The following is a 55236-nucleotide window of genomic DNA, read 5'->3' as shown; positions in this document are numbered from 1 at the left end:
TCGGATCCGTCCGCCCAGGGAGCCCCGTTGAGCGTCAGCTACCGCCAGCCCGGCGTCGTCCTCACCGACCGCCGTTTCACCGTGCCCCTCGACCACGCCGACCCCGCCGGCGAGACGATCGAGCTGTACGCCCGCGAGGCCGTCGCGAGCGACAAGGCGCACCAGGACCTGCCGTGGCTCGTCTATCTCCAGGGCGGCCCCGGCTTCGGGGCGAACCGTTTCGTCGGCCGGCCGTCCTGGCTCGGCCGCGCCCTGAAGGAGTACCGCGTCCTGCTCCTGGACCAGCGCGGCACCGGCGCCTCCACGCCCGCCAACCGGCAGACGCTCCCGCTGCGCGGCGGTCCGGCCGAGCAGGCCGAGTACCTCACCCACTTCCGCGCCGACGCCATCGTCCGGGACTGCGAGGCCATCCGCCCCGGGGTCACCGGCGGCGCCCCGTGGGCCGTCCTCGGCCAGAGCTTCGGCGGCTTCTGCACCGTGGCGTACCTGTCGCTGGCCCCCGAGGGTCTGAGCACCGCCCTGATCACCGGCGGCCTGCCCTCCCTGGACGCCCACGCCGACGACATCTACCGGGCCGCCTACCCCCGCATCGAACGCAAGGTCCTCGCGCACTACGACCGCTACCCGCAGGACGTCGAACGCGCCCGCCGCATCGCCGACCACCTGCTCTCCAGCGACGTCGTCCTGCCGAACGGCTACCGGTTCACCGTCGAGGCCTTCCAGTCCCTCGGCGCCATGCTCGGCGCCGGCGACGGAAGCCACCGCCTGCACTTCCTCCTGGAGGACGCCTTCGTCCGCACCCCGCACGGACCCGAGCTGTCCGACGCCTTCCAGGAGCAGGCGCAGAACCTGCTCTCGTACGCGGGCCACCCGCTCTACGCCCTCGTCCACGAGGCCATCTACGGCCTGGACACGCGCCCCACGGACTGGTCGGCCGAGCGGGTCCGCGCCGAGTTCCCGCGCTTCGACGCCGCCAAGGCCCTGGCCGGCGACGAGCCGCTCCTGTTCACCGGTGAGTCCGTCCACCCCTGGATGTTCGAGTGCGACCCGGCGCTGCGCCCGCTGCGCGAGACCGCCGAGCACCTCGCCGCCCGCACCGACTGGACCCCGCTGTACGACCCCGCCCGCCTCGCCGTCAACGAGGTACCGGCCGCGGCGGCCGTCTACCACGACGACATGTACGTCGACACCGCCCACGCGCTGACCACCGCCCGTACCGTCCGCTCCCTGCGCACCTGGGTTACCGACGAGTTCGAGCACGACGGCGTGCGGGCCGGCGGACCCCGGGTCCTGGACCGGCTGCTCGCCCTCGCCCGCGACGAGGACTGACCGGCGCCGCGGTCGCCCGCCCGAATGCCGGGTGGGCGCGGGGGACCCGGGTTACTGTGCGGGCATGACGGAGCCGACGACCACGCAACTGGAGCCCATGCCCGGCGACTGGCGGCGCGCCCTCGCCGTCGTCGCCCACCCCGACGACCTGGAGTACGGCTGCTCGGCGGCGATCGCCTCCTGGACCGACGAGGGCCGCGAGGTCGCCTACGTCCTCGCGACCCGCGGCGAGGCGGGCATCGACACCCTGGAGCCCGGTGCGTGCGCGGCCGTGCGGGAGCGGGAGCAGCGGGCGAGCGCGGCCGTGGTCGGGGTGGGCGAGGTGGAGTTCCTCGACCACCGGGACGGTGTCGTCGAGTACGGCACCGCCCTGCGCCGCGACATCGCCGCCGCGATCCGCCGGCACCGCCCCGAGCTGGTCATCACCCTCAACCACCGCGACACCTGGGGCGGCGTCGCCTGGAACACCCCGGACCACGTCGCCGTCGGCCGCGCCACGCTGGACGCGGCGGGCGACGCCGGCAACCGCTGGATCTTCCCGGAGCTGACCGAGCAGGGCCTCGCACCCTGGGACGGCGTGCGCTGGGTCGCGGTCGCCGGTTCCTCCTCGCCCACGCACGCGGTGGACGCCGGGCCCGGACTGGAGCGCGCGGTCCGCTCCCTGCTCGAACACCGCACGTACATCGAGGTGCTCACCGACGAGGACCCGGAGACGTACGTGCGCGGATTCCTCACCGGTTACGCCGAGGCCGCCGGCGAGCGGTTCGGCGGGAGACCGGCGGTGACCTTCGAGGTCTTCGCGCGCTAGCGCAGCCGCAACCCACCGCGGCCCGGGGCGGTGCCGGCACCGTACTGCCGGGGTCAGTCGCCCACCCGGTGCACTGGACAACGGGGCGCTGAGGCGGCCTCTTCGGTGACGGCCGCGCGGGCCGGGTCCGGGCAGGCCCGGCCGTTCCCTGCCCGGTGCTCCAGGCGCAGGCGCAGTCCCTCCGGCATCAGGGTCAGCCGCTCGGTGACCCGCAGCCGGTAGTCCGGCTCGGGCCGGAGTTCGTAGCGGCGCAGCAGCAGCCCGAGCACCAGCGTCGCCTCGTGCAGCGCGAACTGCCGTCCGATGCACGCCCGCGCCCCCGTCCCGAACGGCTTGAAGGTGTGCGGGGCCCGCGCGCGCACCGCCTTGGCGTCGAAGCGGTCCGGGTCGAACTCCTCGACGTCCGGCCCCCACACGTGCGGATCGCGGTGCAGCATCCCCGCCAGCACCAGCGCCCAGGCACCGCGCCGCATCGGATGCGTACCGCCCAGGACCGTGTCCGCGCGGGCCTCCCGCGCGAAGGCGGGCGCGGTGGGCCACAGCCGCAGCGACTCGTCCAGCACCCGGCGCACGTACCGCAGTTTCGCCACCTGCTCGTAACCGGGCGCCTCGGTGTCGCCCCACACGCGGTCCACCTCCGCCCGGGCCCGGGCCGCGACCTCGGGGTGCTGGGCGAGGTAGTGCAGGGCGAAGGAGAGCGCCCCGGAGGTGGTCTCGTGGCCGGCCACCAGGAAGGTGATGACCTGCCGGCGGACGTTCTCCGGCGACAGCCGCTCGCCCGTCCCGGGGTGGGCCGTCTCCAGCATCCGGTCGAGCAGGTCGCCCGCCCCGCCCGTGCCGCCCGCCGCGCGACGGGCGCGGACCAGGTCGTCGACCGTGCGGTTGAGGTACGCGATGTCGGCGGTGTTGCGGCGGCTCGCGCCGCGCAGCAGCCACGGGGCCAGCGGGCCGGGCACGGTGTTCAGGCGCTGCGCGTAGCTGAGGGTGCCCACCATCGCGGTGACGAAGAAATGGGGGCGGGACCGCTCGAAGGACCCGAAGTCGTGCCCGAACCCGGTCCGCGCGATCGTCTCCAGCGTCAGCTTGGTCATGTCCCCGGGCACGTCCACCGTCCGGCCCGCCGTCCGCGCCCGGTCCCAGTGGTCCGTGAGCCGTGCGGCCACGTCCAGCATCATCACGTGGTAGCCCGCCATGGCCTCCCGGCTGAAACCGGGCGCCAGCACGTCGTGCGCGAGCTGCCAGTTGGACTCGTGGTTGTACGCCGTGAACAGCCCGTCCCCGGCGACCGGCCGCAGGTTGGCCACACCGAGACCCACGTGCTTGGCGAACCGCTCCTCGTCCGCGAGGTCGGCGGCGAGTTCCGCGCCCCAGACGAAGACGAACTCGTTGCCGAAGGCCCGGCGCCGGAATATGGGACCCAGCCGCCGTGCGTAGCGCAGCGAGTCCTGCATCGGGGTGTGCCTGCTCGCCCCGACCACGTCCCCGAGCAGGGGGAGCCGGTACGGCGGGCGCGGAATGCGGTGCAGCTCGGGCCAGCCCAGCTCGGCGCTGCGGAACCCCTTCGGCAGCCCGTCCGCGGCCAGTCCGTTCGTCGTGCTCGCCATGACGCGATCTCCCTTGACCAAGCGGCGTGTTGCACGTGCAGAGGCAAGCGTGTTGTACATGGATTCAATAACGCGCCCCAGTCTCGTCCCGTTGTTGAACCGGCGTCAAGTAAGGTGCGGGCATGGCCGCGAACCAGGGCGAGCGCACCCGCCGCAGGCTCAGCACGGGGGAGCGCCGGGAGCAGCTGCTGTCGGTGGGCGCGCGGTTGTTCTCGGAGAGCCGCTACGACGAGGTGTGGATCGAGCAGGTCGCCGAGATCGCCGGCGTCTCCCGCGGGCTGCTGTACCACTACTTCCCGAACAAGCGGGACTTCTTCGCGGCGATCGTCGAGCGCGAGAGCGAGCGCATGCTGCGGATGACCGCGGCCGTGCCCGGCATGCCCGTCCGGGAGCAGCTCACCGCCGGCCTGGACGCGTACCTGAAGTACGTCCGGGCCCACGCCCACGGGTACCGGGCCTTCCACCGGGCCGACGCGGCCGGGGACCAGGCGGTGCGCCGGGTCTACCGCCGGGCGCTGGCCGCGCAGGAGCGGCAGATCCTCGCGGCGCTCGCCGCCGATCCGGAGTTCGGCCCGGTCCTCGGGGAACGGGCCGACGTGCGGCTCGCGGTGCGCGGCTGGCTGGCGTTCACCACCGCGGTCTGCCTGGAGTGGCTGCGGGAGTCGGAGCCGACCCGGGAGCAGGTGCGCGACCTGTGCGCCCGGGCCCTGCTGGGCGCCATCGCGCCCTGAGCGCTCCCGTCGCACCGCCGAACGCGTCCGCACGACGCCGACGTGTGCCGTCCGGCGCGGTGGAAAGGTCTCGCAAAGATCACGCGTCCTGGTTGGCCCACGGCTCGATCTCCGATAGGTTAGGTGAGCCTTACCTAATGAGCTAAGGCTTGATGATCTGATGACGGAGGTTGGGGATGGGCGACCACCACACCACCTGGACGGCCGCGCCCGCCGCGGCGGAGCAGGCCCGCTCCGTGCTCGCCGCCGCCTGGTCCTGCGCGGTGACCGCGGAGGGCGGCCGCGAGGAGTTCGTCGGCGCGCACACCGTGTCCGACGACGGCCGGGTGCTGCTGCACGTGCCCGAGGACAGCGCGCTGCTCGCCGCGGCGATCTGCGCGCCCCGTGGAGAGCCGTCCGCCGTGCTGGAGTTCGCCGACGTGGCGCCCGTCCCGGTACGCGGGCGGATCAGGGCCCGGCTCTGGCTGGCGGGCTGGTTCGCCCCGGACGACGGTCACCTGGCCTTCCGGCCCACGCGCGTGGTGCTGCGCCGTCCGTCCGGTGCGGTGGTGGTCGGCCTCGACGAGTTCACCGCCGCCCGGCCCGACCCGCTGGCCCTGGCGGAGGCGCGACTGCTGACCCACCTCGCGGACTGTCACGGGGACGCGGTGGAGCGGCTGACCCGGCTCGTCGACGCCGACAGCCTGCACGGGGCGGTCCGGGTGCGGCCCCTCGCCGTCGACCGGCACGGACTGACGCTGCGCGTCGAGCGCGCCCGTGCCCACGGTGACGTACGACTGCCCTTCCACGCCCCCGCCGACGACGTCGCGCAGCTCACGGAGCGGGTGCATGTCCTGCTGGCGCAGGCGAGCGCCGCCTCCTGCCCGCGGGCCCTGCAACGGCAGCGCACGGACGGCGACGGCTGAGGAGGACGGCTCGCCCACCGGCCGCGGCGCCCACCGGCCCCCGCGCCCGTCCTCGCCCGCGCCTACCAGTCGCCGTCCTCCACCGGCGCGCCCGGCGCGTCCTTGAGCGGCCGCACCTGCTGCGCCGCGGGCGCCTGCCACGGTTCGTGGTCGTCCCCGATCCAGTCACCGACCGGCTTGACGTCCTGGAGCGGGCCGGTGGGCGCGAGGTCGTCGGCGCCCTGGTCGTAGTAGTCGTACCAGGGCAGACCGGCCTGCGTGTACGCCGCCCGGTCCACGGGCGAGGGCGGCGGGGCCTCACCGGTGATCCGCCGCCACTCGGGCGGCGTCACCAGGTGCACGAAGACCCGTCCCGCGGGCCGCTCGGCCCAGTCCGCCAGGGGCCGTTCGTCGCGGTAGACCTCCTGCCGCATGGAGCCTCCGACGCCCAGCCCCATGGCCGGCGCCGACCGGGGCCGTGCCGCGCCGGCCGCCGCGCCCGGGGCCGGCGGAGCGGCCATCGGCATCGCCGCCCCGTACGCCCCGCCGGAACGGGCCGCCCTGCGCGCGGTCTCGGCCCGGCGCCGCTCCTCCTCCCGCCAGCGGGCCAGCGCAGCCCCGCCCAGCGGGAAGGCCTGCAACTGGACGCCGCCCCACACCTCCTCGCCGGTGACCTGGCCCTCGACGGACGCGCCCATGCCGAGCGGCACCGCCACGAACTGGCGGACCGTGCCCGTGCCGGAGTTGATGCCGTCCAGCCAGGGCTGGCGGGGGAGGACCACGTAGTTCTGCGGGTCACGGGCCAGCCGGTCGCTCCACGGCCTGCCCGAGACCGCGCACACCTTGCCCACCCCGACCTGGAGAGCGGCGGGCTCCGTCGTACCGGCGAAGCTCAGCCACATGGCCTCCCGCAGGTACACCGGTAGCATCACACCGCCGCGCGCCCGCCACGCCTCCGGCACGGTGTCGGCGTAGTCGGCGACCCGGCGGACCGGGAACTCGCCGAGTCCGGGCGGCAGCGGGTGGGTGCCCGTCTCGGGCAGTCGCAGGGTGCGGATGAAACGCACCGCGGCACCGCCCGGCAGCAACAGCCTGTTCCCGTCGATCCGCACGCTGGTGTCGGTCATCCCGTCCGCCCCCTCGTCCCGTGGCGGGCCCTCGGCGTCTCCACCGTCTCCCGCCGTCCTTCTCCGCCGTCACCCAAGCACGAGCACGGTCCCTCGTCCAAGCCCGGTTCCGCGCCCAGGCACGAGCACGGTCCCTCACTCAAGAACGACGCCCGGCGGCCTTCCGGTTCCGCTTCCGGAGCCGGGAGCGTGCCCGGTCCCGCAACCGGGTCAGCCGCGGCATGCGTTCGCGCTGCTCGCGGGTGTGGCGGTCCAGCTCCTCCAGGAGCCGGCGGGAGCGGTGCTCGGTGTCCATCTCGTCGATGATGCGGTCGACCTCGGTCAGCACCGCACCCTGCAACTGCCACTGCCGGGCGTCGCGCCGCACGTCCTCCAGGAGCAGCCGGGCCAGCTTGTCCCGCGTGACCGCGGCCTGCCTGAGCTCGGCGGAGAGGCGCTCCTCCGCGGACTCCGCGTCGTCGCTGGCGCTGGTGGTGACCAGGACCGCGAAGCTGACCACGGCGTCGGCGATCTCGGACAGGAGCTGCTGGATGGTGGCACCGGTCTCGGGCGGGAACAACGGCTCCGGCTCGCGCACCTTCGCCAGGTCGGTGAAGGTGCGCGCGAGGACCCGCATGACCACGGTGCAGATCTCCAGGGTGTCCAGCCCCGTCCGCAGCACCACCCGGTGCAGCAGCCCCTCCCGGACGCGGGGATTGAACCGCAGGCTGTCCTCGGCCTGTCGCAGGTCCTCGTCCACCTCGCCGATGTCGTGGTCGAGGCGGCGGGCCTCGTGCAGCCGGGCCGCCGCCTCGTGCCAGGGCGTGCTGTCGGCCGCCTCCTCGCCCATGCGCAGCATCAGCTGGCGCACCCGCCGGGCCAGGCCCTCGATCGACTCGCCGGCCTGCTCCACCCAGACCGGAGGGGCCAGGACCAGGTTGAAGGCCAGCCCGACGATCGCCCCGATCAGCGTTTCCACCACCCGCGCCCACGCCAGGCTCCCGTGCGAGGTCACCCCGAGCACGAGCATCGCGCTGATGGCCACCTCCGCCACGAACTCGTGCGCCCGCACCAGGTGCCCCACGCCCAGCGCCGCCACGATCAGCAGGGCCAGACTCCACCAGCTCAGCCCCACCAACTGGCTGAAGGCGATGGCGACCAGGACACCGGCCACCACGGCGTTCACCCGGCGGAAGCTCATCTTGAGCGTGGCGTACAGGGTCACCTGCACGACCAGCAGCGCGGTCAGGGGTGCCGTCAGCGGCGCGGCCGACTTGTCCGGTGTCAGCCGCACCGCGATCACGTAGGCGATCGACGCCGCGGCGGCCGACCGCAGCGCCTGCACGACCAAGGGGTCCCTGAGCCACTTCACCGGCTGCACAGCCGACGCGGCCCTCTCACGTACATCCCGCATCCTCGGGCTGTTCCCTTCCCCGGGCGCATCGAACGTATCCGGACAGGACGGTAACCGGACATAGGCGGTCGGGAGGGTTCTCACGCGCCGCGCGCCGCCGGGCGTCCGAGAACTTCAGGCGGCCACCTTGCCGAGGAACGCGGACAGGTTGCCGAGGGTGCGGGCGACCTGTTCCTCCAGGGTGAGGCTCTCCTCGAAGCGGGCGCCGCCCTGGGGGGCTTTCCGGCCGCGCAGGTACAGGGAACAGGCGAGGTCGGTGCACATGTACAGGCCCACCGAGTCGCCCTCCCGGCCGGCCGGGCCCGCCTTGCGTGCCGTCATCAGCGACACGCCGCCGCGGGGATGGGTGGTCAGGCACAGGGCGCACATGCTGCGTTGGAGGAAGCCCGGCCGGGCCTGCTGGAAGCGCAGGGCCACACCGGTGAGCCGGCCGTCGTCCTCGGTGACCAGATAACTGCGGTCGGGGGCGCCGGGATCGCGCCAGCCCAGGAAGTCGAGATCGTCCCAGGGCCGCTGGTCGAGATCGCGGGGGACGGACAGGCGCTTGGCCTCGCCCTTGGTGCAGTTGATGAACGAGCCGCGGATGTCCTGCTCGGTCAGTGCTTTCACGGGAGTCCCTCCGGAGGGCGACGACGTGTACGGCAACCTAGGGCCCCTAGGTTCTTGCCTAGCGTACGTAGGGAGGGTGGCGCGGAGCCACCCCATTTCCGGGGGCGCGAGTTCATAACATGAATTAAGTAAGGAGGGAAGTCGCGTGCCGCAGCCGCTCAGAGGTATGTTGCAGACCGGGCACATCAGGGGAGGCGCCACATGGCGGGGCGGAACGGGCGCACGGTGCGCGACCTCAGGAGGGCCAACCGCACGGCCGTACTGCAACGGCTCTACTTCGAGGGACCGCTCAGCCGCTTCGAGCTGGGCCCGGCGACGGGACTGAGTTCCGGCTCCGTCAGCAATGTCGTCGCCGACCTCGTCGCGGACGGCCTGGTGGAGGAGGCCGGCAGCGTCGACTCCGACGGCGGAAGGCCCCGCACCCTGCTGCGGGTGGCCCCCGGCAGCGGCCACATGATCGGCGTGGACGTCGGGGAGACCCGGGTGCGCGTCGAGCTGTTCGACCTGACCCTCACCGAACTGGCCCGCGCCGAGCGCCCGCTGACCCAGCAGGGCTACGACGTCGAGGTGATCGTCGGCCACATCCGCGACGGCATCGCCGAGGTGCTGGCGACGGCCGGGCTCGCGCCCGAGCGGCTGCTCGGCGCCGGCATCGGCGTCCCGGGCATCGTCGAGCACACGCCCGACCGGGGTGCCGTCGTGCACGGCCAGACCATCGGCTGGGACGCGGTCCCGCTGGAGGCGCTGCTCCGCGCCGGCTCCCCGCTGCCCGACACCGTCCCCTACTTCATCGACAACGGCGCCAAGACCCTCGGCCAGGCCGAGATGTGGTTCGGCGCGGGACGCGGCGCCCGCAACGCGGTCGTGGTCCTCTTCGGCTCCGGCGTCGGCGCCAGCCTGGTCACCCCCGAGGCCGAGCACGGCCGGGCGGTCGAGTGGGGCCACCTGACGGTGCGGGTCAGGGGGCGCCGCTGCCGCTGCGGTGCGCTCGGCTGCCTGGAGGCGTACGCCGGTGCCGAGTCGCTGCTGGCCCGCTGGCGGGAGGAGGGCGGCCGGGTACCCGAGGGCACCGACGAGGAGACCGCCCTGACGGCGCTGCTCGCCGCCGCCCACCCGGCCGCCGGCGAGGAGCCCGACCCGGTCGCGCTCGCCGTCCTGGAGGAGACCGCCGAGTACCTGGGCGCCGGCCTGTCCGACCTGATCAACCTCTTCCAGCCCGAGCGCATCCTCATCGGCGGCTGGGCCGGACTCCAGCTCGGCACCCGCTTCCTGCCCGCGGTGCGCCGGCACGCGGTGTCCTACGCGCTGCGCCACCCCGCCGAGAAGGTGACGATCGACCTCGGGCGGCTCGGCCCGGACGCGGTGACCGTCGGCGCCGCGATCCTGCCGCTGGCCGACTTCTTCGCGCGCGGCGGCCGACGCCCCGAACCGGCGCCCGACTACCCGGTCCCCGCCTGGCGCACCGCACTCGAGGAGCGGGCGCCGCACTGATGTTTCGCCGGTCGGCGCGGAGGTACCCGATGCGGCTCGGACCCCCCGGAGGACCGCGGAAAGGAAGTGCGCCGTGACCGACCACCGCCTCGAAGGACCGGGCGAGACCGGTGAGCCCGTCCCGAGGGACATGCCGGACCAGCAGGCCGGCCCCGGGGACGACCCGTGGGAGGCCGCCGCCCCCACCCGCGAGCAACTCGAGCAGGGCCAGCGCCCCGAGGGCGCCGACGAGGACACCGACGACGGGGCGACGGACGCCGACGACGCCGACGTCCCGGACACGGACGAGGCGGGGACCGGCCGTCGGGGCGCCCCGCGGGCGGGCACCGTGCATCCCGAGCATCCGGTGCCCGACGAGTCCTCCGGCTGACGCCCGCCCGCCCCGGCGGCACGGGGCCGGTGTCCGCGGCGGTGCGGACACCGGCCCCTTCCGTGTGCGCGGGGTCAGCCGACCTTGCGCCCCCGCAGGGGCTCGGTGGCGGCTCCCGCGCCCTGCTGGAAGCCCTCCAGGAACTCCTCCAGCACCTCGGTGGCCGTACGCACCGGTCGCCAGCCCAGCTCGGCGCGCGCCCGGGTGCAGTCCATGAGCGGCAGCCGCAGCACCGCGTCGAACAGGTGCGGGGAGGCGGGCAGCAGCCGCAGCCCCCATGCGGCGGCGACTGCCGAGCGCGCCGCGGTGCGGGGAAGCCGGACCGGGCGCTTGCCGACCATCCCGCCGAGCAGCTCCGCGTCGACCGGAGGCTCGGCCGCCAGGTTGAACGGGCCCCGGGCGTCCTCGGACCGGACCGCCAGCCGGTACGCGTTCGCCGCGTCGTCGGTGTGCAGGGCCTGCACCCGCAGGCCGGGGACGTCCGGCAGGAAGGGGAGCAGGTCCGGACGCGCCAGCGGCCCCGGAAGGTACTTGCCGCCGAAGATGCGGCGCTGCTCGCTGGCCGACTCCCGCTTGAAGAGGAAGGCCGGACGCATCCGCACCACCCGCACACCGGGGTGGTCGCGCTCGAAGGTGTCCAGCACCCGCTCCAGATAGGCCTTCTCCCGGCAGTACGCGGCGTCCGGCCAGCCGTGCGTCGGCCATGACTCGTCCACGGCGCGCTCCTTGGGACCCGGTGAGTACGCGCCGACCGACGAGGCGTGCACCAGCGCCGGCACCCCGGCCGCGGCCACCGCCTCGAAGACCCGGAGGGAGCCGAGGACGTTCGTGCGCCAGGTCGTCGCCGGGTCGTGCGTCGGCTGGAACGCCCAGGCCAGATGCACCACGGCGTCGGCACCGGCGAAGTGGGCGCCCAGGTCGGCACGCTCCGAGGCCAGGTCGACGGCGGCCCACTCCGTCTTCGGCGGCGACCACCCGGGAACGCGCCGGGCCAGGCCCAGCACGGACCCGACCTCCGGATCCTCCGCCAGAAGCCGGACCACGCTGGTGCCCACGTTGCCGGTGGCACCCGTGACCACGATCCTGCTGCCCGCTGTGCTGCTCACCTTGCGCTCCTCTCTGCCGCGTACCCGCGCGAAGGGGCACCGCGTACCCGCGCGAAGGGCACCGGGTACCCGTCCCGCCGGAGGGGCACGCAGGGCACGCAAGGAGAAGCCCCGATCGCGACGGGGGAATCACGATCGGGGCGGTCGACGGCGGGTACGGATGGCGGTCGCCTCTCGGCGAGACGCTCCACAGGGCTTCAGCCGAACGATCGTCCCTGTGGGCAGAAGGTGAGGCCCGGGGACACTGTCCCATCCGTACCCACGCCTTCTTCAACGGCGAAGGACCCGCCGGTGTTCCACCGTCTGTCGCGATATGCGGTGATGTGGGTCACTGTGCCTGGGGCTCGGGGACGATCTCGGCCCACAGGTTCTCGGACTGGAGCAGCAGCGTGCCGAGCACCGCGGCGTGAGCGGCGCCCTGCCCGGCCTGCTCCCGCAGCCCCTCCTGCAACCGGTGGTGCAGTTCCCGCATGGTCGCCTCCGTCGCCTCCTCCGGACGGGCCCGGTCGGCCTCGCCCTGCAGCCGGTCGGCCTCCGTCCGGCAGGCGTCGCCGATCAGGCACAGCAGCCGCGCGCACAGGTCCAGCACCGGTCCCTCGGGGGGAGCGGGGGTGCGGTGCTCGTCCGCCGCGACCGACAGGGTCCGGATCAGGGCCGTGATGTGTCCGGTGACGCGGCTCCACCGCTGGTCCTCCTCCTCGGGCGGGACGGTGCCGGGCACCCGGTTCAGCACCCGCAGCGGGCCCGAGGTCAGGCGCAGGCTCTCCTGGCTCCAGGACCGTGCCGACCTCAGCGCCTCCACACGCCGCTGCAGCCGCGCGGAGTCGCTCGACCAGCCGGTCGCCGTCTGCGCGTCCCATTCGCTCTTGCGCATGTCGTCCGCCACGGAGTGCAGCACGTCACCCGCCTCCCGCGCCAGCGCCGACAGGTTCTCCCGCACGTCCCGCAGATGGATCGGCGGCAGCACGAGGGCATTGACCGCCACGCCGATGAAGGCCCCGAGCGCCGCCTGCCCCAGCCGGTGCCCGACCGCCGAGGCCGACACGGCCGTGCCGGAGAGGAGGACGAACACGGCGGTGGTGGCCGCGTAGATGCCCTGCTGCCCGAAGCGCGGCCAGTTCGCGACCAGCATGAGCACCGGCAGGGACAGCGCCAGCGCCCCCGTGTTGTCGTCGGTCAGCACCTGCGCCCCCGACGCCACCAGCGCCCCGGCGCAGATCGCCGCGAACTGCTGGGTGGCCAGCCGGACCGAACTGTAGACGGTGGCCTGCACGAGGACGAGCGCCACCCAGGGCGCCATCAGCGCCATCGGATCGTCCATCCAGACACCCGCCACGAGCCAGGCGAGCAGCGCCGCGCCGGCCGCCTTCAGCGACTGGACGACCAGGTCCCGCTCACGGCCCGGCCCCCGGCAGGCGGCCAGGGCGGCCCGTCCGACGGCCGATGCCTCCCGCCCCACCGCGTCCCATGGCCGCCATCCCCTCAGTTTCTGCCTGCCCGTCTCCGTCACAGCGGTCATGCGGTACCGGGTATCCGCGTCACCGGCCGGCACGTCCGTACGTGACGTACACCTCGGCGGCTCATCCGAAGGGGCTCCGCTCCAGGGAGGCGAGCAGGGCCGCCGGGTCGGCGTACACCGCGTCCGCGCCCGCCTCCTCCAGGTCGGCGCGGGGCAGGCCGCCGCACAGCACGGCCACGCAGCGCACCCCGGCCCGGCTGCCCGCCCGCATGTCCCAGACGGTGTCGCCGACGAACACCGCCCGCTCGGCGCGGACCCCGACCAGGTCCAGGGCGTGCTGGACCGGCTCGGGGGCCGGCTTGCCCGCGTCGACGTCGTCGGCGCTCGAGGTGGCGGCGATCGCGTCGTCCGCGTCGATCGCCCGCCGCAGCGCGTCCAGCTCCGGCCCGCCCGCCGAGGTGGCGAGGACCACCTTCCAGCCCTCGCCGGCCAGGCGGCGCAGCAGCGCGCCGGCGTCGGGCAGGGCCGGCAGGCGGTCGAAGTACTGCCCGTACAGCGCCTTGTGGGCGGCGCTCAGCTCCGCGTCCTGGTCCGTGTCCCGGTCCTCGCCCAGCAGATGCGCGACGAGGTCGGTGGAGGGAAGGCCCACGGCCCGGTGGATGGCGTGCATCGGCACCCGGTGCCCCGCCTGCCGGAACGCCTCCCACCAGGTCGTCACATGCAGGTGATTGGTGTCGACGAGGGTCCCGTCGACGTCGAACACGGCCGCCCGTTCCATGCACTATTCCTCTCGTGGTCCGTGGATCGTCCGGCGGGTACCACGTCAGTGGCCCGCCACTCCGGACGGTGTGCGCCCCTCACGGGTCCAGGCCAGGAGCTCTTCCCGCGACCACGTGGTGACCACGCGCTCCGCGGGCACCCCGCACTCCTCGGCCCGCGCGCACCCGTGGATCTGCCAGTCCAGCTGACCGGGCGCGTGCGCGTCGGTGTCCACGGAGAACAGCACGCCCGCCGCCACCGCCCGGCGCAGCAGGCGGCGCGGCGGGTCGAGCCGCTCCGGCCGGCTGTTGATCTCCACGGCCGTCCCGGACTCCGCGCAGGCGGCGAACACCTCGTCCGCGTCGAACTCCGACTCCGGCCGCCCTCGCCCGGTCAGCAGCCGCCCGGTGCAGTGCCCGAGGACGTCCGCGTGCGGATCGCGTACGGCGGCCACCATGCGGCGGGTCATCGCGCGGGCGTCCATCCGCAGCTTGGAGTGCACGGAGACCACGACCACGTCGAGCCGCTCCAGCAGTTCCGGTTCCTGGTCGAGCGAGCCGTCGTCGAGGATGTCGCACTCGATCCCGGTCAGCAGGCGGAACGGAGCCCAGGTCTCGTTGAGCGCGGCCACCACGTCGAGCTGCTCGCGCAGCCGCTCGGGGGAGAGGCCGCGCGCCACCGTGAGCCGCGGCGAGTGGTCGGTCAGCACCGCCCACTCGTGCCCGAGCGCCGCCGCGGCCCGGCCCATCTCCTCGATCGGGCTGCCGCCGTCCGACCAGTCGGAGTGCAGGTGGCAGTCCCCGCGCAGCCGTTCCCGCAGGCGCTCACCGCCCTCGGCCAGCGGGGTGTCGGCCCCGCCCTCCAGCTTCTCCAGGTAGCCCGGCACCTTCCCGGCCAGGGCCTCCCGCGCCACCTGCGCCGTCTTGGGTCCGACCCCCTTCAGCGACTCCAGGGAGCCCGCCCGTTCGCGCAGCTCGGCGGCCGACAGCTCGCCCAGCACCCGGGCCGCGGTGCGAAAGGCGCGGACCCGGTACGTCGGCTCCTGGGACCGCTCCAGCAGGAACGCGATCCGCTCCAGCGCCTCGACGGGTTCCATCGGCGCCTCCTCCCGCTCCGGTGCCACCGACTGCCACCGGGGCAGCGGAGCCCTTCGCGCTCCCTCACACTCCTCCGGCACGTCCAGGGTTCCCCAGCCGCCGCGGCCCCGCACCACGGACGGGCGGTTTGTCCGCACCGCACCCGGGTACTGCGACGCCCCGCGCACCGCTCCGAGCGCGGGGCAGAGGAACCGAGGAGCGCCGAGGAGGAGGTCCGCCATGCCCAGCCCCAGCCCGTCCGACGCCAGGGTGGCCGTCGTCACCGGCTCCGACTCCGGTATCGGCCGCGCCACCGCCGTACGCCTGGCCGAGGCGGGGATGGACGTCGGCGTCACCTGGCACACCGACCGGGAGGGCGCGGAGCGGACCGCGCGGGAGGTGCGGGCCCTGGGCCGCCGGGCGGAGACCGCCCAGGTCGACCTGGCCCGGCTCCCCGAGGCCGCGGACACGGTCGACGAGCTGTGCGAGCGGCTCGGCCGGATCGACGTCCTCGTCAACAACGCCGGTACGGGCACCGCCACGCCCTTCCTCGACCTGGGCCTGGACGACCTGCGGCACGTTCTCGACGTCGACCTGGCCGGTCCCTTCCTGTGCGGGCAGAAGGCGGCCCGGCGCATGATCCGGCAGGGGGAGGGCGGCCGGATCGTCAACGTGACCTCGGTCCACGAGCACCAGCCGCGGGTGGGCGCCGCCCCGTACTGCGCGGCCAAGGGCGGGCTCGGCCTGCTCACCCAGGTGATGGCGATCGAGCTGGCCGAGCACGGCATCACGGTCAACGCGGTGGCGCCCGGCGAGATCGCCACGCCCATGACCGGCCAGGAGGACACCGACCCGCACACCGAGCGCCGTCCGGGCGTGCCCCTCGGGCGGCCCGGTGACGCGCGCGAGGTCGCCGCGGTGATCGCCTTCCTCGCCGGGCCCGACGCCGGCTACGTCACGGGGGCCTCGTGGAGCGTGGACGGCGGCATGCTCCGGATGGGCCCGATGGCCGGATCCCATCTGACGAGCGACGCCTGGCGGCGGCCCTGAGCGGGAGCGGAGGGCCCGGCCTACCCTCGATGCATGACCGAAATCGACACCCCGCACATCGGCAGACCGCGGATCGTCGTGCTCCGGGTGCAGCCGGGTACGCCGCCGTTCCGGATCGTCGAGATCGACGGGCAGGTGGTCGGTGAGGCCAGGGCCGTCACCGACGTCCTGGAGGCCGCCGCGGCCTTCGGCATCACGGTCCACGACCTCGACGACCCGGACGTGGTCCGCTGGGTGGGCGGCGACAAGTTCACCTGGACGCCGCACTGAGGCCCGCCCGACGGTGCCCTGCCGCCCGGCGGGCGGACACGGCAGGCGTCGGACGGGCCCTCGCCGCACCCGGGTGCCTCAGCCGACCGTCCACTTCTGGTTGGCGCCGCCCGTGCAGGTCCAGATCTGCAACCGGGTGCCGTTGGCCGAGTTGTTGCCCGCCACGTCGAGGCACTTGTCGGCCTGGGGGTTGACGATGTCGCGGGCCCCGGTGACGACCCAGCGCTGGGCCGCGCTGCCGTTGCAGTCCCACAGCTGGACCACCGTGCCGTCCGCCGTTCCGCCGCCGTTGACGTCCAGGCACTTGCCGAGCGCCCGGACCGTGCCGTCGGCGCCCACCGTCCACCGCTGGGCCGCCGTGCCGTTGCAGTCGTAGAGCTGCACGGGGGTGCCGTTGGCGGAGTTCGCCGCGGCGACGTCCACACACTTGCCGGCCAGGCCGCGGATCGCGCCGCCCGTCCCCGAGTCGCTCGTCGTCACCGACACGTGGTCCACCACCAGCGACTGCGGGAAGACCGTCGAGGCGTCCGGGTCACCGGGCCAGTAGCCGCCGACCGCCAGGTTCAGGATCAGGAAGTACGGCCTGTTGAACACCCACTGCTTCCCGCCCAGGTCGGCCGGGGTGCGCCGCTGGTAGACGTTGCCGTCGACCGACCAGGTGATGGAGTCGGGCGCCCAGTCGACGGCGAAGGTGTGGAAGCCGTCGGCGAAGGCCTGGCCGCCCGGCAGGGTGTAGCCGGCGCCGATACCGCCGGCGCCGGAGTAGCCGGGGCCGTGCAGCGTGCCGTGCACGGTGGAGGGCTCGAAACCGACGTTCTCCATGATGTCGATCTCGCCGGAGTCCGGCCAGTTGACCGGGGTGCCGAGCATCCAGAACGCGGGCCACATGCCCTGTCCGCGCGGCACCTTCATCCGGGCCTCGACGTGTCCGTACTGCGCCGTGAACTTGCCGGAGGTGTTGAGCCGGGCGGAGGTGTACTGGCAGGTGCCGTACCAGCACTGGTAGTTGGCCGGGTTCTCCTTGCGGGCCGTGATGACCAGCTGGCCCTGGCCGTTGAGCGCCGCGTTCCGGTTGCCCGCGGTGTAGTACTGCCGTTCGTGGTTGTTGACGTTGTCGCCGGTCTCGATCTGCCACTTCGAGGAGTCGACGGCCGCGCCGGCGGGTCCGTCGAAGGTGTCGGAGAACGTCACGGCCGCGGGCGCGGCGGCGGATCCGGCGACTTCGGGACCGGCCTGCGCCGGGCCGGACACCAGGGAGGCGGCCAGCCCGGCGGACAGGGCGGCGGCGAGGAGACATCTGCGGAGCAGGCGTGGACGTGCCACGGCTCTCCCTTCCGTACGGCGTCCCGGGAGGGGAGCGCCGACCGAGGTGGGGGGTAAGGGGGTCTCCTCTTGATTTAAGTAGTGAGCTAAGGGGTGGTCAATACCTTGGTACGGACCAGTTGACCTTCCCTCAGTCGCGGGGCTTGCGCGCGTGCACCGCGCGGCTCATCCGTCGGCCCAGGAGCAGGTAACCGATCAGCGCACCCGTGCTGTTGAGGATCACGTCGTCGATGTCGAAGGCCCGACCGGTCACGAGGGCGCCCTGCGCGAACTCGACCAGCAGCATCACGATCGCCGTCAGCAGCAGCACCCGCAGCAGCCCGCGGGTACGCGGGGCGACGACCGGGACCAGCACGCCGAAGGGGACCCCCAGCAGGATGTTGCCGCCGATCTGCTTGACGGCGTCGCGCAGCGCGGGCTGGTCCAGATAGGCCCTCAGCGACCTGCCGGGGTGCATGTTGGTGTGCGTCAGCGCCTCCGACGCGGGGGAGGGGTTCAGCGTCAGTCGCGCCAGCACCACCGCGAACGCCACCATGAAGACGAAGGCGCACGCCGTCGCCAGCAGGCGCAACGGGAGGGGGAGCGGGCGCCGTTCGCGACGGTCGGGCGCCTCCGCCTTGGTGGGGCGGGGGCGCGGGGTCTTGGCGGCGCGGGGGCGCAGCAGGGAACGCGGCCCCGAGGCGGCACGAGCCATTCGGTCCTCCAGTCGTCACAGTCTTCGCGTGGTGGGCCGGTTGCCCGCCGATTCGCCGAGGATGCCGGTCGGGCCGTGGGGTCCGGTCCAGGGACCCGGCCGCGTCCGCCTCCTCCGTTTTCCCCCGCCCGGCCGGGACACTCCGGTCACCGCCGGGCCCTCGCCGCCGTGGCCGGACGGGTGCTCAGGACCCGTAGGTCACCTGTACCTTCTCGAAGCCGAGGGAGCGCAGCAGGCCCCGGAGCATCGCCGTGGTGTTGGTCTCGGCGCGGGCCCTGAGTTCGCTGTCCTTCGCCGCCTCGCCGATGTGCCGGGCCGCGAGCTTCTGCACGGCCTGTTCACCGTTGGGGTTGTCCGAGAACAGATCACCGAGGCGGTCGAGGAGCCCGCGCTGCTTGGACACGGCGTAGGAGCGGTCGGGGTCGAGGGCCGGCTCACCGAGCGCGGCGTGCGGCAGCCGCAGCGTGGCCGAGGTGCGGTCGTCGTCGACCGTCACGTCGTCCTCGCCGACCTTCCCGAGATCGACGTAGGCGCCGACGGTGCCCGCCCCGACGTACAGGGTGCGGCTGCCGCGGACCGCGTCGGGCAGGAACTTGGTGTCCTTCTCCAGGTCCACGACGACCTGGAAGTTGCCGGACGCGGCCTCGTAGCGGCTCATGTCCTGGATGGACTCCAGCAGCGCCGGACCCGAGCGGTCCTGGGTCTCGGTGCCGAACAGGTCTTTGAGTCCCGGTACGACACTCAGCCGCAGTCCCGCGAACAGCACGACGAGCACCAGCACGAGCGCGCCCAGCACCTTCGCCCAGCCGGGCACCCGCCCGGGGAGCTTCCTGATGGGAGTCGTCATGGCGACGGCCCTCCTTCCTACTGACCTGATGCCCTCCATCTCCCCGGGCAGACCGGGGAGTTGGCGGAGGCCGGAGCGGCGGCGGGGGAGCGGGGGAGCGCGCGACCGCCCACGTCAGTGCGGCGGCTTCAGCGGACGGTCCCCGGACGGCCGGGAGGACCACACCGCCTCTCCGCGCGTGAGGCCCGGCAGCGCCAGCTCCGCCTCCCGCACCCGCCGGGCCGGCAGCTCACCGGTGATCAGCCAGCCGTCGGCGCCGCCGGTCGTGCCGGTGAACTCCGCGCCCAGCGAGGCGAGCCGGGCCGTCACGGGCGCCAGCGCATCGGGGGGCACCTCCGCCTCGAACGCGTGGAGCGGCTCGTGCAGCCGGGTCCCGGCCCGCTCCAGGGCCCGCCGCAGCACGATCCGGGTCAGCCCGCGGAAGTCGGCGGCGGTGCTGACCGGCGAACTGAACCCGGAGCGGGTCAGCGTGACCCGGTAGTCCGTGACCGGCGCCCCGGTCAGACCGGTCAGCAGGGTGGCGTGGACCGTCTCCTCGACGGCCTGGTGGAAGGCGCGGGGGAGGGCGCCGAGTTCCGTCTCGTGGGCGAACACCCCGCCCGAGCCGCGCGCGCCCGGCTCCACGCGCAGTCCCACGGTCGCCCAGTACCGGGTGCGGTCCAGCCACGGCATCTCCTCCGCGGCCTCCCCGGTGCCGGCCGGACGCTCCAGGAACCGGGCGCGGCCCGGTGCGAAGTCCGCCTCGATGCCGAAGTCCTCCGCCAGCGTCGCCGCCAGCACCTCCATCTGGACCTCCCCGTACAGGAGCAGCGCCGTGGCGCCCGACGCCGTCGGCCGGACGTGCAGCAGCGGGTCCTGGTCGGAGAGGGCCAGCAGGGCGGCGCGCAGCGGCGCGGCCTGCTCCGGGTGCCGGGCCCGGACCAGGGTCTGGAGCGTCGGCGGCGCGAACTGCGGGGCCCGGTCGCTCCGGGCGCCGAGCCGGTCGCCGACGCGCAGGCCGCCGGGCACGGTGAGGGCCGCGATGTTGCCGGCGGTGAGCGTCCCGGGCCGGCCGATCACGTCGAGGCGGGTCACCCGGCCGGAGACCTCGGTGGTCCGGCCGTCGGCCTCGCGCCGCAGGAAGGTGAGCCGTTGGCGCGGGCGCACCTCACCGTCGTGGAGCCGCAGGTACGCCGTCCGCTCGCCGTCGGGCGCGGGGCGCACGGCGAAGACCGTGCCGCGCGGGCCCGCGGCGCCGGCCGCCGGGCGACAGGCGGGCGGGACCAGCCGGACCAGGCTCCCGACCAGCTCCGCGACGCCCTGCCCGCCGAGGGCGGAGCCGTGGTGCAGCGGGTGGAAGGAGCCGTCGGCGGTGCGGGCCGCGAGCGCGGCGGCCAGCTCCCCGGCGGTCGGTGCGGGGCCGTCCACCAGCGCGGCCAGGATCTCCGGGTCGACCTCGGCCAGCGCCTCGGCGGTCCGCCCGTCCGGCGGGCGGAGCGTGACGCGGGCGTGTCCGGTGCCGGCGTCCGTGACCTCGGTCAACGGCGCGACGTGCGGCGTCAGCAGGCGCCGGACGTCGGCGAGCAGCTCCTCGGTGCGCGCCCCGGTCCGGTCGATCTTGTTGACGAAGACGAGGGTGGGCAGCCGCAGCCGCCGCAGCGTGCGCATCAGCACCCGGGTGCGCGCCTGCACGCCCTCGACCGCGGACAGCACCAGTACCGCCCCGTCGAGGACCTCCAGGGCGCGCTCCACCTCGGCCACGAAGTCGGAGTGCCCCGGCGTGTCGATCAGGTTGACCTGGGTGTCGCCGACGGTGAAGGCGGCGACGGCGGAACGGATGGTGATGCCGCGGCGGCGCTCGATCCCGCCGTCGTCCGTGCGGGTGTCGCCCGCGTCGACGCTGCCGAGCCGGTCGATGGCGCCGTGATCGAAGAGGAGCCGCTCGGTGAGACTGGTCTTACCGGCGTCGACGTGGGCCAGGATGCCGATGTTCAGGGTGTTCAGGGTGTTCGGGACGTGCATGCGGTGTCGAGTCCTCGGGAACCGTGGGCCGGAAGGGGCACTGGGTGATTCCGAGGGGTCGGCGCATGCGGGGGTTCCTGACCTGAGGGGACACGGCGGCCTCCATCATGGCCCCGGCCCCCGGGGCCGCGGCAACCGAATATCCGTAAGCTGAGGCTCCCGGCCGGACAGCATCCGGACAGGATCACGCGAGGAGCGTCCGTGCGAGACATCGCCGTGTTCAGCGGTAGCGCCCACCCCGAGCTGGCCGAGGAGGTCTGCGCGCACCTGGGCGTACCCCTCAGCCCCACCCGGGTGAGCCGGTTCGCCAACGACTGCCTGGAGGTGCAGCTGCGGGCCAACTGCCGGGAGCGGGACGTCTTCCTGGTGCAGCCGCTGGTCAAGCCGGTCCAGGAGCACCTCGTCGAGCTGCTGCTGATGTGCGACGCGGCCCGCGGGGCGTCGGCCGGACGCATCACCGTCGTCATGCCGCACTACTCCTACGCCCGCTCCGACAAGAAGGACGCGCCGCGCATCTCGCTCGGCGGACGCCTCGTGGCGGACCTGCTGGTGGCGGCGGGCGCGGGCCGGGTGCTGGCCATGACCCTGCACTCGCCCCAGGTGCACGGCTTCTTCTCGGTCCCGGTCGACCACCTGCACGCGCTGCGTGAACTGGCCGCGCACTTCCGGCGGTACGACCTGTCCCGCACCACGGTCGTCTCGCCGGACCTGGGCAACGCCAAGGAGGCCGCCGCGTTCGCCCGGATGCTGGGCGCCCAGGTCGCGGCCGGCGCCAAGCAGCGCTACGCCGACGACCGGGTCAGTATCAACGCCGTGATCGGGGACGTCGCCGGGCGCGACGTCATCGTCCTCGACGACGAGATCGCCAAGGGCAGTACGGTTCTCGAACTCCTCGACCGGCTGCGGGAGGCGGGACCGCGCACCATCCGCCTCGCCTGCACGCACGGGCTGTTCGCGTCCGGCGCCCTCAAGCGGCTCAGTGACCAGCCGGACGTGCTGGAGATCGTGTGCACCAACACCGTGCCGGTGCCGACCGACGACCACACGGAGAAGCTGCGCGTCCTGTCGATCGCCCCCGCGCTGGCCGAGGCCGTGCGCCGCATCCACAACGGCGAGTCGGTCAGTGCCCTGTTCGACCCTCCGCCGGGCGGGTGACGCCGAGCACCTCCTCCAGGGTGGCCCGCGGGGGCAGCAGCCGCGCGAGGCCGGTGATCCGCAGCATGCGCAGGGTCAGCGGGTGGGTGCACACGAGGTGCACCTGCCCGCCGTGGTCCAGCGCCTGGCGACGGGCCCGGTACAGCAGGCGCAGGCCGGAGCAGTCGAAGAAGTCGACCCCGCCGAGGTCGAGCACGACCCGGGCGCCGGGGCGCCCCGCCTCCCGGTCCAGGTGCGGGGCGACCTCCGCGGCCGACGCGATGTCGATCTCACCCCGGAGCTCCAGCACCGTGTGCCCGCGTTCGTGGCGCACGTGCAGATGCCGGGTGGACGACGCGGGTTCCTGCCGCACGGCGACCTTGCCTCCAGCCTGGTCCGGTGGCGCAACTGATGACTCCGCCCCGGAAGTTACCCCGATCGAGCGAGTTTGAGCATGTTCGATTGACATATGTCATTGAAATTTGCTGGGCAGGCCGATCAGTCGACCACGAGGACGATCTTGCCCGTGGTGCGGCCGGTCTCGCCCAGCGCGTGCGCCTCCGCCGCGGCGGCCAGCGGGAACGTCTTCGCGATGGTGGCCCGCAGCTTCCCGGACTCGACCAGGTGGGCGATCTCCCGCAGGTCGGCCCGGTCGGCGTCCACGAGCATCCGGGCCGCCCGCACGCCGAGCCGCTCGGCCTCCTCGAAGAACTCCTCCGAGCCGACCGGCAGGATCGACACCACGATCCCGCCCGGACGCAGCACGCGCAGCGAACGCAGGGACGTGTCACCGCCGATCGTGTCCAGGACGACGTCCACGTCCTTCACGGCCTCGGCGAAGTCCGTCTCCCGGTAGTCCACCGTCTCGTCCGCCCCGAGGGAGCGCAGGAACTCGTGCTTGGCCGCGCTGGCGGTACCGATCACATGGGCACCCCGCGCCTTGGCGATCTGCACCGCCACGTGCCCCACCCCGCCGGCCGCCGCGTGGACCAGCACCCGCTGCCCCGGCCGCACGTCCGCCCGCTCCACCAGGGCCTGCCACGCCGTCAGCGAGACCAGCGGGAGCGCCCCGGCCCGGACGTGGTCGACCCCGGCCGGCAGGTGCACGAAGGTGCGCGCGGGGGCGGTGACGTACTCCGCGTGGGAGCCGTGGCCGAACGGGTAGGAGAGCATGCCGAAGACCTCGTCGCCGGGCCGGAACGCCGCGACGCCGATCCCCACCGCCTCCACCACCCCCGAGACGTCCCAGCCCAGCACGAAGGGCGGCTCACCGAGGAAGCCGCCGTTCGCCCGGTGCTTCCAGTCGGTCGGGTTCACCCCGGCGGCACGCACCCGGACCAGCACCTCGTTCGGACGGGGCTCGGGGCGGTCGACCCGTACTTCCTTCAGGACCTCGGGACCGCCGAGGACGTCCTGGCTGATGGCTCGCATGGTGTTCACGTCGCTCATGGTCACCCAGCTTGCCTCGCCGCGCCACGTCGGGGAAACGGTGCGTTCGCCCGCTGCCCGAGCGTGACGGAATCCTCACTTCCGCAGCACCCCGGAATTGATCTTTTAGGGTTCCCAACCGATAAGCTCCCTGGCGGCGCTGCGAGTTGACACGGCCGCGACGGGTCGGCTCGCGATGCGCGCTCATGAGTGCGGTCCCCCTTGCACACCCCCCATGTTCGATCGTTCTGGTTCGAAGGATGCAGATGGAACTCGCCACTCCGCCACCGGCGGCGCGGGCCCCTGTCGCCTGGTACAGCTGGTGGCTGATGCCGCTGGGTCTGGGAGGCGGGACGGTGGCCGCCACGTTCATGAGCCCGGAGCGAATAACCGCGGCCGTCGCCGGTGTGGTGGCGACGGCCGCGGGCACCGTGTGCGTTCGCCTCCTGCTGCGTACCCGCGCCCAGCTGCGCCGGGCCGAGCACACCCACCGCGCCGCGCAGACCGAGCACGCGCAGCAGTGGCAGCGGCACGTGGCCGGCCTGGAACGCACCTTCGCCGCCGAACGTGCCGCCCTGGACGCGCAGCTCACCGAACAGGCACAGAGCCACGAGGCGCGGCTGACGGAACACGCCCGGGCCTGCGAGGACCGGCTGGCCGAGCAGGCCGCGACGTACGAGACCCGCCTCGCCGAGCAGGCCGAGGCCTGGCAGGAGCAGCTCGGTCACCAGCTGGCCGCGGTGTCCAGGCTCGCCGACGAGCAGCTGCCCGAGTCGATGCGCAGACTGCGCGCCGGCGACGCGATCGACGACATCCTGCCCACCGTCGAGCAGTGCGCCAAGGTCGGCGCCGAGTTGCAGGCCGGACTGCGCAAGGTCCTCAGGACCGCGCTGATCGGCGTGGAGGCGGAGTTCGACCGCTCGACCTCCGCCGAACAGGCCGTCATCGGCGTGGGCAACCGCATCCACGTGCTGACCAGCAAACTCCGCGGCCGTCTGCACGAACTGCAGGGCGAGCACGGACGGCTGCCGGCCGTCGCCCGGGGACTGATGGAACTCGACCAGGCCATCGGCCCCGCCGACTGTCTCGCCGCCAGCATCGGTGTGCTCGGCGGCTCCGACCGCCCCGGCCGGCAGTGGCAGGAGCCGCAGCGCCTGTTGAGCGTGGCGCGCGGCGGCATCGGCCGGATCAAGGACTTCCACCGCGTCGAGCTGCGCCACCTGCCCGAGCTGGGGGTGGACGGCGGCCTGGTGGACCACCTCACGCTGGTCTTCGCCCACCTGCTGGACAACGCCGCGCGCTACTCGCCGCCCACCGAGCCGGTCGTCGTCTCCGGCAAGGAGGTCCCCAACGGCGTCGGCATCGAGATCCAGGATTCCGGCAAGGGTCTCAGCGAGGAGAAGAAGCGCGAGGCCGAGCAGGCCCTGGCGGGTACCGCACCCGGCCCGGGGCTCGGCGGCATCTCGGAGGACGCCAACATCGGCCTCCGCGTCGTCGGAGCCCTCGCCCGTCGCTACGGCATTCGCGTGACCTTCGCGGATTCGCCGTGGCTGGGGACGTCTGTCGTAGTCGTTGTACCGCACAAGTACTTCAGCCCGCTGCCGGCCGCCGCCACGGCGGGTGCCGCCGCGCCGGAGACCCGGCCGGCCCTCATCGCACCGCACGCCGGCGGGGCGCCGGCCCTCGCCGCGTCCCCCGCCGTCACGGCACCGGCGCCCGCCCCGGCCGGCGGTGACCCCGCCGGGACGACCCCCGGCGGCCTGCCCAGGCGCCGGAGCAGGCGTGCGGAGCCGGCCGCCGGTGCGGCCCCGGCCCCCGAGCCGGCCGCGCACGCCGTGCGCCCGGACCCGGCCGCCTGGGCCGCCGTTCCGCCGGACGCCTCCTTCGCGGGTCTCGCCGCCTTCGCCACCGCCGGACGCGATCCCGGCACGGCGACCGGCGCCGCCCCGCCCGCCGAAGTCGCCGACGTCCCCGATCCGATCACCGGTGGCGCGTCCACCGGGCACCGCACCGAAGAGAGCGACTAGTCCCCATGACGCACCAGGGAACCGACGTGAGCTGGGCGCTCCGCGACCTTGTGGAGTCCATCCAGGAGATCCGCTTCGCCCTCGTGGCCTCCAGCGACGGCAAGGCCATCACCTCCTACGGCGCCGAAGACCCCGACGACGTGGACCGCTTCGCCGCCGTGGTGGCCGGACTGCAGGCGCTGGCCCAGCCGGTCGCCGAGCAGTTCCCCCAGCACGCCGGGCAGTTGCGGCTGGCGATGATCGAAGTGGACGGCGGACACCTCTTCGTCGTCCGCGCGGGCCTGGAGACGTATCTGGGCGTGCTCGCCCGCGAGGGCCTCGACCAGGGCCTGTTGGGTCATCAGATGCGCGACATGGCCCGCAGGATGGGTGAACTCCTCGGCACCACTCCGCGCCAGGAGGAGCACTCTGGATGAGTGCTCCCCGCCGACCGACCGATCCGTCCGGTCTGGAGCGCTACTACGTCCTCACCGGAGGGCGCAGCGGGCCGGGCGGTTCGGCCTCGACCCTCGACGTGGCGACCCTCGTCGTCTCCCGGGCCGTCCCCTTACCGGGCATGCAGCACGAGCACGAGGAGATCCTCCGGCGCTGCCGCGAACCGCTGTCGGTGGCCGAGCTCGGCGCCCACCTCCACCTGCCGTTCAACATTCTCGCGGTGCTGCTGTCCGACCTGCTCCAGGCGGGCCGCGTCGAAGCCCGTGATCCCATCCCGGCGCACGGCGCCGGCCGCGGGCCCGACCTGGCGCTCCTCGAGGAGGTACTCAGTGGACTTGAAAGGCTTTGACCGACCGGGGTCGCCGACGGCCGGGGAGACCCGTTCGGTGAAGGTGATGATCGCCGGCGGCTTCGGCACGGGCAAGACCACCATGGTCCGCTCCGTCAGCGACATCAAACCGCTGACCACCGAGGAGACCCTCACCCAGGCCAGCGCCGACGTGGACCACCTCATCGGGGTCGCGGACAAGACGCAGACCACCGTCAGCCTGGACTTCGGCAAGATCAGCCTGAACGACACGCTCATGCTCTACCTGTTCGGCACCCCGGGGCAGGAGCGGTTCTGGTTCCTGTGGAACGGGCTCTTCAAGGGGGCGCTCGGCGCGGTCGTCCTGGTGGACACCCGGCGGCTCGCCTCCAGCTTCCGGGCGATCGAGGAGATGGAGCGGCAGCGGGTGCCCTTCGTCATCGCGCTCAACGTCTTCCCCGACTCCCGTCCCTACCCGGTCGAGGAGATCCGCGACGCCCTGGACATCGGGCCGCACACCCCGGTCGTCTCCTTCGACGCCCGGGACCGCACCGCCAGCCGCGACGTCCTGGTCACGCTGATACGGCATCTGCAGGACCGCTCGGCAGCCGCCCTGGAGCCCCGATGAACGACGCCCGGACCCCCGACGGCCGCACCGGCGGCGGCTGCCCCGTCGTCCACGGAGAGGGCGCCACCCGGCTCTACGGCCCCGAGGCGGCGACCGACCCGCACGACATCTACGCCCGCCTGCGCAAGGAGCACGGACCTCTCGCCCCGGTGCTCCTGGAGGGCGACGTGCCCGCCTGGCTGGTACTCGGGTACCGGGAGAACCGGCGGGTGCTGGACAACCCCCTCCAGTTCAGCCGCGACTCGCGGATCTGGCGGGACTTCCGCGACGGCCGGGTCGATGCGACGTCCCCGCTGATGCAGATGGTGGGCTGGCGCCCCGACTGCGTCTCCCAGGACGGCGAACCCCACCGCCGGCTGCGCGGGGCGGTCACCGACAACCTGTACGCCGTGGCCGGCCGGGGCATCCGCCGGCACGTCACGCACTTCGCGCACAAGCAGATCGACGCGTTCGCCGGCGCCGGCCGCGCGGACCTGGTGGCCGACTTCGCCGAGTACCTGCCCATGCTCGTGCTCACCCGGGTCTTCGGACTCGCCGAGCGGGAGGGACGGAACCTCGCCGAGTCCAGCAAGCAGGTGATCAAGGGCGGAGCGGACGCCCTCACGCACAACGAGCGCATCATGGGCATCCTCGGCGAACTCGCCGCGCGCAAGCGGCAGGAGCCCGGATCCGACTTCACCTCCGGTCTCATCGAGCACCACTCCGGGCTCGACGAGGACGAGATCGTCAACCATCTGCGTCTGGTCCTGATCACCGCCCACACCACGACCAGCAACCTGCTGGCCCGGACGCTCCAGCTCGTCCTCACGGACACGTCCTGGCTGTCCGGTCTGGTGAGCGGGCAGCTGAACCTGTCCGCGGTCGTGGAGGAGGTGATGTGGAACTCCCCGCCGCTGGCGGTGCTGCCGGGCCGGTTCGCCACGGCCGACCTCGAACTCGGCGGCTGTCCGGTCAAGAAGGGCGACCTCCTCGTGCTGGGCCTCGCGGCCGGCAACCACGATCCCGAGGTCCGGCCCGACACCGCCGTCTCGGTGCACGGCAACGCCTCGCACCTGGCCTTCAGCGCCGGCCCGCACGAGTGCCCGGGGCAGAACATCGGCCAGGCCATCATCGAGACGGCCGTCGACGTCCTGCTGCACCGGCTGCCCGGGCTGCGCCTGGCCGTGCCGCCGGCCGACCTGACGTCCACGGCCTCCACCTGGGAGTCGCGGCTGGACAGCCTGCCGGTGGAGTTCACCGTCTAGGACCCGGCCCCGGGGCCCGTCCCGCCCGGCCGGAGTGCCCCGGCCGGGCGGACCGCGCCCTCACACGGTCAGCAGGTCGTCCACCGAGCCCCGCCCGGCCAGCTCGGCCATGGCCACCGGGCCGTCCTTGGCCGCCGCGTAGCGGCCGGTGGTCAGTGCCCACTCGTAGTTGCCGTTGATCCAGTGCTGGATGGCCTCCACCCCCATCGCCACCCGGGCCCGCTCGTCCGCGTCCAGGCCCAGCTCGTCGCACATCAGCGGCACGCGGCTCTCCAGGGCGACGTACTCGTCCAGGCAGGCGGTCGTCATGCGGTACGCCTCGTCGGCGGCCTCCTGCCACGAGCAGCCCCGCTCCCGGTGCAGGACGGCGATGAGGTTGTGGCCGTCACCTCGCCGGCGCTCGCGTTCGAAGGAGTGGATGTCGTTCATGAACCCGATCGTGTCCGCGGCCAGATCCCGCAGCCGCTCCATCAGCGGGTGCGCCATCGCCGCGGCCGGCACCTCGAAGCGGCGGCTGCGCTCGCCCGCGTCGATGCTGTGGTGGATGCCGACCGTACGGCGTCGGAAGGCCGCGTAGTCGTCGAGTCCGAGGGACCCGGCCCGGCCGCCGGCCGCCAGGTCGACCTCCTCGCAGTGCGCCACCAGGAACCTGCCCCAGGAGGCCGCGAACCGGGATATCCATGTCAGGGACATGCCATCCGAAAGATGTTCCCAGACCTCCGCCCAGGCCACGGTGATGGGGCACTCGACCCGGGGCGGCGTGCCCGCCGGACGCAGCGGCGTGGCGATGAGCTCCCGCGCCACCTCCGCTATGCGCTCCGCGCGGTCCGGCCGGCCGGCGTCGAACTGGTCGTCGAAGAGGAAGGCCAGGGAGAACCAGTTCATCAGGACGACCATGTCGTCCGCCGACGCGTGGGGGTAGGTACGGGCGGCGGCCTGTGCCAGGTCCCAGGACCGGTACTCCTCGAACCCGATCCGGCTGCGGACCAGGCCCCGCTCGCGCACCCAGCGCAGGTGGCGGTCGCGGGCCCGGGCGAGATGCGGGCTGACCGGGGTGTCGAAGGGGAGGTCGAAGCGGACGTCCTGAGACATGTGTTTCCTTTCGGGAGACGAGACGCAGAGTCCCCCCGCCCCTGCGAGCGGACGGTCGCGAGACCGTCCGCACACTCGAACCGGGCTTCCCGATCCGGAAGTTGAATCGAGAAGCGATACGAGGCTGCCCCGACCCTAAATGATCTACGCGGCACCCGGTCGTGATCTTGGTTACTGCTCACGCCGCGGGGGCCGCGTACACTCCCGCGCCTGCGACCTGCCGCGACCCGCGGCGGATCGCCGAGCCCCGCCCGGGCTCGCGCCCCGCCCTCGGCACACGCAACTCCTGCGCGACACGGGCGAGTCGGAGCGCCGCTGCCTCGTGCGCGACGGCGATGGCCGCCCCCCGACTGATTCGGCCGGGCCGGGATATCCGCAAGGTACAGGGCGCGGGACACGTACGCCCCGCGGCCCCGAATCCTCCGGAGGAGACATGGCACTGGTCAACGCGGGCGTCGTGGTGCTCGACTGCGCCGAACCCGAGCGGCTCGCCGAGTTCTACAAAGAGCTGCTGGGCGGGGAAGAGACCGAAGCGACCGCCAACCGGATCGAGATCCGGGGGGCCGGCGGCTTCCGCATGGCGTTCCGGCGGGACGTGAACGCCACCCCGCCGAGCTGGCCCCGCCCCGAGAACTCGCTCCAGGCACACCTGGACTTCGTCGTGGACGACCTCGACGAGGCCGAACGCGGGGTCGTGGGGCTCGGCGGGCGCCCGCTGGAGGCCAAGGACGCGGCCGGCCCGTACGAGGAGCGGGGCTTCTCCGATCCCGCGGGTCACTCCTTCACGATGCGCCGTGGTGTCACGCCGACGGCACCCAAGCAGGGCTAGCGCCTGCCGGGTGCCGTCGGGGACGGGGGGCCGGGCCCGGGGGTCCGGTCAGTCCCGGCCGCCCTTTCCGTCGGTCGGCCAGACGCCCGTCGAGCGTTCGATGGCCTTGGCGCCGGTCCGGTCCACCGCACTGCGCACCGCGGCGAAGATGGCGCCCTGGATCGCGGCGGCCAGCAGGATCTCCCCCCAGCCGCGGTCCGGGTCCAGCGCGTCGGGCGCGTCGTCCTCGTGCCGGAGCACCTTCCAGGTCTTCTGGAAGGCCATCCCGGCCAGCGCACCGCCCGCCCAGCCCAGCACGAAGCCGACGGGCTTGTAGGCGAGGGGGAGCGTCTTCTTCTTTTTCTTGCCCACGTGGGTCTCCTTGGGTTCGGATGCGTGTGTCGTCGGTCGGTCGTACGGTCAGGGCCCGCCCGGTGCCGGAACCGCTTCGTCGGCGCGGACCGGCGCCGGTGGGGTCCCGTCACCGAACGGTCGCCCGCCCAGCTCCTGCCGGTGATGGGGCGTGAGCCAGCCGGACAGGTCCGGGCCCAGGGGCACGACGGCGGTCGGGTTGATGCCGGTGTGCACCTGGTAGTAGTGGCGTTTGATGTGGTCGAAGTCGACGGTGTCGCCGAAGCCGGGCGTCTGGAACAGGTCGCGGACGTACCCCCACAGCACCGGGTTCTCCGTCAGCTTCCAGCGGTTGCACTTGAAGTGACCGTGGTAGACGGCGTCGAAACGCACGAGTGTGGTGAACAGCCGGATGTCCGCCTCCGTGATCGTGTCACCGACCAGGTAGCGCTGCCGTTCCAGCCGGGGCGTGAGCGCCTCCAGTCGTCGGAAGACCCCCGCGCACGCCGTCTCGTACTCCTCCTGACCGGTGGCGAACCCCGCCCGGTAGACGCCGTTGTTGACGTCCTCGTAGACGTCGGCCATCACCTCGTCGATCTCGTCGCGCAGGGCGTCCGGGTACAGGTCGGGTGCCCCCGGCCGGTGCAGGGACGTCCACTCGGTCGCGAGGTCCAGGGTGATCCGCTGGTAGTCGTTGGTGACCAGCTGCCCGCTGGGCACGTCCACGACCGCCGGCACACTCACCCCGCCCGGGTAGCCGGTCTCGCGTCGGTCGTAGGCCTCGCTGAGGAAGCGGATGCCGAGCACCGGGTCGCGGCCGTCGGGGTCGAGGGTGAAGCGCCAGCTGCGGTCGTCCTGGAGGGGGTCGGCGACGGCCAGGGACAGGGCGTCCTCCAGCCCGAGCAGGCGTCGTGAGACGAGGGCGCGGCTCGCCCATGGACAGGCACGGCTCACCACCAGCCGGTAGCGGCCGGGCTCCACGGGCCAGCCGTCCCGGCCGTCCGCGGTGATCCGGTCCGCGAAGTGGCTCCTGGACCGCTTGAACGCCTTCCTGCCGTAGCCGCTGTTGCCGGGCGTTCCGCCGTCGCCGCTCATGGCCCCGCCTTCCGGTCGTTCGTGTGCTCCCCAGGACGCGTTCCCCGTTTTCGGCGGTCGGCACTGGTGGGCCACCCACAAGGCGGGTGTGAGCCCGGTCGGCCGAGGGCATTCGGGCCCTCGTGACTGGGACAGCTTCGGAAGACAAGAAGGATCACGGGACCGACCACGGGACCGACCACGGGACGGCGCGGGGGAGCGACGACGGGACGGACCACGGGACGACGGCCCGCGAGGCCGACGCCGGTGCCGACCGCAAGACGCGTGTCACGGTACTGGTCGCGCTCGCGGCCAACCTGGTGATAGCCGCCGCCAAGGCGGGGGGGGGACTCGTGGCGGGCTCGCCCGCGCTGCTGTCGGAGGCGGCGCACTCGGTGGCCGACAGCCTGAACGAGGTCTTCCTGCTCGCCGCCCTGCGCCGCAGCCGCCGCCCCGCCGACCGCCGGCACCCCTTCGGATACGGCAAGGAACGGTTCTTCTGGTCCTTGCTGGCAGCCGTCGGCATCTTCGTCATGGGTGGCTGCTTCTCCTTCTACCAAGGGGTCGAGGCCCTGCGCACCGGCGCCCAGGAGGAACTCGGCGGCTACGTGGCCGGGCTGATCGTGCTCGGCGTCGCCCTGCTCGCGGAGGGAGCCTCCCTGCTGCGCGCCCTCCACCAGGTGCGGGGCCAGGGCGGGCTCGCCACCGGGCTGCGCGACCCGGCCCTGCGCACGGTCGTCGCCGAGGACGGCACCGCGGTGCTCGGCGTGACCCTCGCGATGACCGGAATGGCCCTGCACATGGTCACCGGACAGGTGGTGTGGGAGGCCTGCGCCTCGCTCGCGATCGGCGCGCTGCTCGTGTACGTGGCGTACCGGCTGGGCCGCGAGGCCCGCGACCAGCTGATCGGCGAGGCCGCCGACCCTGAGGCCAGCGGCCGCATCCGGGCGCTGCTGTGCGCGCAGCCGGAGATCGACAGCGTCGAGGCCCTGTTCACCATGAAGACGGGGCTGGACTCCACCCTGGTGGCCGCCCGGATCGACCTGGTGCCCGGTCTGGACAGCGAGCGGGTGGAGGAGGTCGCCGTGCGCATCAAGGGCTCGATCGCGCGCACCGTGCCCGAGGCGCGGCAGATCTTCCTCGACGTCACCGACCGGCTCGCCGGGGAGGCAGCGGAAAGCCCCGCCGCGACGGGGGAGCGCGGCGGGGCCTGACGCACGCGTTCCCGGCATCGACGGGACCATGCGCACGGCTGCGGAGGAACTTCCGCCCGCCGGCTCAGCCCCCGTCGACCGGGTCCAGGACGAACACCGGGATCTCCCGGTCCGTCTTCTTCTGGTAGTCGGCGTACGGCGGGTACGCCGCGACGGCACGCTCCCACCATTCGGCCTTCTCCGTGCCGGTGATCTCACGGGCCGTCATGTCCCGTTTCACCGGGCCGTCCTGCAGCTCCACGTGGGGGTCGGACTTGATGTTGTGGTACCAGACCGGGTGCTTGGGCGCCCCGCCCAGCGAGGCGACCACGGCGTACCGGCCCTCGTGCTCGACGCGCATCAGCGGTGTCTTGCGGATCTTGCCGCTCCGCGCACCCCTCGTGGTGAGCACGATGACCGGCATCCCCGTGTCCATGAGGGTCGTGCCCTTGGTACCGCCGGAGCTCTCGTAGAGCTCGACCTGTTCGCGCACCCACTGCGTCGGGCTGGGTTCGTACTCGCCGTCAAGAGGCATGGCATCCGTCCCATCATCGCGTCGTACGGCTGACCGGCACCGTGGTGGACCCGGCGGCGCCGTGTCCATCCTTACCGCATTACCCCCCGTGCACTTCCCGCGGCGCAATGACCTCACGCGTCATCGCGCCATCGGCGGGCCGTGCGGCACAGTCGTCCTCGACCGCACGACGACCCAGCCGAAGGAGACGCCGGCCATGACCACCGCCACCGGTGACGTGACGACCACCCGCGCCACGGTCGAGGAGCTGCTGCGCAGGATCGGGCAGGGCGACCCGGACCGGATCGCCGAGCTGTACGACGAGTCGGCCGACTGGCGGCTGAGTTGGCCCGAGGACGAGCACGGCCGCGCCGCCACCCCCTGGATCCGGCACCGGCGCACCCGTGCGGACGCCGCCGACCACTACCGCCTGCTCGCCGCCCACCATGTGCCGGGCCGGGCGGACACCCGCGTCGAGCGCGTCCTGGTCGAGGGAGAGGACGCCGTGGTGCTCGGCGAGATCCGGCAGACCGCCGCGACCACCGGGCGCTCCTATCGAGCCACCTTCGCCCTGCACCTGACCGTGCGGAACGGCCTGATCGTCCGCCACCACGTGTACGAGGACAGCCTCACCGTGGCCCGGGCTTTCACCCCCTAGGTGACATCCGATGACGAGGGCGCGCCCTCCTCCCCCCCCGCGGCGGCCAGCAGGACGCGCGCCGCCTCGCGGGCCTCCCGGGCGGGACCCGTACCTCCCGCGACGCCCGCCGTGACCATGGCACCCTCGGCCAGCAGGAACAGCTGCCCGCCCACCGCGGCGGGCAGTCCCGCGTCGGTCGCCAGGCGGTCGAGGAACGCGCGGAACGCCTCCTTGTGCGCCCGCACCCGGTCCGCCACCGGCGCCGAGGTGGCCCCCAGTTCGCCGTACGCGTTGATCCACGCGCAGCCGCGGAAGCCGGGCTCGGCGAACCACTGCCCGAGCCAGTCGAAGACGGCCAGGATCCGGGTGCCGGGCTCCGGGTGCCGGTGGACGTGCTCCGCCAGCCGTCCCCGCCAGCGGACGTCACGCCGTTCCAGATACGCCACCACCAGCTGCTCCTTGGCCGGGAACAGTCCGTAGAGGCGCTTGAGGGAGACGCCGGAGTCGCCGCGGACGTCGTCCATGCCGACGGCCTGGACGCCCCGCGCGTAGAACAGCCGCTCCGCCGCGTCCAGCACCCGCTCGCGGGCGGCCTCGCCGTCCATGGTGACCCCTTACCGGAAGCGCCGTGTCTCTCCCGCGCGCTCCGACCTGCTTCCTTGACGGGAGAACGCGCGTTCTCCTACGGTAGCAGCCGTCGGAGAACGCGCGTTCTCCGCCGCTCTCCCCGGAGGTTCAGCCATGACGACCGACCGTCCGCCCCTGCCGCCGTTCACCCGCGAGACCGCCGCCCGGAAGGTGCGGGCGGCCGAGGACGCCTGGAACACCCGCGATCCGCACCGGGTCGCGCTCGCGTACTCCGAGGACTCCGTCTGGCGCAACCGCGACACGTTCCTGACGGGTCGCCCGGCCATCGTCGAGTTCCTCACCGCCAAGTGGGCGCGCGAGCACGAGTACGCGCTGCGCAAGGAGCTGTGGGCCTTCGACGGCAACCGCATCGCCGTCCGCTTCCGCTACGAGTCCCACGACGCCGACGGCCAGTGGTGGCGCTCCTACGGCAACGAGCTGTGGGAGTTCGACGAGCACGGCCTCATGACCCGGCGGGAGGCGAGCATCAACGACGTGGCCATCGCGGAGTCGGACCGCCGTATCCGCGGCCCCCGGAGCGTTCAGTAGGGTTCCGGGGTGAGCGAACAGGCCGGGAGCGCCGCGAAACCCTTCCTCTACGTCGTCGTGTGCGCCGCCGGAGTGGCCTCGGGCGTCACCGGGTTGATCACCGCCGCGCGGCAACGCGGCTGGGAGGTCGGCGTCTTCGCGACCCCGGTCGCCATGGACGGCTTCTTCGACACCGCCGAGGTCGAGGCACGGACCGGCCGCCCCATCCGCTCCGCCTGGCGCCGCCCCGGCGATCCGCGGCCCTTCCCGGCGCCGGACGCCGTCGTCGTCGCGCCCGCCACCTTCAACACGGTCAACAAGTGGGCGGCCGGCCTGGCCGACACCCTGGCCCTGGCCACCCTGTGCGAAGCGTGCGGACTGGGCGTCCCCGTCGCCGTACTGCCGTGCGTCGCCGACGCGCTGGCGTCCCACCCCGCGTACCGGGAGAGCCTGGCACGGCTGCGCGGCATGGGCGTGCGCTTCGGGGACCCGTACGCCGGGGAGGCGGCAGCGGACGGCACCCGACCGGACTTCGCCTGGGAACGGGCGCTGGACCTGCTCGAACCGCGCTGACCCGCCCGGCCTTCGAGTCCGCACGAGGACGTACGCTCGCGACTGTCACCGATGATCCCGAAGACAGGAGCGGCAACGATGCAGTACGTGAAGCTCGGCTCGACGGGCCTGGACGTCTCGCGGATCTGCCTGGGCTGCATGACCTACGGTGTGCCCGACCGCGGCACGCACGAGTGGACCCTCGACGAGGAGGCCTCGCGTCCGCTGATCCGGCAGGCGCTGGACGCCGGCATCACCTTCTTCGACACGGCCAACGTCTACTCGGACGGCACCAGCGAGGAGATCGTCGGCAAGGCGCTGCGCGACTTCGCCCGCCGCGACGACATCGTGCTCGCGACCAAGGTGCACGGCAGGATGCGGCCCGGACCCAACGGCGGCGGGCTGTCCCGCAAGGCGATCATGACCGAGATCGACCACAGTCTGCGACGCCTGGGCACCGGGTACGTCGACCTCTACCAGATCCACCGCTTCGACCCGCACACGCCGGTCGAGGAGACGATGGAGGCGCTGCACGACCTGGTGAAGGCGGGCAAGGTCCGCTATCTCGGAGCCAGTTCGATGTACGCCTGGCAGTTCTCGAAAATGCAGTACACCGCCGAGCGGCACGGCTGGACGAAGTTCGTGTCCATGCAGAACCACTACAACCTCCTCTACCGCGAGGAGGAGCGGGAGATGCTGCCGCTCTGCGCGGACCAGGGCGTCGGCGTGCTGCCCTGGAGCCCGCTCGCCCGCGGCCGCCTCACCCGCGACTGGGACACCGCCACCGAGCGCAGCGCCACCGACACCTTCGGCAGCACCCTCTACCAGGAGGGCGACCGCGCCGTGGTCGACGCCGTCACCCGCATCGCCGGCGACCGCGGTGTGCCGCGCGCGCAGGTGGCTCTGGCCTGGCTGCTGCACCGGTCCGCGGTGACCGCGCCGATCATCGGCGCCTCGAAGCCGCGGCATCTCGAGGACGCCGTCGCGGCGGTCGAACTGACGCTGACCGAGAAGGAGGCCGAGGAGCTGGAGCGGCCCTACGCGCCGCACCCGATCGCCGGTCACTGATCCCTCCGGGGGAGCGCCCCGTGATCTCAGGGCCCGGTCCCCGCTTCCAGGGCGGTGACGGACACGGACGACCCGGCGCCGCCCACCGGGACCTCACCGGCCGTCCACGCGACCTCGATGGGGTCCCGCTCGTCCGGCGGGGTGACGAGCAGTGCCGCCGGGGTCGCGGTGCGGGCGCCGCTGATCTGCGGGCTGGAGAAGGACAGCCCGGCCCACGCGCTCTTCCCCGGCGGTAGCGTGAGCGTCTCGGGGGAGGAGGGCACACGGTCGGGGTCGGGGCCGAGCTGCTCGCCGGACGCGTCCACGAAGGCGGCGCCCGGATGGCCGTACACCGTGCAGGTGCGGTCGGAGGTGTTGGTCAGCACGATCGGGAAGTTCCGCTGGCCCGCGCCCGGGTCGACGCGGCCGACGGCGGCCCGCAGCTCGGAGGTGTGACAGCGGCCGTCGGTGCGGGCCGAGGCTGAGGCCGACCCGGCGGTGTCGCTGGGCGCGGCGCCGTCGGCGGGCGCGGTGGCGCTGCCCGCACCGGAGTCCGCTCCGGTCGTGCTCGGGGCCTCGGTGGCGCGCGGGGTGCCCGGGCCCGCCGTACCGCTCTCGCTCCCGCACGCGGTCAGCACGCCGAGGACCGCGAGCGCACTCGCCAGCAGGGCCGTCCGGCACCGGGGCTGGGACGTGTTCGCCATCGCTTCTCCGCACTCCCGTGAGGTCCCGCGCACGGCCCGCCGCGCGGGACGGCACCGTACGCCCTGTGCCGTCGAGTGTCCCGCCGCGCGGGCCGGGAAACGAGGGCGCGCCCGGTACCCGTCCACCGCGCGCCCCCGAGGTCACTCCTCGCCGAGCAGCCCCAGTTCCGCCCAGATCGTCTTGCCCTCGGTCGTGTGCCGGCTGCCCCAGCGCTGGGTCAGCTGGGCCACCAGCAGCAGACCGCGGCCGCCCTCGTCCCAGGTCTTGGCCCGGCGCAGGTGCGGCGCGGTGTGGCTGGTGTCGGAGACCTCGCAGATCAGCGTCGCCGCGTCGTGGATCAGCCGCAGCCGGATGGGCGGGGAGCCGTACCGGATGGCGTTGGTGACCAGCTCGCTGACCACCAGTTCGGCCGTGAACGACGCCTCCAGCAGGGACCAGACGGACAGTTGCTCGACGACCTGCTTGCGGACCGGGGCGACCAGCGACGGGTCGTTCGGGATGTCCCAGGTGGCGACCTGCCCGGCGGGCAGCCCCCGGGTACGGGCCAGCAGCAGGGCCACGTCGTCGGCGGCGCCGCCCGACGGCAGCAGCGCGTGCAGCACCCGGTCGCACAGGGTGTCCAGCGAGTCGGTGGCGGCGGCCAGCGCCTCGCGCAGCAGCGCCTGGCCGGCGTCGGCGTCCCGCTCCCGGCTCTCCACCAGCCCGTCGGTGTAGAACGACAGCACGCTGCCCTCGCGCAGCTCCAGCTCGGCGGACTCGAAGGGCAGCCCGCCCACGCCCAGCGGCGGGCCGGAGGGCAGGTCGATCTGCCGGGGCGGGCCGTCCGGCGGGACCAGGAACGGTGCCGGATGCCCGGCCCGGGCCAGCGAGCAGCGCCGCGACACCGGGTCGTACACCGCGTACAGGCAGGTGGCGCCGACCTCGCCGGTGCCGTCGTCGCCGGACTCCTCGGACAGCCGGACGACCAGGTCGTCGAGGTGGGTGAGGAGTTCCTCGGGCGTCAGGTCGATGTCGGCGAGGGTACGGACCGCGGTGCGCAGCCGGCCCATGGTGGCCGAGGCCTGGATGCCGTGCCCGACGACGTCCCCGACGACCATCGCCACCCGCATCCCGGACAGCGGGATGACGTCGAACCAGTCGCCGCCGACCCCGGAGCGCGCGGCCGGCAGATAGCGGGAGGCCGCCTCCACCGCCGCGGTGGGTGGCAGCCAGCGGGGGAGCAGGCTGCGCTGCAGGGTCAGCGTCGACTCCCGCTCGCGGGAGTAGCGGCGGGCGTTGTCGATACAGACGGCGGCGCGGGCGGTGACCTCCTCGGCGAGCAGCCGGTCGTCGTCCGTGAAGGGGTACGGCCGCCGGAACCGGGTGAACACCGCGACGCCGAGCGTGGTGCCGCGGGCCTGCAGCGGCACGGACATCGTGGAGTGGATGCCGTACTCATGGACCCGCCGGACGCGCAGCGGGTCCCACTCCCGCCAGCGCTCCAGGTCGCCGCTGGGCACCTCGGCGATGATCGCGCGGCCGGCGAGCAGACACTCGGCCTGGGGCGACCCGGCCGGGTAGACGTCCAGCCGTCCCGGCTCGACCACCGCCTCCGGGCACCCCGGGTTGACCGACTGGTGGGCGGCCCGGCGCAGGCCCACCGGCGGCGCCGGCACGGCGGCGGGCTCACCGCCGTGCTCCTGCGCGTCCAGCAGGTCGACGCTCACGAAGTCCGCCAGCGCGGGGACGCACACGTCCGCCAGCTCCTGCGCCGTACGGGTCACGTCCAGTGTCGTGCCGATCCGGACGCTGGCCTCGTTGACCAGGTGCAGCCGCTCGCGGGACAGGTGCTGCTCGGTGAAGTCGTGGGCGCTCACGCAGGCGCCGCGCACCCGCCCGCCGGCGTCGCTGAGGGGCGCGATCCGCGCGTGCCACGCGTGGGCACGGCTCTCGCCGGTGGCCTTGAGGTGGGTGTGCATGTCGTCCGTGCGGCCGGTGTCGAGCACCTGCCGCAGGCGCCGTTCGAGCTCCGTGTTCTGCGGCCGGCTGCCGAGGTCGGTGGGCCGCAGACCGCGGACGCGGTCCGCGGGGAGACCGAGGAGCTGTGCCATGACGTCGTTGACATCGCGCAGCCGAAGCCGGTCGTCGAAGATCATCGTGGCGCAGGGGGACTGGGCGAGGGCCGCCGCGACCAGCGGGTCCTCCGGGCGCGCGGGGCCGCGGTCCAGCGGGGAGACCGCGAGCCAGGTGCCGGGGGCGCCGTCCGGCGACGCTCTGCGGTGGGCGAGCACCCACACGGAGACGGTGCGCCCGTCGCGGTGCCGCAGGGCCAGCGTGCCGTTCCAGCGCTCCTCGCCGGGGCCGGGCCGGGGGTCGTCGGCGCCGTCGGCCAGCAGCCTGGCGGCGGGGCGTCCCACGACATCGGCGGCCGGATGGCCCAGCAGCAGGCGGGCGCCCTCGTTCCACTCCCGCAAGGTGCCGGAGTCGTCGACGACGACGCGGGCCGTGGCGGCATCGTCGGACGGGTTGACCGGACTCATCGTCGCCACTCCATTGCGCACACCCACGGTGAACAGCGCGTCACCTGAAGACCAGCCTAGTGCGTCCGCGCTCCGTACGGACCCGAACCACAGGGCCCGCGGAGCCCCGCCGCCCCAGGGGCCACCGGGTCGGCGGGCCGCACGGGACAGAAAAGGCTTTCTGTGCTCTTGACGAGCACATGTGGCGCGACGTCAGAATCTGTTTGGTCGCGATCAGTTGCGAGTAATTCTGAGCCCTGTTGTCTTGCTCTGTTGTCCTGCCGAGGGAGATCCGCCATGACGGTCACGCGCAGAACGGTTCTGATCGCCTCCGCCGCGACACCGGCGGCCGGAGCGGTGCTCGGCGCCCCGCCGGCCTCGGCCGCGGCCACGTCCGGGGTCCGCGCGGGCCGCGGCGTCATCCCCCTGCGCGACGGCTGGCGCTTCCTGCTCGCCGACCCCGACGGATCCGCCGACGACACGACCGGCGCCGCCGACCCCGCCCACGACGACTCGGCGTGGCGCGAGGTCGCCGTCCCGCACGACTGGAGCATCGAGCAGGCGCCCACCACGGAGCACGGCACCACCAGCGGTACCGGATTCCTCCCGGGCGGCCTCGGCTGGTACCGCCTCGCCTTCACCCTGCCGCCCGCCCTCGCCGGGAAGCGGATCTCGGTCGAGTTCGACGGCGTGTACATGGACGCCCACGTCCACTGCAACGGCCGGGAGGCGGGCCGCCACCCCTACGGCTACACGGGCTTCGCCCTCGACCTCACCGACCTGGTGCACACCGACGGCCGCACCGAGAACGTCCTCGCCGTGCGGGTGCGCAACCGGCTGCCCAGCAGCCGCTGGTACTCCGGCAGCGGCATCTACCGCGAGGCCCGCCTCGTCGTCACCGAACCGGTGCACGTACGGCGCTGGGGCACGTACGTCACCACACCGCGGGTGAGCGAGGAGCGCGCCGTCGTCCGGGTGGCGACGTCGGTCGTGAACACGACCGGCACCGCGCGCGAGGTCGAGATCCGGTCGACGGTCGAGGACTCCGACGGACGCACCGTGGCCCGCGCGACCTCCACGGTCGACGTCACCACGGACGCGAGCGAGACGCACGAACTCACCGTCGAGCGCCCCCGGATGTGGGACTTCGCCACACCGCACCGGTACGCCCTGCACACCGAACTGCGGGTCGGCGGACGCGTCGTCGACACCTACCGCACCCCGTTCGGCATCCGCACCTTCCGCGTCGACCCCGAGGAGGGCTTCCACCTCAACGGCAGGTACGCCAAGATCAAGGGCGTCGACCTGCACCACGACCTCGGGGCGCTCGGCGCCGCCGTGAGCACCGACGCGATCCGCCGCCAGATGACCCTCATGAAGTCGATGGGGGTCAACGCCTTCCGGACCTCCCACAACCCGCCCGCGCCCGAGATGATCGAGGTCTGCGAGGAGTTGGGCATCATCATGCTGGTGGAGGCCTTCGACTGCTGGCGCACCGGCAAGAACACCTACGACTACGGCCGGTTCTTCGACGAGTGGTGCGAGACGGACGCCACCGAGATGGTGCTCGCCGCCCGCAACTCGCCCGCCGTGGTGATGTGGTCGATCGGCAACGAGGTCCCCGACTCCACCTCCACCGCCGGGCTCGCGATGGCCGACCGGATCATCGACGCGATCCGCGCCGCCGACGACACCCGCCCGCTGGTCATCGGCTCCGACAAGTACCGCCGGCTGCCGGCCAAGGGCTCCGCGGCCGACCTGATGGTGGCCAGGCTCGACGGCCTGGGCCTCAACTACAACACCGCCAAATCCGTGGACGACCTGCACACGGCCTACCCGCACCTGTTCCTCTTCGAGTCCGAGTCGTCGTCCGAGACCTCCACGCGCGGCACCTACCAGGAGCCGGAGCACCTCAACACCGGCGAGAACCAGACCCCGGGTCGGCGCGCCACCTCGTCCTACGACAACAACCTCGCCTCCTGGACCATGAGCGGCGAGTACGGCCACAAGAAGGACCGGGACCGGAAGTGGTTCGCCGGCCAGTTCCTGTGGTCCGGCATCGACTACATCGGGGAGCCCACCCCCTACGACGTCTTCCCGGTGAAGGCCTCCTTCTTCGGCGCGGTCGACACCGCCGGCTTCCCCAAGGACATGTACCACCTGTTCCGGAGCCAGTGGACCCACGAGCCGATGGTCCACCTGCTGCCGACCACCTGGAACCACCGCGAGGGCGACACCGTCGAGGTCTGGGCGTACGCGAACGTCGCCACCGTCGAGCTGTACCTGAACGGGAGGTCCCTGGGCATCCGCGCGTTCGACACCAAGAAGACCGTCGACGGCCGCTCCTACCTGGAGACCACCGAGGCCACCGGTGACGACAAGACCTTCACCGACGGCCCCTACCCCGGCAGCTACACCAGTCCGAACGGCAGCGCCGGCAAGCTGCACCTGGCCTGGACGGTCCCCTTCGAGCCGGGCGAGCTGAAGGCCGTGGCCCGGCGGAACGGCAGGGTGGTCGCCACCGACGTCCTGCGCACCGCCGGGACCCCGTACGCCGTGCGCCTGACGCCGGACCGCGGGAGCGTCGCCGCCGACGGCCGTTCCCTGGTCTTCGTCACCGCCGAGGTGGTCGACCGGCGCGGCGTGGTGGTGCCCGGCGCCGAGCACCTGCTCTCCTTCGAGGTGGCGGGCGGCTCCCTGGCCGGAGTGGACAACGGCCGCCAGGAGAGCGCCGAGCGCTACCAGGCCAGTACCCGCACCGCCTTCCACGGCAAGGCCCTGGCCATCGTGCGGGCGGGCACCGGGCCCGGGACACTCCGGGTCATGGCCCGCGCGGACGGGCTGCGCCCGGGTACGGCGACCGTGCGCACGCGCCCGGCCGAGGACCCGGCGACCACGCCGGCCCCCCGTTTCCGGGCGGATCACCCGGCCCCCGTGGCCCACCCGCACGCGGACGCGAGCTACTCCGGCCGCCCCGACACCCTTCCCGGCGCCATGCTCGACGGCGATCCGGCGACCGGCTGGTCCAACGGCTTCCACAAGGCGGCGACCGCCCTGCTGCCCGCCTTCGAGGGAGCCCGCGGCGAGGACTGGGTCTCGGTGGACCACGGCCGCCGGCGCACGTACGACCGCCTGGAGGTGTCCTTCACCGTCGACGGCCGGCACAGCCTGCCCGCGACGGTCGAGGTCGCCGTCTGGGACGGCCGCGTCTGGCACCCGGTGGAGGGGGCGCGGACCGACTGGGCCGCCGCCTCCGACGCGCCCACCGTCATCACCTTCGGCGCGGTACGCGGCTCCCGCGTCCGGCTCACGATGACCAGCCGTCACCCCGGCGAGGTGGCGGGAGCGGTCCGCATCAGCCGGCTGGAAGCGCCCACGGCCTGACGCCGTCCACGGGGTCCGGACGGGAAACCAGTCCCGTCCGGACCGTTGACGGGGTGTCATGTCTGCCACAAGCATGGCCTGCGATCCCTTTTGGGAGCGCTCCCATCCATGTCGGGCGCCCTCCCATCGACGTGAGCGTCACCCCCCGCACCTCCCTTGAGGAGCCCAGACGTGAAAAGACGCAGAACCGCACTCGCGGTCTCCCTGACGGCCCTGCTGGCGGCGGCCGTCACCGCGGTGCCCGCCGCGCCGGCCGGGGCCGAGGAGACCGAACAGGTCAGGAACGGAACGTTCGACGACGGCACCGCATCCTGGTGGTCGAGCAGCAACGTCACCGCCGGAGTGTCCGACGGCCGGCTGTGTGCCGACGCCCCCGGCGGCACCGCCAACCGCTGGGACGCGGCCGTCGGCCAGAACGACGTCACCCTGGTGGCGGGGGAGTCGTACCGGTTCTCCTTCTCCGCGACCGGCGCGCCCGCCGACCACGTGGTCCGGGCGATCGTGGGCCTGTCGGTGGCCCCGTACGACACCTACTACGAGGTCAGCCCGCAGCTGAGCGTCTCCGGCAACACCTACTCGTACACCTTCACCTCGCCCGTCGACACCACCCAGGGCCAGGTCGGGTTCCAGCTCGGCGGCACGCCCGATCCCTGGCGGTTCTGCGTGGACGACGTGTCCCTGCTGGGCGGGGTGGCGCCCGAGCCGCACGTGCCCGACACCGGGCCGCGGGTCCGGGTCAACCAGGTCGGCTACCTGCCGTCCGGCCCGAAGAACGCCACCCTCGTCACCGAGGCCACCGCGCGCCTGCCGTGGCGGCTGAAGGACGACGACGGCCGGACCGTCGCCCAGGGCTGGAGCGTGCCACGCGGCGTGGACGCCTCCTCGGGGCAGAACGTCCACTCGATCGACTTCGGCCGCCACACCGCGCGCGGCGCGGGCTACACCCTGGTCGCCGACGGCGAGACCAGCCGCCCCTTCGACATCGGCACGGCCGCCTACGAGCGGCTGCGCACCGACTCCGCGAAGTACTACTACACACAGCGCAGCGGCATCGCCATCAGCGACGACCTGCGCCCCGGCTACGCCCGCCCGGCCGGGCACGTCGGCGTGGCGCCCAACCAGGGTGACACCGAGGTGCCCTGCCAGCCCGGCGTGTGCGACTACACCCTCGACGTCTCCGGCGGCTGGTACGACGCCGGCGACCACGGGAAGTACGTCGTGAACGGCGGCATCTCCACCTGGGAGCTGCTCAGCACCTACGAGCGCTCGCTGCACGCCCGCACCGGGGAGCCGTCGAAGCTCGGCGACGGCACCCTCGCCATCCCGGAGAGCGGCAACAAGGTGCCGGACCTCCTGGACGAGGTCCGCTGGGAGCTGGACTTCCTGCTGAAGATGCAGGTACCGGAGGGCCGGCCGCTGGCCGGCATGGCCCACCACAAGATCCACGACGAGGCGTGGACCGGGCTGCCGCTGCTGCCCGACGACGACCCCCAGAAGCGCGAGCTGCACCCGCCGACCACCGCGGCCACCCTGAACCTGGCCGCGACGGCGGCGCAGGCGGCCCGCCTCTACCGCCCCTACGACCGGGAGTTCGCCGCGAAGGCGCTCGATGCGGCCCGCACCGCCTGGACCGCGGCCCTCGCCCACCCGGACGTGCTCGCCGACGAGAACGACGGCATCGGCGGCGGGGCCTACCCCGACGGCCAGGTCGAGGACGAGTTCTACTGGGCGGCGGCCGAGCTGTACCTGACCACGGGGGAGCGTGCCTTCAAGGACCACGTGCTGAACTCCCCGGTGCACACCGCCGACATCTTCGGCCCGACCGGCTTCGACTGGGCGCGCACCGCGGCCGCGGCCCGGCTGGACCTCGCGACCGTGCCGAACAGGCTCCCCGGCCGGGACCAGGTCCGCCGGTCCGTCGTCCAGGGCGCCGACCGCTACCTGGCCACGCTGAAGGCGCACCCGTACGGCATGCCGTACGCGCCCGAGGGCAACGTCTACGACTGGGGCTCCAGCCATCAGGTCCTGAACAACGCCGTCGTCCTCGCCACCGCCTACGACATCACCGGTGGCTCGAAGTACCGTGACGGCGCCGTCCAGAGCATGGACTACATCCTGGGCCGCAACGCGCTGAACATGTCGTACGTCACCGGCTACGGCGAGGTCAACGCCCACAACCAGCACAGCCGCTGGTACGCCCACCAGCTCGACCCGTCGCTGCCCGCGCCGCCCGACGGCACCCTGTCCGGCGGTCCGAACTCGAGCATCCAGGACCCCTACGCGCAGAGCAAACTCCAGGGCTGCGTCGCCCAGTTCTGCTTCATCGACGACATCCAGTCCTGGTCGACCAACGAGCACACCATCAACTGGAACGCCGCACTGGCCCGGATGGCCTCCTTCGTGGCGGACCAGGGCTGACCGCACCACCGCTGTGCCGACCTCCCGCGGTACCGTCTAGCGCGGCTCTGACCTGCTGCTATTTACGGGTCAGTACCCGCGCGGTACCGTGGGAGGCATGCCAGCCCTGAACGTGGAGTTCAGCGACCGCGAGCTAGAGGACCTGCGGCAGATCGCCAAGGAACGCGGTACGTCGATGAAGGCGCTCGTGCGGGAGGCCGCCGCCGCCGACATAGCCCGGCACCGGGCGCTGCAAGAGGGTGCCGAGGCGTTCCGCCGGTTCTTCTCGGCCCACGCCGACGAGTTCGCGGCCGCCTTCCCGGACGACGAACCACCGCCCGTCCAGGGCGAGGGGCGGGCCGCCTGACCCATGGCACCGGTCCTGCACATCGACGTGCCCTGGCTGCTCCAGCGCCACGAGGAAGTACTGCCGGAGCAGCCCGTCGTCAACGACTTCTCCGCGCTGGTCGCCGCCGTCGCCCGGCACCGCGTCGACCCGCCCCGCCTCGGCGTGGACTCCGACCCGGCCTGGCGGGCCGCCGCCCTGCTGCACGCCCTCGCCGTGCTCAAGCCGCTTCCCTCGGCCAACGCCCGCTTCGCCTGCGCGACCGCCGTGGCCTACATGTACGCCAGCGATGTCGGCATCGACCCGCCCTACGGCGCCCTGGTCGACCTCGCGCGTGACCTGATGTCCGGCAAGGCCGACGTCTACGGCGCGGCCGACCGGCTCCGTTCCTGGCAGATCTGACCGGCGGACGCGCGGATTCGGCAAGGCGGGCGTACGCGAAGGACCGAAAGCCGGTGTACGGCCCATGAATTCCGCGGAATCTGACCTTCTTTCAAAGAAGGCCCGGGCTTCCCGGTCGCCTTGTTGACCATGAGTGGTTTGTGCGAGAGTGAAGCACCCGTGCGGGGGGTAAAGGCCGGGTCTCGCACGCGCTTTGACGGACCAGGTCCGAATTTCGCCATGGCGAATTCACGCTCCCCCGCCGTGCCGAAAAGGTACACACCATTCGGGTCTCCTTTTCGGCGACCAGGACTTCTGCGTCACCTGCGCGTGGGAAGGAACAGTCTCAGTGCCCACCCCCCACCCCCCTCGGCCCGCGTACCCGCCCTCCGGCGGGGAGTCCGGGGAGTCCGACGAGCTGCTGGCCGCCCGGCTGAGGGACGGCCCGGAGAGCGCCGCCTCCCGGGCGGCGGCGCTGCTGATGGCCCGCCACTGGCAGCCCGCCCACGACTACGCGACCCTCTGCCTTGCCACGTCGACACAGGTCACGGCCATGGTCACCGCCGCCGCCTGGCACCGGGTCCTGGACCGGCTGGCGCAGGGGGAACCGGCCACGGCTCTGCGCCCGAGGCTGCTGGTGGCCGTCCGGGACACGGTCCGGCAGTGGTCCGCGGACGAGGGGGTGTCCAGCGTTCTCCCGCACCTGCTCAAACCCGCAGGGGGACGTGGTATGCGGGCGGCGAAGTCCCTGACCCCGGAAAACCGCACCCTGGCCGCGCGGGCATTCTCGTCCCTTCCCGGTCCGGCCCGCTGTTTGCTGTGGCACACGGAGGTCGAGGGTGAGCCCATAAGTGTCCCCGCCGGGCTGCTCGGCATGGACACCGACACCGCGTCGGCCGCCCTCGCACACGCGCGGGAGAAATTCCGCGAGGGTTGTCTGGACGCCCACCGGCAGCTCGCGCCGACCCAGGACTGCCGTTTCCACGGCCGGCTCCTCGACGTCCCCATCCGCCGGGGCGGAGCCCTGCTGCCGGACGTCCGCAAGCACCTGGCGGACTGCCGGCACTGCCGGCACGCGGCCGAACAGCTCGGCCACTTCGAGCGCGGACTGGGCACGTTGATCGCCGAAGCGGTCCTGGGCTGGGGCGCCCGGCGCTATCTCGACTCCCGGCCGGCGCGCACGACCCTGGGCACCCTCGCCAAGGGCGCCGCACGGCACCGGGGCGGGCGCCCCCGTCTGCTGGCCCGCGTGCCACTGCCCGTGCGGCCGCGCTCCGGCCGCGCGATGCTGAGGCAGTTCGGCGCCGCGTCCGCCGGGGTGCTGTCCATCGCGCTGGTGGTGAGCGTGTGGTCGTACGACGGCGGGGGCGCCGACCCGGCCGCCTCCACCAGCGCCGTCGGCGGCGACACCGCCGCCTCCGGGACCAGCCGCCCCGAACCGCCGGGCTCGGCGGGACTGCCCACGGCACCGGACCGGACCCGGCTGCGCAACGCCGCCGCGGAACTCTGCCTCGACGTGCGCCACGATCCGAAGGCCGGCGCGGGCGCCCGGATGGCGGCCTGCTCGGACGCGTGGACCCAGCAGTGGACCCACGAGGACGACGGGCTGCTGCGCAGCGTCGCCGACCCGGGGCTCTGCCTGGACTCGCAGGCGGACGCCGGCGTCGTCGTTCTCGGCGCCTGCGCCGACGCGGGCACCGAGCGCGGCGACGACGTGCGGTACGACCTCACCGGTGAGGAGGAGCTGGTGCCCCGCCGGGACCGGCAGCTCGCCCTCGCCGCCACCTCCACCGCGCCGGACGCCGACGTCGTCGTCAAGGTGCGCGACGGTTCCCCCGTCCAGCGCTGGCGGATCGAGCCGGTGCCGACCGCGGAGGCCTCGCTGTCCATCGCCGGCACCGGCGCCCCGGACGCGCGGACCGTGGAACTGCCGGGCGGCTGAGGGCCGTACCGGGCCACGGGCACGAGGGGTGCAGGGGCCGCGGAGGGGCGGGTTCTCGGCCGCCCCTCCCCACGGAGCCGGTCACCCGGGATGCGCGACGAGGTCGTCGGGGCCCGGGGTGGCCGGTGAGCGGTGCCCCGACAGGGCCAGGGTCAGGTCGAGTTCGGCGAGCAGGCAGCGGATCACGTGCTCGACGCCCGCCTGTCCGTCGAGGCCCAGCCCGTAGACGTAGGGCCGGCCGAGGAGTACCGCGCGCGCCCCGAGCGCCAGCGCCTTGAAGACGTCGTCGCCGGTGCGGACACCGCTGTCGAACAGGACGGTCAGCCGGTCGCCGACCGCCTCCACCACCCGCGGCAGCGCGTCGGCCGCCGCGACCGAACCGGCCACCTGACGGCCGCCGTGGTTGGAGACCACCACACCGTCCATCCCCGCGTCGGCCGCCATCCGCGCGTCGTCCGGGTGCAGAACGCCCTTGAGCACGATCGGACCGTCCCAGTTCTCCCGCAGGAACGCCAGGTCCGGCCAGGACTTGGCGGGATCGGAGAACATGCCGACGAAGTGCATCACCGCCGCGTTCGGGTCCTCGTGCACCGGCTTCGCCAGCCCCGCCCCGAACGCCGGGTCGGAGAAGTAGTTGGCGGTGCCCACCCCGTGCAGGAACGGCAGGTACGCCTGGTCGAGATCGCGCGGCCGCCACGACAGCAGGGGCGTGTCCAGCGTGACGAACAGCGCGCTGTACCCGGCCGCCTTCGCACGGCCCAGGAAACTGCGGGCCACCTCGCGGTCCTTGGGCCAGTAGAGCTGGAACCACCGTTCGGCGTCGCCCATCGCCTCGGCGACCTGCTCCATGGGGGTGCTCGACGCCGAGGAGAGGACGTACGGCACGCCCTGGGCGGCGGCGGCCCGGGCGGCGGCGGGCTCCGCGTCCGGGTGCATGATCGACAGGACCCCGACCGGCGCCAGCGCCAGCGGGGCGGGCAGCGGGCGGCCCAGCACCTCGACCGACAGGTCCCGCTCGTGCACGTCCCGCAGCATGCGCGGCACGATCCGATGCCGGTCCAGGGCCGCCCGGTTGGCGCGGGCGGTGCTGCCGTCCCCCGCGCTCCCCGCGACATACCCCACGGGACCGGGACCGAGCCGCCGCTCGGCCAGCTCCTCCAGCCGGGTCAGATCGGTGGGCAGGCGCGGTACGGCGCCCGTCATCCCGTTCAGATAGATCTCGTACTGGAAATCCGCCCAGTGCTTCGCCATCCCAGGCTCCCGCCTCTCGTCGTCGAGCTCGCGCCGCCCAGCACCATACCCGCGAGTATGTCGAGGCGGCCCGCCGGGCGAACGGGTCTGTTTCGGGAGTGTTTCAGGCCTATCGGTGAACGCGCGGATCACGCCATCCGGCCAGTTCACGCCTCAATGACCGATCAAGAACCGCCCTGTTCCGGACTTGGAACGTTCGAATTCTGTGACTTCACGCCACTGATTCAATACGCAAGGTTACCGAAACGCGTGGGGTCGATATGAGTTTCGGCGACGGACTAGGCAGACTCGCGCTCGCCGTTCCGGCACCGACCGAGCCGGGCCGGCATCACCCTCGAAACGAGCGGAAGGATGCACACAATGCGGAACACCGCGCGCTGGGCAGCGACTCTGGGCCTGACGGCCACCGCCGTCTGCGGGCCCCTCGCCGGGGCCTCTCTCGCCTCCCCGGCCACCGCCCCCGCGTCGCTCCACGCCCCCTCGGCCCTCGTGCTGACCATCGGGCACGGAGAGAGCGCTGCCACCGCCGTACCCGTACGCGCGGTCACGTTGACCTGCGCGCCCACGGCCTCCGGAACCCATCCCGCCACGGTCTCGGCCTGTGCCGAACTGCTCGGCGCGGGCGGTGACTTCGACGCCCTGGCGGCGGACACCGGTGTGATGTGCACCCGGGAGTACGCCCCCGTGGTCGTCACCGTCGACGGGGTCTGGCAGGGCCGGCGCCTCTCCTACGAGCGCACCTTCGCCAACGAGTGCGTGAAGAACGCGGGCAGCAACAGCGTCTTCACGTTCTGAGGACCGGGACCGCCCGGCCCGTGCGGCGTGACCGGCGGCTCGCTACTGGGGAGTGCGAGCGCTGCCGTACGGAACGCGCGGTCCCGTACCGGGGACGGCGGACGGAGTGGGGCCGTCCGCCGTTCTCCGCTGTCCGGCGACCGGAGCCAACCGGCCGGACGTCCCTCGCCGCCCGGTCAGTCCCTCGCCGGCGGCCCCTCGCCGGTGCCGGACGTCCTGGCGCGGTGGCTGGTGTCGCACCAGGGGAAGCGCCGGCTCCGCCGGCAGGTGCACAGGGCGACCTGGAAGCGGTCGGAGGACACCGTGGTCCCGTCCTCCAGCTCCACCTCCACCGGGCCCTCCACCAGCAGGGGCCCGCGGCGCTGCACCTTGACCCGGCGCGCGTCACCGGTCGGGCGGGGAGTCTCAGACGGGGAGTTCGGCACGGACGACCACCAGTTCCTCTTCCTTCTCGGCCAGGGACAGCAGCCCGCGCTGCCGCAGCCAGCGCTCGCGGCCGCGCACCACGGGCCCGAAGGCGATCCGCTGCCGCCGGGTGACCGCCGCCTTGAGGCCGGCCTCGCGCAGCTGCGTGACGGTCCGCTCGGGATCGCTGAGCGCCGACTGCACCAGTAGCAGCACACCGCCGGGCCGCAGCAGGGCGGGTGCCTCGCGGCAGATCCGGTCCAGGACCAGTCGGCCGTCGTGCCCCGCGTCCCAGGCCCGCGCCGCGCCGCGCGGCCGGCGGCCGCCGCCCGGAGCCGGGACGTACGGGGGGTTGGCCAGCACCAGGTCGAAGGTCTCACCGCGTACGGGCGTGAAGAGGTTGCCGTGCCGGACGCGGATCCGCAGTCCGGCCCGGGCGGCGTTCACCCGGGCCGCGCAGACCGCGCGCCACGACACGTCCACCGCGGTCACCCGCGCGCCCCGCCGGGCCGCGGTCAGGGCCAGTGCGCCCGTGCCGGTCCCCACGTCCAGCACGGACGCGGCCGGGGGGAGCGACTCGTCGGACAGCGCCCCGGCCAGCAGGGCGGTGTCCTCCTGAGGGGCGTAGACGCCCGGAAGCACCATGAAGTTCACGGAACCCGCGTACCCCGGCAGTCACGAAATATGGGAGGTTTCGGAAGGCTCGTGGGGCGCCCGGGGCAGCGGGGTACGCAGGGACGAGCGACCGGCCCGCCAGTCGGCGAGCAGCCGGGCGCCGAAGCGGTCCTCCAGGTGGCCGGTGGCGTCGATGCCGAACGCGACGTCCGCCGCGAGGTGCGGTTCCTGCTCCAGCAGACCGTCGATCACCTCGTGCCGGACGATCTGCTCGTGCACCGCGTCGGCCTCGACGTGCTCGTCGTAGAAGTGCTCGGCGGCCGGTCCGGCGCCGGTGCGGCGCATCGCCTCGGCGAGCCGCCGGGAACCCGGCGACGAGGTGATCTCGACCGCCGCGAAATGACCCACCAGAGCGCCGCGCAGGGACCGGTGCAGGCCGAAGAGGGACATCATGTTCACCGTGGCCAGGCACTCGGCGGACGCCGCGTCCAGGTGGCGCCCGTACGTGGTGTCCAGACCGAGGTCCGTCATCAGGTCGGCGAAGAGACGGGCGTGCACCCGGTCGGGGCGGCCGCCGCCGTACTCGTCGAACTCCACCGCCGCCATCGCCGCCTTCGCGCGCCCCCACAGCCGCGGCAGCACCCAGGCGTGCGGGTCGGCCTCCTTGAGGTGGTACAGGGAGCGCTGGGCCGCGTACTCGCGCAGGTGCCACAGCTCGCCCTCGTCCCGCAGGAAGTGGCTGACGCCCTTGCCGTCGACGGGCTCCACGAGCAGGGCCCCGACCGCGTCCTCCACGGTGTCGTGGACCTGGGTGTCGGCGCGCAGCGCGGACAGGAAGCGGTCCTCCAGCGCGGCCCGGGTGCGCAGCAGGTCGGGGTCCCATTCGAGGCCGGGGGACACCCCGGCGAAACCCCGGTAGTGCAGCTCGTAGCACTGGTACAGGGCGAGCTGGAGGTCGTCGCCGTACGCCGGGGCGGCGGCGACGGCCTCCGGTGCGGGCAGCGGGCCGGCCCCGAGCAGATACGAGCCGACGGCCGCGGAGAGCGGCCCCCGGGCCGTCGGCAACTGTGGTCCTTCGCGGTCGTACTCCATGGCGTCGCGAGTACCCGGCGCGGGCCGTGGCACCCCCGGCGGGACGGAGTCCCGCGTCACTCTCCCTCCGCGTCCTGCTGCGCGGCGGTGTTCGGCGAGGTGGCGTCCCCTGCCTCGCCCCGGCGCGGCTCGTCGTCGGACTCGGCGTCACGGGGCCTGCCGTCCCGGACCTCGCGCAGGACCTCCTCGACGGCGGTCTCGGGCTGCTCGGGCTGCTCGTGGGCGTGTTCGCCGTTGCGGGACACGGGTGTCTCCTTTCCTCGTGCGGGGGTTCCGGCTCATTGGGTCATTCGGCCTGCCGGTTACCGGTTGCCGGTCGCTCGTGCGGGCGGTGCGGGTGCGTGCCTCTCAGCTCGTGGTGGTCGCGACGTGCAGGGGCACCGGAGCCGGTGCGGTGACCTCGTCGCTGCGCCGGGTCACCTCCGCCCACCAGGACGGCCCGTCCTCGATGTGGCGCAGCAGGATGCCCTCGCGGATCGCCCAGGGACAGAGCGTGACCGTCTCCAGCCCGGTCAGCTTCATCGCGGTGTGGCCGACCACCGCCCCGGCCACGCTCTGGGCCGACCGGGGCGCGGAGATGCCGGGCAGCCGGGCCCGCTCCGCGGCGGTCAGCGCGGCCAGCCGGCCGGCCGCCTCGCCGAGGTCCGAGCAGCGCATCTGCCGCTCCACGAACGGGCCGTGCCGGCCCGGCGACGCCCCGCACAGCCGTCCGAGCTGCTGGAAGGTCCGCGAGGTGGCCGCGGCGGTACGGGGCCCCTCCCAGCGGATCCGCGCCGCCACGTCCCGCAGCTGATGGCGGACGCTGCGGCGCAGCGCGCGTATCCGCTCCGACGGCACCGCGTCCTCGCCGCCCTCCAGGAACTCGTGGGTCAGCCGCGCCGCGCCGAGGGGGAGTGAGGCCACGAAGTCCGGCAGCCGGCCGCGGCCGAAGGCGACCTCCAGGGAGCCGCCGCCGATGTCGAGCAGGGCGAGCGGACCGGACCGCCAGCCCATCCAGCGCCGGGCCCCCAGGAAGGTCAGCTCCGCCTCCACCTCACCGGGCAGGGTGCACAGCACGACGCCGGTGCGGTTGCGGACGGTGCGCAGCACCTCGTGGCGGTTGGGCGCGGCACGCACCACCGCGGTCGCGAAGGCCAGCGGACCCGCCGCGCCCCACCGGGCCGCGGTCCTGTGCGCGCCGTCGACCGCCTCCACCAGCCGTTCCACGGCCTCCTCGGGCACCGGTTCCCCCGGCTTGACCTGCTCGGAGAGGCGCAGCCGCCACTTGGCCGTGTGGACCGGCAGGGGGACCCCGCCCTCCGCGTCCGCCACCATGAGCCGGACGGTCTTCGACCCCACGTCCACCACGCTGATACGCATGAGGGCTCAGGTACCCATTAACGGGCCGGTCCAACGGGCGCAGGGGGCGAGGAGGCCGGAAACCCGCGCCGGGCCGTCCGGCCCCCGGTCAGGCCAGCTGCCGCCGCACCAGCTCGTGCAGCCGGCCCCCGGTGTCCGCCAGCAGCTCGGCCGGCGGTCCTTGCTGGGCCACCTTGCCGTCCTCCATCACGATCACACGGTCGGCGTCCAGCACCGTGGACAGGCGGTGCGCGATGACGACGCGGGAGGCGTTGAGGGCCTTGGTGGACTCGATCACCGTGCGCTGCGTCTCGTTGTCCAGGGCGCTGGTCGCCTCGTCGAAGAAGAGGATGCGCGGCCGGCGGATCAGCGCCTGCGCGATCATCAGCCGCTGCCGCTGACCACCCGAGACGGCGCCGCTGCCCGACACGATCGTGTGCAGGCCCATCGGCATCCGCCTGATGTCCTCGGCGAGCCCGGCCATCTCGGCCGCCGCCATCGCCTCCTCCGGCGTGTAGGCCTCGGTGCCGCAGATGACGTCCAGGATCGAGCCCGTGAAGGGCTGGGCGTGCTGGAGCACCACCCCGCACTGCCGGCGCACCGCCGACTGGTCCAGTGCGGCGAGGTCCTGCCCGTCGTACAGGACGCTGCCCGACAGCGGCCGGTCGAAGCCGATCAGCAGCCTGAGCAGGGTGGACTTTCCGCAGCCGCTGGGGCCGACGACCGCCACGAACTCGCCCGGCCGCACCTCGAAGGACACGTCGTCCAGGACCAGCGGCCCGTCGTCGGTGTACCGGAACGACAGCCGCCGCGCCTCGATCGCCCCGGACAGCGGACCCGGCCGGGTGCTGGCCGTGCGGACCTCGGGCGTGGCGTCCAGGACCGGCCTGATCTCCTCGAAGAGCGGCAGCGCGGCCACCGCCGACACGAAGGCGCCGGTCACCTGCGTGACCGAGGTGAGCAGCATCGTCACCGACGCGTTGAAGGTGAGGAACTCGGCCGCGGACATCGAACCGCGCGCCGGACCGGCGAGCAGCATGAACATCAGCAGCGTGCACAGCGGCAGGTACACCGCGCCGAGCACCGCGTTGAGGTTCTTGACCCGCCCCGCCCGCTGCTGGAGCTCACGACTGCGCGCGAACTGCTCGGCCCACGCCGCGTAGGCGTAGTTCTCCGCCGCCGCGACCCGCAGCTTGGGCAGTCCGCGCAGGGTCTGGAAGGCCTGGTTGTTCAGCTTGTTGGTGAGCTGGACCAGCCGCCGCTGCCAGCGCACCTGCCAGAGTCCGAGCCCGAGGAAGACGGCGGCGACGACCACCAGCATGCCGATCGCCGCGAGCGCCATCGGCACGCTGTACCAGAGCAGCAGCCCCAGGTTCATCGCCCCGACGGTCACCGACTGCGCCACGGTCGGGCCCACCCCGGCCAGCAGCCGGCGGATGGCGCTGATGCCCATGGCCGCGCTCGCCAGCTCACCCGTGGAGCGCTCGGTGAAGAACTTCGTCGGCAGCCGCAGCAGCCGGTCCCACA

Annotated in this window: 54 protein-coding genes (1 of these 54 running past the window's edge); 26 read left to right on the top strand and 28 right to left on the bottom strand. The window is 73.5% G+C overall.

Going from position 1 to position 55236, the window contains the following annotated elements:
- Window positions 1-27: 27 nt before the first annotated feature.
- Window positions 28-1329 (top strand): alpha/beta fold hydrolase, encoded by a 1302-nt coding sequence (locus tag ACGF5T_RS11410; protein ID WP_366767171.1) that lies wholly within the window; start codon window positions 28-30, stop codon window positions 1327-1329.
- A gap of 64 nt (window positions 1330-1393) precedes the next feature.
- Window positions 1394-2137, top strand: coding sequence for a PIG-L deacetylase family protein (locus ACGF5T_RS11405; RefSeq protein WP_361015086.1), 744 nt, complete (start codon window positions 1394-1396; stop codon window positions 2135-2137).
- 53 nt (window positions 2138-2190) lie between these two features.
- On the opposite strand, the gene ACGF5T_RS11400 is transcribed toward ACGF5T_RS11405, so the two are convergent.
- Window positions 2191-3741 carry a cytochrome P450 gene (locus ACGF5T_RS11400; protein ID WP_366767170.1) on the bottom strand — a complete coding sequence of 517 codons (1551 nt, stop codon included), beginning with the start codon at window positions 3739-3741 and terminating at the stop codon, window positions 2191-2193.
- A gap of 122 nt (window positions 3742-3863) precedes the next feature.
- Between ACGF5T_RS11400 and ACGF5T_RS11395 the strand changes: the two genes are divergently transcribed.
- Window positions 3864-4472 (top strand): TetR/AcrR family transcriptional regulator, encoded by a 609-nt coding sequence (locus tag ACGF5T_RS11395; protein WP_366767169.1) that lies wholly within the window; start codon window positions 3864-3866, stop codon window positions 4470-4472.
- A gap of 176 nt (window positions 4473-4648) precedes the next feature.
- On the top strand, window positions 4649-5377 hold the full coding sequence (locus ACGF5T_RS11390) for a DUF2470 domain-containing protein (RefSeq protein WP_356605098.1): 729 nt from the start codon (window positions 4649-4651) through the stop codon (window positions 5375-5377).
- Window positions 5378-5439: 62 nt separating this feature from the next.
- On the opposite strand, the gene ACGF5T_RS11385 is transcribed toward ACGF5T_RS11390, so the two are convergent.
- From ACGF5T_RS11385 to ACGF5T_RS11375, 3 genes are all read right to left on the bottom strand, one after another.
- Window positions 5440-6483: a hypothetical protein gene (locus ACGF5T_RS11385; protein ID WP_366767168.1), complete on the bottom strand. Its 1044-nt coding sequence runs from the start codon at window positions 6481-6483 to the stop codon at window positions 5440-5442.
- Window positions 6484-6622: 139 nt separating this feature from the next.
- Window positions 6623-7876, bottom strand: coding sequence for an FUSC family protein (locus ACGF5T_RS11380; protein WP_366767167.1), 1254 nt, complete (start codon window positions 7874-7876; stop codon window positions 6623-6625).
- 114 nt (window positions 7877-7990) lie between these two features.
- Window positions 7991-8485, bottom strand: a complete 495-nt coding sequence (locus tag ACGF5T_RS11375; RefSeq protein ID WP_356605092.1) for an FBP domain-containing protein — start codon at window positions 8483-8485, stop codon at window positions 7991-7993.
- Window positions 8486-8686: 201 nt separating this feature from the next.
- Here ACGF5T_RS11375 and ACGF5T_RS11370 point away from each other — a divergent pair, with 201 nt between their 5' ends.
- Both ACGF5T_RS11370 and ACGF5T_RS11365 read left to right on the top strand, forming a co-directional pair.
- On the top strand, window positions 8687-9976 hold the full coding sequence (locus ACGF5T_RS11370; RefSeq protein WP_356605090.1) for an ROK family transcriptional regulator: 1290 nt from the start codon (window positions 8687-8689) through the stop codon (window positions 9974-9976).
- 73 nt (window positions 9977-10049) lie between these two features.
- The gene (locus ACGF5T_RS11365; RefSeq protein WP_356605088.1) at window positions 10050-10346 is read left to right on the top strand and encodes a hypothetical protein; all 297 of its coding nucleotides are present in this window, start codon (window positions 10050-10052) and stop codon (window positions 10344-10346) included.
- Between the two features lie 74 nt (window positions 10347-10420).
- Here the strand turns inward: ACGF5T_RS11365 and ACGF5T_RS11360 are convergent, their stop codons facing one another.
- The 4 genes from ACGF5T_RS11360 to ACGF5T_RS11345 all read right to left on the bottom strand — a co-directional run bounded on the left by ACGF5T_RS11360 (window position 10421) and on the right by ACGF5T_RS11345 (window position 14766).
- Entirely contained in the window at window positions 10421-11452 is a 1032-nt protein-coding gene (locus ACGF5T_RS11360) for an SDR family oxidoreductase (RefSeq protein WP_366767165.1), read from the bottom strand.
- A gap of 328 nt (window positions 11453-11780) precedes the next feature.
- A complete protein-coding gene (locus ACGF5T_RS11355) occupies window positions 11781-12971 on the bottom strand; it encodes an aromatic acid exporter family protein (protein WP_366767164.1) in 1191 nt (396 codons plus the stop codon).
- A 61-nt stretch (window positions 12972-13032) separates the two neighbouring features.
- On the bottom strand, window positions 13033-13689 hold the full coding sequence (locus ACGF5T_RS11350) for an HAD family hydrolase (RefSeq protein ID WP_356605082.1): 657 nt from the start codon (window positions 13687-13689) through the stop codon (window positions 13033-13035).
- Window positions 13690-13734: 45 nt separating this feature from the next.
- The gene (locus ACGF5T_RS11345) at window positions 13735-14766 is read right to left on the bottom strand and encodes a PHP domain-containing protein (protein ID WP_366767163.1); all 1032 of its coding nucleotides are present in this window, start codon (window positions 14764-14766) and stop codon (window positions 13735-13737) included.
- Between the two features lie 220 nt (window positions 14767-14986).
- Here ACGF5T_RS11345 and ACGF5T_RS11340 point away from each other — a divergent pair, with 220 nt between their 5' ends.
- Both ACGF5T_RS11340 and ACGF5T_RS11335 read left to right on the top strand, forming a co-directional pair.
- Window positions 14987-15796, top strand: coding sequence for an SDR family oxidoreductase (locus tag ACGF5T_RS11340; protein WP_356605079.1), 810 nt, complete (start codon window positions 14987-14989; stop codon window positions 15794-15796).
- A 33-nt stretch (window positions 15797-15829) separates the two neighbouring features.
- On the top strand, window positions 15830-16066 hold the full coding sequence (locus tag ACGF5T_RS11335; RefSeq protein WP_356605077.1) for a hypothetical protein: 237 nt from the start codon (window positions 15830-15832) through the stop codon (window positions 16064-16066).
- Window positions 16067-16144: 78 nt separating this feature from the next.
- On the opposite strand, the gene ACGF5T_RS11330 is transcribed toward ACGF5T_RS11335, so the two are convergent.
- The 4 genes from ACGF5T_RS11330 to otr(A) all read right to left on the bottom strand — a co-directional run bounded on the left by ACGF5T_RS11330 (window position 16145) and on the right by otr(A) (window position 20913).
- Complete coding sequence (locus ACGF5T_RS11330; protein WP_356605075.1) at window positions 16145-17389, bottom strand: RICIN domain-containing protein; 1245 nt, start codon at window positions 17387-17389, stop codon at window positions 16145-16147.
- 130 nt (window positions 17390-17519) lie between these two features.
- Complete coding sequence (locus tag ACGF5T_RS11325) at window positions 17520-18083, bottom strand: VanZ family protein (RefSeq protein WP_356605073.1); 564 nt, start codon at window positions 18081-18083, stop codon at window positions 17520-17522.
- 184 nt (window positions 18084-18267) lie between these two features.
- Window positions 18268-18930, bottom strand: a complete 663-nt coding sequence (locus ACGF5T_RS11320) for a DUF4230 domain-containing protein (RefSeq protein WP_356605071.1) — start codon at window positions 18928-18930, stop codon at window positions 18268-18270.
- Window positions 18931-19044: 114 nt separating this feature from the next.
- Window positions 19045-20913, bottom strand: a complete 1869-nt coding sequence (gene otr(A), locus ACGF5T_RS11315) for a tetracycline resistance ribosomal protection protein Otr(A) (protein ID WP_366767176.1) — start codon at window positions 20911-20913, stop codon at window positions 19045-19047.
- Between the two features lie 219 nt (window positions 20914-21132).
- Between otr(A) and ACGF5T_RS11310 the strand changes: the two genes are divergently transcribed.
- On the top strand, window positions 21133-22086 hold the full coding sequence (locus ACGF5T_RS11310; RefSeq protein WP_356605069.1) for a ribose-phosphate pyrophosphokinase: 954 nt from the start codon (window positions 21133-21135) through the stop codon (window positions 22084-22086).
- On the opposite strand, the gene ACGF5T_RS11305 is transcribed toward ACGF5T_RS11310, so the two are convergent.
- A complete protein-coding gene (locus ACGF5T_RS11305) occupies window positions 22052-22438 on the bottom strand; it encodes an anti-sigma factor antagonist (RefSeq protein ID WP_356605067.1) in 387 nt (128 codons plus the stop codon). The two genes, ACGF5T_RS11310 and ACGF5T_RS11305, sit on opposite strands and share 35 nt — an antisense overlap.
- A gap of 125 nt (window positions 22439-22563) precedes the next feature.
- A complete protein-coding gene (locus ACGF5T_RS11300; protein WP_366767162.1) occupies window positions 22564-23514 on the bottom strand; it encodes an NADP-dependent oxidoreductase in 951 nt (316 codons plus the stop codon).
- Between the two features lie 245 nt (window positions 23515-23759).
- On the opposite strand from ACGF5T_RS11300, the gene ACGF5T_RS11295 reads away from it, so the two are divergent.
- From ACGF5T_RS11295 to ACGF5T_RS11275, 5 genes are read left to right on the top strand one after another with little or no spacing between them, the layout of a single operon-like run.
- On the top strand, window positions 23760-25520 hold the full coding sequence (locus tag ACGF5T_RS11295; RefSeq protein ID WP_366767161.1) for an ATP-binding protein: 1761 nt from the start codon (window positions 23760-23762) through the stop codon (window positions 25518-25520).
- Between the two features lie 5 nt (window positions 25521-25525).
- Window positions 25526-25936 carry a roadblock/LC7 domain-containing protein gene (locus ACGF5T_RS11290; protein ID WP_356605061.1) on the top strand — a complete coding sequence of 137 codons (411 nt, stop codon included), beginning with the start codon at window positions 25526-25528 and terminating at the stop codon, window positions 25934-25936.
- Entirely contained in the window at window positions 25933-26304 is a 372-nt protein-coding gene (locus tag ACGF5T_RS11285) for a DUF742 domain-containing protein (protein WP_356605059.1), read from the top strand. The genes ACGF5T_RS11290 and ACGF5T_RS11285 overlap by 4 nt, the downstream gene beginning before the upstream one ends.
- The gene (locus tag ACGF5T_RS11280; protein WP_356605057.1) at window positions 26285-26890 is read left to right on the top strand and encodes an ATP/GTP-binding protein; all 606 of its coding nucleotides are present in this window, start codon (window positions 26285-26287) and stop codon (window positions 26888-26890) included. The genes ACGF5T_RS11285 and ACGF5T_RS11280 overlap by 20 nt, the downstream gene beginning before the upstream one ends.
- On the top strand, window positions 26887-28134 hold the full coding sequence (locus tag ACGF5T_RS11275) for a cytochrome P450 (protein WP_366767160.1): 1248 nt from the start codon (window positions 26887-26889) through the stop codon (window positions 28132-28134). The genes ACGF5T_RS11280 and ACGF5T_RS11275 overlap by 4 nt, the downstream gene beginning before the upstream one ends.
- A 60-nt stretch (window positions 28135-28194) precedes the next feature.
- On the opposite strand, the gene ACGF5T_RS11270 is transcribed toward ACGF5T_RS11275, so the two are convergent.
- On the bottom strand, window positions 28195-29226 hold the full coding sequence (locus ACGF5T_RS11270) for a 7-epi-alpha-eudesmol synthase (RefSeq protein ID WP_366767159.1): 1032 nt from the start codon (window positions 29224-29226) through the stop codon (window positions 28195-28197).
- A gap of 433 nt (window positions 29227-29659) precedes the next feature.
- On the opposite strand from ACGF5T_RS11270, the gene ACGF5T_RS11265 reads away from it, so the two are divergent.
- Complete coding sequence (locus ACGF5T_RS11265) at window positions 29660-30055, top strand: VOC family protein (RefSeq protein ID WP_356605051.1); 396 nt, start codon at window positions 29660-29662, stop codon at window positions 30053-30055.
- 48 nt (window positions 30056-30103) lie between these two features.
- Here ACGF5T_RS11265 and ACGF5T_RS11260 read toward each other — a convergent pair whose 3' ends face one another.
- Window positions 30104-30406: a DUF4235 domain-containing protein gene (locus ACGF5T_RS11260; RefSeq protein WP_053140797.1), complete on the bottom strand. Its 303-nt coding sequence runs from the start codon at window positions 30404-30406 to the stop codon at window positions 30104-30106.
- A gap of 48 nt (window positions 30407-30454) precedes the next feature.
- Window positions 30455-31480: a glutathione S-transferase C-terminal domain-containing protein gene (locus ACGF5T_RS11255; RefSeq protein ID WP_356605048.1), complete on the bottom strand. Its 1026-nt coding sequence runs from the start codon at window positions 31478-31480 to the stop codon at window positions 30455-30457.
- Window positions 31481-31755: 275 nt separating this feature from the next.
- Here ACGF5T_RS11255 and ACGF5T_RS11250 point away from each other — a divergent pair, with 275 nt between their 5' ends.
- A complete protein-coding gene (locus tag ACGF5T_RS11250) occupies window positions 31756-32673 on the top strand; it encodes a cation diffusion facilitator family transporter (RefSeq protein WP_392887611.1) in 918 nt (305 codons plus the stop codon).
- Window positions 32674-32737: 64 nt separating this feature from the next.
- Here ACGF5T_RS11250 and ACGF5T_RS11245 read toward each other — a convergent pair whose 3' ends face one another.
- A complete protein-coding gene (locus tag ACGF5T_RS11245) occupies window positions 32738-33187 on the bottom strand; it encodes a nitroreductase family deazaflavin-dependent oxidoreductase (RefSeq protein WP_356605044.1) in 450 nt (149 codons plus the stop codon).
- A gap of 196 nt (window positions 33188-33383) precedes the next feature.
- Between ACGF5T_RS11245 and ACGF5T_RS11240 the strand changes: the two genes are divergently transcribed.
- Window positions 33384-33824, top strand: coding sequence for a nuclear transport factor 2 family protein (locus ACGF5T_RS11240; protein ID WP_356605042.1), 441 nt, complete (start codon window positions 33384-33386; stop codon window positions 33822-33824).
- On the opposite strand, the gene ACGF5T_RS11235 is transcribed toward ACGF5T_RS11240, so the two are convergent.
- Entirely contained in the window at window positions 33821-34411 is a 591-nt protein-coding gene (locus ACGF5T_RS11235; RefSeq protein ID WP_366767157.1) for a TetR/AcrR family transcriptional regulator, read from the bottom strand. The two genes, ACGF5T_RS11240 and ACGF5T_RS11235, sit on opposite strands and share 4 nt — an antisense overlap.
- Before the next feature lie 136 nt (window positions 34412-34547).
- Between ACGF5T_RS11235 and ACGF5T_RS11230 the strand changes: the two genes are divergently transcribed.
- From ACGF5T_RS11230 to ACGF5T_RS11220, 3 genes are all read left to right on the top strand, one after another.
- Window positions 34548-34982 carry a nuclear transport factor 2 family protein gene (locus ACGF5T_RS11230; protein ID WP_366767156.1) on the top strand — a complete coding sequence of 145 codons (435 nt, stop codon included), beginning with the start codon at window positions 34548-34550 and terminating at the stop codon, window positions 34980-34982.
- 9 nt (window positions 34983-34991) lie between these two features.
- Window positions 34992-35534, top strand: coding sequence for a flavoprotein (locus ACGF5T_RS11225; RefSeq protein WP_356605036.1), 543 nt, complete (start codon window positions 34992-34994; stop codon window positions 35532-35534).
- Between the two features lie 78 nt (window positions 35535-35612).
- The gene (locus ACGF5T_RS11220; protein WP_366767155.1) at window positions 35613-36581 is read left to right on the top strand and encodes an aldo/keto reductase; all 969 of its coding nucleotides are present in this window, start codon (window positions 35613-35615) and stop codon (window positions 36579-36581) included.
- A 26-nt stretch (window positions 36582-36607) separates the two neighbouring features.
- Here ACGF5T_RS11220 and ACGF5T_RS11215 read toward each other — a convergent pair whose 3' ends face one another.
- Both ACGF5T_RS11215 and ACGF5T_RS11210 read right to left on the bottom strand, forming a co-directional pair.
- Complete coding sequence (locus ACGF5T_RS11215; RefSeq protein WP_356605032.1) at window positions 36608-37264, bottom strand: DUF4232 domain-containing protein; 657 nt, start codon at window positions 37262-37264, stop codon at window positions 36608-36610.
- Window positions 37265-37405: 141 nt separating this feature from the next.
- Window positions 37406-39784, bottom strand: a complete 2379-nt coding sequence (locus tag ACGF5T_RS11210) for a SpoIIE family protein phosphatase (protein WP_361015056.1) — start codon at window positions 39782-39784, stop codon at window positions 37406-37408.
- 276 nt (window positions 39785-40060) lie between these two features.
- Between ACGF5T_RS11210 and ACGF5T_RS11205 the strand changes: the two genes are divergently transcribed.
- The 5 genes from ACGF5T_RS11205 (at window position 40061) to ACGF5T_RS11185 (ending at window position 48213) form a co-directional block, all read left to right on the top strand.
- Window positions 40061-43147 carry a glycoside hydrolase family 2 TIM barrel-domain containing protein gene (locus ACGF5T_RS11205; protein ID WP_366767154.1) on the top strand — a complete coding sequence of 1029 codons (3087 nt, stop codon included), beginning with the start codon at window positions 40061-40063 and terminating at the stop codon, window positions 43145-43147.
- Window positions 43148-43318: 171 nt separating this feature from the next.
- On the top strand, window positions 43319-45565 hold the full coding sequence (locus ACGF5T_RS11200; RefSeq protein ID WP_366767153.1) for a glycoside hydrolase family 9 protein: 2247 nt from the start codon (window positions 43319-43321) through the stop codon (window positions 45563-45565).
- 97 nt (window positions 45566-45662) lie between these two features.
- Entirely contained in the window at window positions 45663-45911 is a 249-nt protein-coding gene (locus ACGF5T_RS11195; RefSeq protein ID WP_053140837.1) for a hypothetical protein, read from the top strand.
- 3 nt (window positions 45912-45914) lie between these two features.
- Window positions 45915-46292, top strand: coding sequence for a toxin Doc (locus tag ACGF5T_RS11190; RefSeq protein ID WP_356605024.1), 378 nt, complete (start codon window positions 45915-45917; stop codon window positions 46290-46292).
- A gap of 328 nt (window positions 46293-46620) precedes the next feature.
- A complete protein-coding gene (locus ACGF5T_RS11185; RefSeq protein ID WP_361015050.1) occupies window positions 46621-48213 on the top strand; it encodes an RICIN domain-containing protein in 1593 nt (530 codons plus the stop codon).
- A gap of 81 nt (window positions 48214-48294) precedes the next feature.
- Here ACGF5T_RS11185 and ACGF5T_RS11180 read toward each other — a convergent pair whose 3' ends face one another.
- Window positions 48295-49464 carry a lactate 2-monooxygenase gene (locus tag ACGF5T_RS11180; RefSeq protein ID WP_356605020.1) on the bottom strand — a complete coding sequence of 390 codons (1170 nt, stop codon included), beginning with the start codon at window positions 49462-49464 and terminating at the stop codon, window positions 48295-48297.
- A gap of 360 nt (window positions 49465-49824) precedes the next feature.
- On the opposite strand from ACGF5T_RS11180, the gene ACGF5T_RS11175 reads away from it, so the two are divergent.
- Window positions 49825-50259 (top strand): protease inhibitor, encoded by a 435-nt coding sequence (locus tag ACGF5T_RS11175; RefSeq protein WP_366767152.1) that lies wholly within the window; start codon window positions 49825-49827, stop codon window positions 50257-50259.
- Window positions 50260-50435: 176 nt separating this feature from the next.
- Here ACGF5T_RS11175 and ACGF5T_RS11170 read toward each other — a convergent pair whose 3' ends face one another.
- The 6 genes from ACGF5T_RS11170 to ACGF5T_RS11145 form a co-directional block, all read right to left on the bottom strand.
- Complete coding sequence (locus tag ACGF5T_RS11170) at window positions 50436-50684, bottom strand: CDGSH iron-sulfur domain-containing protein (RefSeq protein WP_356605016.1); 249 nt, start codon at window positions 50682-50684, stop codon at window positions 50436-50438.
- On the bottom strand, window positions 50665-51309 hold the full coding sequence (locus tag ACGF5T_RS11165) for a HemK2/MTQ2 family protein methyltransferase (RefSeq protein ID WP_356605014.1): 645 nt from the start codon (window positions 51307-51309) through the stop codon (window positions 50665-50667). The genes ACGF5T_RS11170 and ACGF5T_RS11165 overlap by 20 nt, the downstream gene beginning before the upstream one ends.
- A gap of 30 nt (window positions 51310-51339) precedes the next feature.
- A complete protein-coding gene (locus ACGF5T_RS11160; protein ID WP_366767151.1) occupies window positions 51340-52371 on the bottom strand; it encodes an iron-containing redox enzyme family protein in 1032 nt (343 codons plus the stop codon).
- A 56-nt stretch (window positions 52372-52427) separates the two neighbouring features.
- Complete coding sequence (locus tag ACGF5T_RS11155) at window positions 52428-52616, bottom strand: hypothetical protein (RefSeq protein ID WP_356605011.1); 189 nt, start codon at window positions 52614-52616, stop codon at window positions 52428-52430.
- Window positions 52617-52719: 103 nt separating this feature from the next.
- Entirely contained in the window at window positions 52720-53730 is a 1011-nt protein-coding gene (locus tag ACGF5T_RS11150) for a Ppx/GppA family phosphatase (RefSeq protein ID WP_361015039.1), read from the bottom strand.
- Between the two features lie 88 nt (window positions 53731-53818).
- Window positions 53819-55236, bottom strand: partial view of an NHLP bacteriocin export ABC transporter permease/ATPase subunit gene (locus ACGF5T_RS11145; RefSeq protein WP_356605007.1) — the 3' portion only. 1405 nt of this gene lie beyond the right edge of the window; 1418 of the gene's 2823 nt are visible here — the last part of the coding sequence; its start codon lies off the right edge, out of view; it ends in the stop codon at window positions 53819-53821.

It is taken from the genome of Streptomyces sp. NPDC047853 (assembly GCF_043204535.1).
In the GTDB taxonomy this organism is placed as follows: Bacteria; Actinomycetota; Actinomycetes; order Streptomycetales; family Streptomycetaceae; genus Streptomyces.
The sequence above is the reverse complement of the archived record's forward strand: the minus strand, read 5'-3'. Positions and strand labels throughout refer to the sequence as shown.

Excerpts from the sequence above, each read along its gene's own strand:
- ACGF5T_RS11405 (WP_361015086.1), top strand. The coding sequence starts at position 1,394 with ATGACGGAGCCGACGACCACGCAACTGGAGCCCATGCCCGGCGACTGG.
- ACGF5T_RS11400 (WP_366767170.1), bottom strand. The coding sequence starts at position 3,741 with ATGGCGAGCACGACGAACGGACTGGCCGCGGACGGGCTGCCGAAGGGG.
- ACGF5T_RS11395 (WP_366767169.1), top strand. The coding sequence starts at position 3,864 with ATGGCCGCGAACCAGGGCGAGCGCACCCGCCGCAGGCTCAGCACGGGG.
- ACGF5T_RS11390 (WP_356605098.1), top strand. The coding sequence starts at position 4,649 with ATGGGCGACCACCACACCACCTGGACGGCCGCGCCCGCCGCGGCGGAG.
- ACGF5T_RS11385 (WP_366767168.1), bottom strand. The coding sequence starts at position 6,483 with ATGACCGACACCAGCGTGCGGATCGACGGGAACAGGCTGTTGCTGCCG.
- ACGF5T_RS11380 (WP_366767167.1), bottom strand. The coding sequence starts at position 7,876 with ATGCGGGATGTACGTGAGAGGGCCGCGTCGGCTGTGCAGCCGGTGAAG.
- ACGF5T_RS11370 (WP_356605090.1), top strand. The coding sequence starts at position 8,687 with ATGGCGGGGCGGAACGGGCGCACGGTGCGCGACCTCAGGAGGGCCAAC.
- ACGF5T_RS11355 (WP_366767164.1), bottom strand. The coding sequence starts at position 12,971 with ATGACCGCTGTGACGGAGACGGGCAGGCAGAAACTGAGGGGATGGCGG.
- ACGF5T_RS11350 (WP_356605082.1), bottom strand. The coding sequence starts at position 13,689 with ATGGAACGGGCGGCCGTGTTCGACGTCGACGGGACCCTCGTCGACACC.
- ACGF5T_RS11345 (WP_366767163.1), bottom strand. The coding sequence starts at position 14,766 with ATGGAACCCGTCGAGGCGCTGGAGCGGATCGCGTTCCTGCTGGAGCGG.
- ACGF5T_RS11340 (WP_356605079.1), top strand. The coding sequence starts at position 14,987 with ATGCCCAGCCCCAGCCCGTCCGACGCCAGGGTGGCCGTCGTCACCGGC.
- ACGF5T_RS11335 (WP_356605077.1), top strand. The coding sequence starts at position 15,830 with ATGACCGAAATCGACACCCCGCACATCGGCAGACCGCGGATCGTCGTG.
- ACGF5T_RS11325 (WP_356605073.1), bottom strand. The coding sequence starts at position 18,083 with ATGGCTCGTGCCGCCTCGGGGCCGCGTTCCCTGCTGCGCCCCCGCGCC.
- ACGF5T_RS11320 (WP_356605071.1), bottom strand. The coding sequence starts at position 18,930 with ATGACGACTCCCATCAGGAAGCTCCCCGGGCGGGTGCCCGGCTGGGCG.
- ACGF5T_RS11300 (WP_366767162.1), bottom strand. The coding sequence starts at position 23,514 with ATGAGCGACGTGAACACCATGCGAGCCATCAGCCAGGACGTCCTCGGC.
- ACGF5T_RS11295 (WP_366767161.1), top strand. The coding sequence starts at position 23,760 with ATGGAACTCGCCACTCCGCCACCGGCGGCGCGGGCCCCTGTCGCCTGG.
- ACGF5T_RS11290 (WP_356605061.1), top strand. The coding sequence starts at position 25,526 with ATGACGCACCAGGGAACCGACGTGAGCTGGGCGCTCCGCGACCTTGTG.
- ACGF5T_RS11285 (WP_356605059.1), top strand. The coding sequence starts at position 25,933 with ATGAGTGCTCCCCGCCGACCGACCGATCCGTCCGGTCTGGAGCGCTAC.
- ACGF5T_RS11275 (WP_366767160.1), top strand. The coding sequence starts at position 26,887 with ATGAACGACGCCCGGACCCCCGACGGCCGCACCGGCGGCGGCTGCCCC.
- ACGF5T_RS11270 (WP_366767159.1), bottom strand. The coding sequence starts at position 29,226 with ATGTCTCAGGACGTCCGCTTCGACCTCCCCTTCGACACCCCGGTCAGC.
- ACGF5T_RS11265 (WP_356605051.1), top strand. The coding sequence starts at position 29,660 with ATGGCACTGGTCAACGCGGGCGTCGTGGTGCTCGACTGCGCCGAACCC.
- ACGF5T_RS11255 (WP_356605048.1), bottom strand. The coding sequence starts at position 31,480 with ATGAGCGGCGACGGCGGAACGCCCGGCAACAGCGGCTACGGCAGGAAG.
- ACGF5T_RS11245 (WP_356605044.1), bottom strand. The coding sequence starts at position 33,187 with ATGCCTCTTGACGGCGAGTACGAACCCAGCCCGACGCAGTGGGTGCGC.
- ACGF5T_RS11240 (WP_356605042.1), top strand. The coding sequence starts at position 33,384 with ATGACCACCGCCACCGGTGACGTGACGACCACCCGCGCCACGGTCGAG.
- ACGF5T_RS11235 (WP_366767157.1), bottom strand. The coding sequence starts at position 34,411 with ATGGACGGCGAGGCCGCCCGCGAGCGGGTGCTGGACGCGGCGGAGCGG.
- ACGF5T_RS11230 (WP_366767156.1), top strand. The coding sequence starts at position 34,548 with ATGACGACCGACCGTCCGCCCCTGCCGCCGTTCACCCGCGAGACCGCC.
- ACGF5T_RS11220 (WP_366767155.1), top strand. The coding sequence starts at position 35,613 with ATGCAGTACGTGAAGCTCGGCTCGACGGGCCTGGACGTCTCGCGGATC.
- ACGF5T_RS11215 (WP_356605032.1), bottom strand. The coding sequence starts at position 37,264 with ATGGCGAACACGTCCCAGCCCCGGTGCCGGACGGCCCTGCTGGCGAGT.
- ACGF5T_RS11210 (WP_361015056.1), bottom strand. The coding sequence starts at position 39,784 with ATGAGTCCGGTCAACCCGTCCGACGATGCCGCCACGGCCCGCGTCGTC.
- ACGF5T_RS11205 (WP_366767154.1), top strand. The coding sequence starts at position 40,061 with ATGACGGTCACGCGCAGAACGGTTCTGATCGCCTCCGCCGCGACACCG.
- ACGF5T_RS11195 (WP_053140837.1), top strand. The coding sequence starts at position 45,663 with ATGCCAGCCCTGAACGTGGAGTTCAGCGACCGCGAGCTAGAGGACCTG.
- ACGF5T_RS11190 (WP_356605024.1), top strand. The coding sequence starts at position 45,915 with ATGGCACCGGTCCTGCACATCGACGTGCCCTGGCTGCTCCAGCGCCAC.
- ACGF5T_RS11180 (WP_356605020.1), bottom strand. The coding sequence starts at position 49,464 with ATGGCGAAGCACTGGGCGGATTTCCAGTACGAGATCTATCTGAACGGG.
- ACGF5T_RS11175 (WP_366767152.1), top strand. The coding sequence starts at position 49,825 with ATGCGGAACACCGCGCGCTGGGCAGCGACTCTGGGCCTGACGGCCACC.
- ACGF5T_RS11165 (WP_356605014.1), bottom strand. The coding sequence starts at position 51,309 with ATGGTGCTTCCGGGCGTCTACGCCCCTCAGGAGGACACCGCCCTGCTG.
- ACGF5T_RS11160 (WP_366767151.1), bottom strand. The coding sequence starts at position 52,371 with ATGGAGTACGACCGCGAAGGACCACAGTTGCCGACGGCCCGGGGGCCG.
- ACGF5T_RS11150 (WP_361015039.1), bottom strand. The coding sequence starts at position 53,730 with ATGCGTATCAGCGTGGTGGACGTGGGGTCGAAGACCGTCCGGCTCATG.